The organism is Alteromonas sp. G5_S2_22_S1 (assembly GCF_054968525.1).
Genome location: NZ_JBQKUJ010000020.1, coordinates 1 through 57,671 on the forward strand (window position 1 = coordinate 1; position 57,671 = coordinate 57,671).

Annotated in this window: 54 protein-coding genes (1 of these 54 running past the window's edge); 19 read left to right on the plus strand and 35 right to left on the minus strand. The window is 45.2% G+C overall.

The features are described 5' to 3' along the window. Nucleotides 1–172: 172 nt before the first annotated feature. A complete protein-coding gene (pssA, locus tag ACTRWF_RS17045; RefSeq protein WP_020744782.1) occupies nt 173–970 on the minus strand; it encodes a CDP-diacylglycerol--serine O-phosphatidyltransferase in 798 nt (265 codons plus the stop codon). Between the two features lie 376 nt (nt 971–1,346). Here pssA and xdp1 (ACTRWF_RS17050) point away from each other — a divergent pair, with 376 nt between their 5' ends. The 3 genes from xdp1 (ACTRWF_RS17050) to prsT all read left to right on the plus strand — a co-directional run bounded on the left by xdp1 (ACTRWF_RS17050) (nt 1,347) and on the right by prsT (nt 6,215). After that, complete coding sequence (xdp1, locus tag ACTRWF_RS17050) at nt 1,347–2,285, plus strand: exosortase-dependent surface protein XDP1 (RefSeq protein WP_020743910.1); 939 nt, start codon at nt 1,347–1,349, stop codon at nt 2,283–2,285. Nucleotides 2,286–2,444: 159 nt separating this feature from the next. Then, nucleotides 2,445–3,296: an exosortase-dependent surface protein XDP1 gene (gene xdp1, locus ACTRWF_RS17055; protein WP_043959891.1), complete on the plus strand. Its 852-nt coding sequence runs from the start codon at nt 2,445–2,447 to the stop codon at nt 3,294–3,296. Between the two features lie 105 nt (nt 3,297–3,401). Beyond that, the gene (prsT, locus tag ACTRWF_RS17060; protein ID WP_462835923.1) at nt 3,402–6,215 is read left to right on the plus strand and encodes an XrtA/PEP-CTERM system TPR-repeat protein PrsT; all 2,814 of its coding nucleotides are present in this window, start codon (nt 3,402–3,404) and stop codon (nt 6,213–6,215) included. Nucleotides 6,216–6,233: 18 nt separating this feature from the next. Here the strand turns inward: prsT and dld are convergent, their stop codons facing one another. From dld to rluD, 4 genes are all read right to left on the minus strand, one after another. Further along, complete coding sequence (dld, locus tag ACTRWF_RS17065) at nt 6,234–7,937, minus strand: D-lactate dehydrogenase (RefSeq protein ID WP_462835924.1); 1,704 nt, start codon at nt 7,935–7,937, stop codon at nt 6,234–6,236. A gap of 122 nt (nt 7,938–8,059) precedes the next feature. Next, nucleotides 8,060–10,636: an ATP-dependent chaperone ClpB gene (gene clpB, locus ACTRWF_RS17070; protein WP_462835925.1), complete on the minus strand. Its 2,577-nt coding sequence runs from the start codon at nt 10,634–10,636 to the stop codon at nt 8,060–8,062. Between the two features lie 183 nt (nt 10,637–10,819). Next, on the minus strand, nt 10,820–11,575 hold the full coding sequence (gene pgeF / locus ACTRWF_RS17075) for a peptidoglycan editing factor PgeF (protein WP_462835926.1): 756 nt from the start codon (nt 11,573–11,575) through the stop codon (nt 10,820–10,822). Nucleotides 11,576–11,590: 15 nt separating this feature from the next. Then, nucleotides 11,591–12,574: a 23S rRNA pseudouridine(1911/1915/1917) synthase RluD gene (rluD, locus tag ACTRWF_RS17080; RefSeq protein WP_278383106.1), complete on the minus strand. Its 984-nt coding sequence runs from the start codon at nt 12,572–12,574 to the stop codon at nt 11,591–11,593. 186 nt (nt 12,575–12,760) lie between these two features. Here rluD and ACTRWF_RS17085 point away from each other — a divergent pair, with 186 nt between their 5' ends. Next, nucleotides 12,761–13,525, plus strand: a complete 765-nt coding sequence (locus ACTRWF_RS17085; protein ID WP_012518924.1) for an outer membrane protein assembly factor BamD — start codon at nt 12,761–12,763, stop codon at nt 13,523–13,525. 122 nt (nt 13,526–13,647) lie between these two features. Here ACTRWF_RS17085 and ACTRWF_RS17090 read toward each other — a convergent pair whose 3' ends face one another. From ACTRWF_RS17090 to ACTRWF_RS17100, 3 genes are all read right to left on the minus strand, one after another. After that, a complete protein-coding gene (locus ACTRWF_RS17090; RefSeq protein WP_348680918.1) occupies nt 13,648–14,388 on the minus strand; it encodes a ChrR family anti-sigma-E factor in 741 nt (246 codons plus the stop codon). Next, nucleotides 14,381–14,992: a sigma-70 family RNA polymerase sigma factor gene (locus ACTRWF_RS17095; protein ID WP_012518926.1), complete on the minus strand. Its 612-nt coding sequence runs from the start codon at nt 14,990–14,992 to the stop codon at nt 14,381–14,383. The genes ACTRWF_RS17090 and ACTRWF_RS17095 overlap by 8 nt, the downstream gene beginning before the upstream one ends. A 120-nt stretch (nt 14,993–15,112) precedes the next feature. Continuing rightward, on the minus strand, nt 15,113–15,688 hold the full coding sequence (locus ACTRWF_RS17100) for an LON peptidase substrate-binding domain-containing protein (RefSeq protein WP_278383103.1): 576 nt from the start codon (nt 15,686–15,688) through the stop codon (nt 15,113–15,115). Between the two features lie 259 nt (nt 15,689–15,947). Between ACTRWF_RS17100 and ACTRWF_RS17105 the strand changes: the two genes are divergently transcribed. Genes ACTRWF_RS17105 through ACTRWF_RS17125 form a run of 5 tightly spaced genes read left to right on the plus strand, consistent with a single transcriptional unit; the run spans nt 15,948 to nt 20,380 of the window. Beyond that, nucleotides 15,948–16,388, plus strand: coding sequence for a nuclear transport factor 2 family protein (locus ACTRWF_RS17105; RefSeq protein WP_012518928.1), 441 nt, complete (start codon nt 15,948–15,950; stop codon nt 16,386–16,388). Beyond that, the gene (locus ACTRWF_RS17110) at nt 16,385–17,104 is read left to right on the plus strand and encodes an SDR family NAD(P)-dependent oxidoreductase (RefSeq protein ID WP_012518929.1); all 720 of its coding nucleotides are present in this window, start codon (nt 16,385–16,387) and stop codon (nt 17,102–17,104) included. The genes ACTRWF_RS17105 and ACTRWF_RS17110 overlap by 4 nt, the downstream gene beginning before the upstream one ends. Nucleotides 17,105–17,115: 11 nt before the next feature. Next, the gene (locus ACTRWF_RS17115) at nt 17,116–18,381 is read left to right on the plus strand and encodes an NAD(P)/FAD-dependent oxidoreductase (RefSeq protein ID WP_012518930.1); all 1,266 of its coding nucleotides are present in this window, start codon (nt 17,116–17,118) and stop codon (nt 18,379–18,381) included. Beyond that, on the plus strand, nt 18,378–19,121 hold the full coding sequence (locus tag ACTRWF_RS17120) for a DUF1365 domain-containing protein (RefSeq protein ID WP_012518931.1): 744 nt from the start codon (nt 18,378–18,380) through the stop codon (nt 19,119–19,121). Before ACTRWF_RS17115 ends, ACTRWF_RS17120 begins: the two co-directional genes overlap by 4 nt. Nucleotides 19,122–19,123: 2 nt before the next feature. After that, complete coding sequence (locus tag ACTRWF_RS17125; RefSeq protein ID WP_462835927.1) at nt 19,124–20,380, plus strand: class I SAM-dependent methyltransferase; 1,257 nt, start codon at nt 19,124–19,126, stop codon at nt 20,378–20,380. A gap of 111 nt (nt 20,381–20,491) precedes the next feature. On the opposite strand, the gene ACTRWF_RS17130 is transcribed toward ACTRWF_RS17125, so the two are convergent. Continuing rightward, nucleotides 20,492–21,421, minus strand: coding sequence for a flagellar motor protein MotB (locus tag ACTRWF_RS17130; protein WP_012518933.1), 930 nt, complete (start codon nt 21,419–21,421; stop codon nt 20,492–20,494). Continuing rightward, nucleotides 21,421–22,182, minus strand: a complete 762-nt coding sequence (pomA, locus tag ACTRWF_RS17135; protein WP_012518934.1) for a flagellar motor protein PomA — start codon at nt 22,180–22,182, stop codon at nt 21,421–21,423. The genes ACTRWF_RS17130 and pomA overlap by 1 nt, the downstream gene beginning before the upstream one ends. 410 nt (nt 22,183–22,592) lie before the next feature. On the opposite strand from pomA, the gene xseB reads away from it, so the two are divergent. Genes xseB through dxs form a run of 3 tightly spaced genes read left to right on the plus strand, consistent with a single transcriptional unit; the run spans nt 22,593 to nt 25,665 of the window. Then, nucleotides 22,593–22,835: an exodeoxyribonuclease VII small subunit gene (gene xseB, locus ACTRWF_RS17140; protein WP_041703373.1), complete on the plus strand. Its 243-nt coding sequence runs from the start codon at nt 22,593–22,595 to the stop codon at nt 22,833–22,835. Nucleotides 22,836–22,864: 29 nt separating this feature from the next. Next, nucleotides 22,865–23,755, plus strand: coding sequence for a farnesyl diphosphate synthase (locus tag ACTRWF_RS17145; RefSeq protein WP_012518936.1), 891 nt, complete (start codon nt 22,865–22,867; stop codon nt 23,753–23,755). A 32-nt stretch (nt 23,756–23,787) separates the two neighbouring features. Continuing rightward, nucleotides 23,788–25,665, plus strand: a complete 1,878-nt coding sequence (gene dxs, locus ACTRWF_RS17150) for a 1-deoxy-D-xylulose-5-phosphate synthase (protein ID WP_012518937.1) — start codon at nt 23,788–23,790, stop codon at nt 25,663–25,665. 133 nt (nt 25,666–25,798) lie between these two features. On the opposite strand, the gene ACTRWF_RS17155 is transcribed toward dxs, so the two are convergent. From ACTRWF_RS17155 to lpxD, 10 genes are all read right to left on the minus strand, one after another. Continuing rightward, nucleotides 25,799–26,299, minus strand: a complete 501-nt coding sequence (locus tag ACTRWF_RS17155) for a phosphatidylglycerophosphatase A family protein (protein ID WP_012518938.1) — start codon at nt 26,297–26,299, stop codon at nt 25,799–25,801. Nucleotides 26,300–26,338: 39 nt separating this feature from the next. After that, nucleotides 26,339–27,304, minus strand: coding sequence for a thiamine-phosphate kinase (gene thiL, locus ACTRWF_RS17160; protein WP_012518939.1), 966 nt, complete (start codon nt 27,302–27,304; stop codon nt 26,339–26,341). A 48-nt stretch (nt 27,305–27,352) separates the two neighbouring features. Beyond that, the gene (gene nusB / locus ACTRWF_RS17165) at nt 27,353–27,775 is read right to left on the minus strand and encodes a transcription antitermination factor NusB (protein WP_012518940.1); all 423 of its coding nucleotides are present in this window, start codon (nt 27,773–27,775) and stop codon (nt 27,353–27,355) included. A 12-nt stretch (nt 27,776–27,787) separates the two neighbouring features. After that, nucleotides 27,788–28,261: a 6,7-dimethyl-8-ribityllumazine synthase gene (ribH, locus tag ACTRWF_RS17170; RefSeq protein WP_012518941.1), complete on the minus strand. Its 474-nt coding sequence runs from the start codon at nt 28,259–28,261 to the stop codon at nt 27,788–27,790. 244 nt (nt 28,262–28,505) lie between these two features. Further along, nucleotides 28,506–29,606 carry a bifunctional 3,4-dihydroxy-2-butanone-4-phosphate synthase/GTP cyclohydrolase II gene (gene ribBA, locus ACTRWF_RS17175; RefSeq protein WP_020743918.1) on the minus strand — a complete coding sequence of 367 codons (1,101 nt, stop codon included), beginning with the start codon at nt 29,604–29,606 and terminating at the stop codon, nt 28,506–28,508. A 20-nt stretch (nt 29,607–29,626) separates the two neighbouring features. Then, entirely contained in the window at nt 29,627–30,289 is a 663-nt protein-coding gene (locus tag ACTRWF_RS17180) for a riboflavin synthase (RefSeq protein WP_012518943.1), read from the minus strand. Nucleotides 30,290–30,309: 20 nt separating this feature from the next. Beyond that, nucleotides 30,310–31,449, minus strand: a complete 1,140-nt coding sequence (gene ribD / locus ACTRWF_RS17185; RefSeq protein ID WP_020743919.1) for a bifunctional diaminohydroxyphosphoribosylaminopyrimidine deaminase/5-amino-6-(5-phosphoribosylamino)uracil reductase RibD — start codon at nt 31,447–31,449, stop codon at nt 30,310–30,312. A 43-nt stretch (nt 31,450–31,492) separates the two neighbouring features. After that, nucleotides 31,493–31,942 (minus strand): transcriptional regulator NrdR, encoded by a 450-nt coding sequence (nrdR, locus tag ACTRWF_RS17190; RefSeq protein WP_012517538.1) that lies wholly within the window; start codon nt 31,940–31,942, stop codon nt 31,493–31,495. A 103-nt stretch (nt 31,943–32,045) separates the two neighbouring features. Further along, a complete protein-coding gene (gene glyA, locus ACTRWF_RS17195) occupies nt 32,046–33,302 on the minus strand; it encodes a serine hydroxymethyltransferase (RefSeq protein ID WP_012517537.1) in 1,257 nt (418 codons plus the stop codon). 154 nt (nt 33,303–33,456) lie between these two features. Continuing rightward, nucleotides 33,457–34,485 (minus strand): UDP-3-O-(3-hydroxymyristoyl)glucosamine N-acyltransferase, encoded by a 1,029-nt coding sequence (lpxD, locus tag ACTRWF_RS17200; RefSeq protein ID WP_462835928.1) that lies wholly within the window; start codon nt 34,483–34,485, stop codon nt 33,457–33,459. Nucleotides 34,486–34,788: 303 nt separating this feature from the next. On the opposite strand from lpxD, the gene ettA reads away from it, so the two are divergent. After that, nucleotides 34,789–36,456 carry an energy-dependent translational throttle protein EttA gene (ettA, locus tag ACTRWF_RS17205; protein WP_012517535.1) on the plus strand — a complete coding sequence of 556 codons (1,668 nt, stop codon included), beginning with the start codon at nt 34,789–34,791 and terminating at the stop codon, nt 36,454–36,456. Between the two features lie 163 nt (nt 36,457–36,619). Then, nucleotides 36,620–37,027 (plus strand): PilZ domain-containing protein, encoded by a 408-nt coding sequence (locus tag ACTRWF_RS17210; RefSeq protein WP_012517534.1) that lies wholly within the window; start codon nt 36,620–36,622, stop codon nt 37,025–37,027. A gap of 64 nt (nt 37,028–37,091) precedes the next feature. Here the strand turns inward: ACTRWF_RS17210 and radA are convergent, their stop codons facing one another. Next, on the minus strand, nt 37,092–38,459 hold the full coding sequence (gene radA, locus ACTRWF_RS17215; RefSeq protein ID WP_012517533.1) for a DNA repair protein RadA: 1,368 nt from the start codon (nt 38,457–38,459) through the stop codon (nt 37,092–37,094). Between the two features lie 190 nt (nt 38,460–38,649). On the opposite strand from radA, the gene ACTRWF_RS17220 reads away from it, so the two are divergent. After that, nucleotides 38,650–41,175, plus strand: coding sequence for a PilZ domain-containing protein (locus ACTRWF_RS17220; protein WP_462835929.1), 2,526 nt, complete (start codon nt 38,650–38,652; stop codon nt 41,173–41,175). A 96-nt stretch (nt 41,176–41,271) separates the two neighbouring features. Here the strand turns inward: ACTRWF_RS17220 and serB are convergent, their stop codons facing one another. After that, nucleotides 41,272–42,255 carry a phosphoserine phosphatase SerB gene (serB, locus tag ACTRWF_RS17225; protein WP_462835930.1) on the minus strand — a complete coding sequence of 328 codons (984 nt, stop codon included), beginning with the start codon at nt 42,253–42,255 and terminating at the stop codon, nt 41,272–41,274. 147 nt (nt 42,256–42,402) lie between these two features. Here serB and ACTRWF_RS17230 point away from each other — a divergent pair, with 147 nt between their 5' ends. Then, the gene (locus ACTRWF_RS17230; RefSeq protein ID WP_462835945.1) at nt 42,403–43,089 is read left to right on the plus strand and encodes a hypothetical protein; all 687 of its coding nucleotides are present in this window, start codon (nt 42,403–42,405) and stop codon (nt 43,087–43,089) included. Nucleotides 43,090–43,106: 17 nt separating this feature from the next. On the opposite strand, the gene ACTRWF_RS17235 is transcribed toward ACTRWF_RS17230, so the two are convergent. From ACTRWF_RS17235 to rpoE, 10 genes are all read right to left on the minus strand, one after another. After that, nucleotides 43,107–43,949 carry a TatD family hydrolase gene (locus ACTRWF_RS17235; protein ID WP_012517529.1) on the minus strand — a complete coding sequence of 281 codons (843 nt, stop codon included), beginning with the start codon at nt 43,947–43,949 and terminating at the stop codon, nt 43,107–43,109. Between the two features lie 71 nt (nt 43,950–44,020). Further along, the gene (gene pdxH, locus ACTRWF_RS17240) at nt 44,021–44,659 is read right to left on the minus strand and encodes a pyridoxamine 5'-phosphate oxidase (protein ID WP_012518952.1); all 639 of its coding nucleotides are present in this window, start codon (nt 44,657–44,659) and stop codon (nt 44,021–44,023) included. Between the two features lie 101 nt (nt 44,660–44,760). Next, nucleotides 44,761–45,672, minus strand: a complete 912-nt coding sequence (era, locus tag ACTRWF_RS17245) for a GTPase Era (RefSeq protein ID WP_012517527.1) — start codon at nt 45,670–45,672, stop codon at nt 44,761–44,763. Nucleotides 45,673–45,691: 19 nt separating this feature from the next. After that, nucleotides 45,692–46,378 (minus strand): ribonuclease III, encoded by a 687-nt coding sequence (gene rnc, locus ACTRWF_RS17250; RefSeq protein ID WP_012517526.1) that lies wholly within the window; start codon nt 46,376–46,378, stop codon nt 45,692–45,694. Then, nucleotides 46,378–47,280 carry a signal peptidase I gene (gene lepB / locus ACTRWF_RS17255; RefSeq protein WP_462835931.1) on the minus strand — a complete coding sequence of 301 codons (903 nt, stop codon included), beginning with the start codon at nt 47,278–47,280 and terminating at the stop codon, nt 46,378–46,380. Before lepB ends, rnc begins: the two co-directional genes overlap by 1 nt. Continuing rightward, on the minus strand, nt 47,280–49,076 hold the full coding sequence (gene lepA, locus ACTRWF_RS17260; protein ID WP_012517524.1) for a translation elongation factor 4: 1,797 nt from the start codon (nt 49,074–49,076) through the stop codon (nt 47,280–47,282). The genes lepB and lepA overlap by 1 nt, the downstream gene beginning before the upstream one ends. 198 nt (nt 49,077–49,274) lie before the next feature. Then, a complete protein-coding gene (locus ACTRWF_RS17265) occupies nt 49,275–49,721 on the minus strand; it encodes a SoxR reducing system RseC family protein (protein WP_012517523.1) in 447 nt (148 codons plus the stop codon). An 11-nt stretch (nt 49,722–49,732) separates the two neighbouring features. Continuing rightward, nucleotides 49,733–50,839: a MucB/RseB C-terminal domain-containing protein gene (locus ACTRWF_RS17270; RefSeq protein ID WP_012518955.1), complete on the minus strand. Its 1,107-nt coding sequence runs from the start codon at nt 50,837–50,839 to the stop codon at nt 49,733–49,735. Between the two features lie 194 nt (nt 50,840–51,033). Next, nucleotides 51,034–51,615, minus strand: a complete 582-nt coding sequence (locus ACTRWF_RS17275) for a sigma-E factor negative regulatory protein (protein WP_024016588.1) — start codon at nt 51,613–51,615, stop codon at nt 51,034–51,036. 99 nt (nt 51,616–51,714) lie between these two features. Continuing rightward, nucleotides 51,715–52,293 carry an RNA polymerase sigma factor RpoE gene (gene rpoE / locus ACTRWF_RS17280; RefSeq protein WP_012518957.1) on the minus strand — a complete coding sequence of 193 codons (579 nt, stop codon included), beginning with the start codon at nt 52,291–52,293 and terminating at the stop codon, nt 51,715–51,717. 197 nt (nt 52,294–52,490) lie between these two features. On the opposite strand from rpoE, the gene nadB reads away from it, so the two are divergent. Continuing rightward, nucleotides 52,491–54,176, plus strand: a complete 1,686-nt coding sequence (gene nadB / locus ACTRWF_RS17285; RefSeq protein ID WP_020743931.1) for an L-aspartate oxidase — start codon at nt 52,491–52,493, stop codon at nt 54,174–54,176. 73 nt (nt 54,177–54,249) lie between these two features. Here nadB and ACTRWF_RS17290 read toward each other — a convergent pair whose 3' ends face one another. From ACTRWF_RS17290 to ACTRWF_RS17300, 3 genes are read right to left on the minus strand one after another with little or no spacing between them, the layout of a single operon-like run. Then, nucleotides 54,250–55,125, minus strand: a complete 876-nt coding sequence (locus ACTRWF_RS17290) for a MaoC family dehydratase (protein WP_287150776.1) — start codon at nt 55,123–55,125, stop codon at nt 54,250–54,252. A gap of 4 nt (nt 55,126–55,129) precedes the next feature. After that, complete coding sequence (locus ACTRWF_RS17295) at nt 55,130–55,621, minus strand: hypothetical protein (RefSeq protein WP_462835932.1); 492 nt, start codon at nt 55,619–55,621, stop codon at nt 55,130–55,132. Between the two features lie 49 nt (nt 55,622–55,670). Beyond that, a complete protein-coding gene (locus ACTRWF_RS17300; protein ID WP_012517515.1) occupies nt 55,671–55,922 on the minus strand; it encodes an FAD assembly factor SdhE in 252 nt (83 codons plus the stop codon). A gap of 188 nt (nt 55,923–56,110) precedes the next feature. Here ACTRWF_RS17300 and ygfZ point away from each other — a divergent pair, with 188 nt between their 5' ends. Next, nucleotides 56,111–57,154 carry a CAF17-like 4Fe-4S cluster assembly/insertion protein YgfZ gene (ygfZ, locus tag ACTRWF_RS17305; protein ID WP_462835933.1) on the plus strand — a complete coding sequence of 348 codons (1,044 nt, stop codon included), beginning with the start codon at nt 56,111–56,113 and terminating at the stop codon, nt 57,152–57,154. A 77-nt stretch (nt 57,155–57,231) separates the two neighbouring features. Then, nucleotides 57,232–57,671, plus strand: the 5' portion of a protein-coding gene (locus ACTRWF_RS17310) for an FKBP-type peptidyl-prolyl cis-trans isomerase (protein ID WP_012517512.1). Its footprint extends 46 nt past the window's final position; 440 of the gene's 486 nt are visible here — the first part of the coding sequence; it begins with the start codon at nt 57,232–57,234; its stop codon lies off the right edge, out of view.

The following is a 57,671-nucleotide window of genomic DNA, read 5'->3' on the forward strand; positions in this document are numbered from 1 at the left end:
TACTTTTTTAAATAAACATAAAAAAAGCGACCTTTCGGTCGCTTTTTAATCTAAACGTGTATTTAACCAGCGCTTTTATCAAAACTGCTACAATTTCGCTGAGTAAATCTAGAGTCACACTAACTATTGCTGCCTACCTTTTACAAGGTTATCTTCAGACACAGTGCAAAGACTACTTATTTTCTTGATGCTCATCTTCCCGCTTAGCATCACCTTTAAAATCCGCGTCTTCTTCGTGATCGCCTACTACATCATCTAACGTTACTTTCTCAACGGTACGGAAAGTATTGATAGGCCCAGCTAACGCATATAGTGCAAAGACAAGGAACAATACTAAAGCGGGTTCTGTTGCTACAACGACGAATATCAGGAGAACTAAAAGAAGGCCTACAAATGGAACCTTACCGTGCCAATTAACTTCTTTGAAAGAATTGTATTTAAAGTTACTCACCATCAGCAAACCTGCCAAGCCAGTTACTGCAGCAACTATTAAACCATAGTCGGTACCAACAGCATCATACTCAACTCCAACCCATACAAGACCAGAGACAACAGCCGCAGCAGCCGGACTTGCGAGACCTTGGAAGAAACGCTTATCGGCAATACCAACTTGCGTATTGAAGCGAGCTAAACGAAGAGCTGCACCCGCTACATATATAAAGGCCGCTAACCAACCTAACTTGCCCAGCTCAGTTAACCCCCAATTATAAGCAACAAGTGCAGGTGCCATTCCAAATGAAACCATATCTGCCATTGAGTCATACTCAGCACCAAAGTCGCTTTGCGTGTTCGTCATTCTTGCCACACGCCCATCTAAGCCATCAAAAATCATAGCAACAAAGATAGCCACTGCCGCGGCTTCGAACCTGCCGTTCATTGACGAAACCACAGCAAAGAAACCCGAAAACAACCCTGCTGTTGTTAATAAGTTGGGAAGTAAGTATATCCCTTTACGTTTTTGATCAGACATATGTCCTCATACTTCTACATATACAATTGCACTAATTATTTCATAGATATGCAGGAACGCATAGCAAAGTAAAAAGACTGCCTCGTTCCTTTACATAACGCCGTTGCAAAACGTTATTAACTTTGCATTGATTACACGTACTCCTACCACAATGCCGGCGCTTGGCTTCTATTTATTCAGTACCGCTTATGCTCACGATTAAACAAACAACTAATAACTAGGTATACGGTTACATACCTTAAATAGCTCACCGTTCATATATCATACAAGTCCATGTTGAAATTAGGTACTACCAAGTTTGTGTTCGCATAATATGCGCACACATCACTCGGCGTGTACTTGAAGTGCTTTGCGCTTCATATATAGGAAAGCAATTATGCGAACGCTACAAAAAACGTTTTCTTTGCAAACTGTACTATTACTTTCCACAGCTTTGCTATCTACCCTGAGTGCTAATTCAGTATTCGCTACCTACTATAAAAAGCAAAGTTATTCTCACTGTGGGTCATCGAGCCAAAACAACGATCAAAGCAATGTATGTAACTCTCCGTTGGGAGAATACACTTACGATCTAGTCGATGACAAAGTGACACGAACCAATCAGGCGAATAATTCCTTTGTTCAAATAGACGGATTAAATATTAATATGTCCGCCTTTTCTGACACACAAGGAGTTACCGGCGAAACAGTCGTTGGCGCCAAGTTAGAAAAAATCTCAGATAAATGGGCTTACGGCATAACAAACAATGATGAAGTATACTATCGTGACGGTGCCGACCACGCCATTGACAATATCAACCATTACTCTCAAGGTAGCGCGAACGCTTATTATAGCGGTATGACTAATGTAGAACGTGACTATGACTTCGTGTTGTTATCGTTCGACTCTGCAGTGACACTAACGGGCGCAAGTTTTTCATGGCTTTATGATAGTAGAGATAGTCAAGTGTCTGTGGCTGCGCTTAGTAACACCTCAAAACTAACGTCTGGCGTTAACACATGGAGTCATATTGTTGAAGATGCCCTAACGTCAGCTTCATTCGACATTGAGAGTTGTGAATATTTAGATAACCGCGCAGACTTTACGTTCACTGAGTCGGCCCAGTATTGGTTGGTGGGTGCATACAACACTGTATTTGGTAAAACAACTGACGGAAGAATAGGTAACGACGCGTTTAAACTTGCGAATATCGGTTTCTCTATCTCAGAAACAGCGGGTACACCAGATACCACCGAAGTGTCTGAACCTGGAACTATCGGCCTACTCATGGCCTGCTCACTCTTCGTCATATGGCGCCGCAAAAAACTTGTTTAATGAAATTAGACTTTAGATCACTGACAGGTGGTACGACCTGTCAGTTTTTTTTACTACCTAGCAAGACCAGCGAAAAAACCACCAAATAACAACAACTTATTTCTGGCACAAATTATGCTTAAGAAATATTATCTGTAGTAGTTGTTGTTGTATGTAAAAATGAAAAAATTAATTCCTCTGTTTGTTTTATTTGCGCTACATGTTAGTTCCCTGAAAGCCGAAGATACGCTTGTTAAAGAGTATTCATATGACCTTATGTCACATAGCTCTTCAGACGTATTAAACCCTTTAGGGATTGATATAGACGGTGTGAATGTAACGCTATCCGCATGGGCGGATACTGCAACTTCATCACAGACTGATGTTCAATTGCAATGTCGGCGATGGGCATGTTATCCAAGGCAAGTCACAGTCACCCATGATCTTGACACTGTAGAATCTGCAACAGCACAACTTGTCAACGGCTGGGGATATGGAATAAGAAATGACCTGGAGTCTAGAGGCAGTCATCAAACCATCGATAACTATGGTGAAAGTATAAACGGAACGTTTGTAGATTCCTTCGAATATCTGCTATTTTCTTTTGACTCAGAAGTAAATATCTCTCAAATCGATTTCGGATGGCACGCAGGTTATGATCAACAAGTGTCTGTTGTATCAATCGCTAATTCGGCTGAGATAGAATCTGCCTCGTGGAGTTCTATTGTTTCAAACCAAACAACGCTTAACGCTATCTCTGCTTCTTTCAACATCGTTGGAAGCCAAAATAATGGGTCTGCAAATCTACAATCGTTAAGTAATACATATTCTAATTATTGGCTAGTGGGCGCTTACAATAAGACCTTCGGAGACATTGGTGGGCACGACTATAATGATGCTTTCAAAATATCATCAATTCAATTTGAAAGTAAGCTAACCCCACCACCTAGACAAGTAAGCGAACCTGGCGCTTTAGCACTGATGAGCTTAGGTTTAGGTCTTGTTCTTTATAGACGTAAGCGTCGCGTTTAATTGTTTAAAAACGCTTAGAAAACACGTATCTTTAGAAGGTGGCTTAGGCCACCTTTTTTTATGCTATTTTCAAGCCAGTGGCTAGGCTAAATATCGAAGGTTTATATGGATTTTTTTAATAATAAAAAGCGCTTTGTAAAACGCACGCTTTTATCTGCAGTTGCCTCATCTTTAATCGTATTCAACAGTTTTGCTACCACATCAGAAGACTATGAGAAGGCCCTCACTGCGTTTAATCAAAACGAGTACGACGAAGCCTATATTCACCTTAAAAATAGCTTACAAAAAGACCCAGAAAACTTGGCTGCAAAGATATTAATGGGTGAAATATTGCTTATTAATGGCTACCTTACTGCGGCCGAAATGGAGTTTGTAGAAGCGCTGGAAATGGGTGCTGATATCAATCTTTTGGCAGAACCCCTGGGCAACACCTGGCTGTTTCTTAACAGGTACCAAGAAATTGTAGATTTCTCTGATTTAAACAAGCTCTCTGGTGAAGCAGAGCGCGAGTGGCTGATGATTCGTGCAACAGCGTGCATCAGATTAGAAGACGAACAATGTGCATTGCGCGACTACAACACTATTGTGTCACGTACGCCTAACTTTGTGCCAGCCATAAATGGGTTAGCTTCCATTGCCCTTCAAAATGAAGATTTACCGAAAGCGACCTCCCTTGTCGACAAGGCTATGTCACTCGAGCCTGAGAACGCCATAACATGGCGCTTGAAAGGGCAACTTGCGTACCGACAGGGTGATACTGACGCAGCAACGGCACACTTACAAAAAGCGCTGACATTTAACCGCGACGACCCTATAGCGCTGCGAAATCTAGTGGATTTGTATTTAGAAGCGAAAGACTATGATACGGCCAAGCTATTCGTTGATGAAATTATTGAAGACACGCCAAACGATCCTTTGGCCATTTTACTTAATAGCTGGTTGCAAAGCAGAGACAACCAACAAGCTATTGATAACGAGAAGCTAAAAGAGCTTAATGATTTTATGGCACAGCTTGACCCTGAGCTCATAACTTCTCAACCTATGTTGCTCTACATAAGCGGTTTAACCAACTTCTTCAACAACAACATGGAGACTGCAGCAAAAGATTTTAGCGCTTATCTGCAACAAGAGCCGGAAGATTTGCAGGCGGTATTAATGCTGAGCCAAGTTTATATGGCTACACAGCAGGATAAGCAAGCGCTTGCGCTGCTTGAGCGTCATCAAGATGCACTAATGGAAGACCCTGACTCAGCATTGCTATTAGGTGATTTGTTTATTCGTCAAAACAAAGCATTTAAAGCTGAGCGCCTTTTGCAAAACCTTGAATACAAGTATCCGAATGAAAACAAGCTTCAGCTATTTAAAATCAAATTAATGGCTGCAAGAGGTAAGCAAGCCGAAGCCTTGAGTATTCTTGAGAAGAACCTACCTGCTTACAAAGATAACGCAGGCTTTCTTTTCACTTATTCATTGATGAATTTACAAGCACAGCAGTTTGAAAACGCACTAAAAGGTGCCAACCTGCTTAGCGAACTGTTTCCCGACGAAGCTGAAGTGTACAACCTAAAAGCGGGCATTTTGATTAGACAGGGTCAATTGGCGGAAGCTAAAGCCAATATCGAAAAAGCGCTCGCGCAGAACCCTACCCTTTTTCCGGCTAAATTCAATTTGGCCGCGACAGAAAGTCGCTTAGGAAACGTGGATACGTCTAATCAGTTAATAGAAGAACTTCTTGAGCTGTCACCGCAGCATAATGAAACCTTAATGCTGAAAGCCTTCAACTTGACCAAAGCGGGTAATGTAGATGAAGCGAAGCAAATTTACCTTGATATATTAACGCTTAATCCTTCGAATATCGGAGCGAGAGAGCGCGTTTCATCTTTATATCAGCAACAAGGCGATACAAAGAATGCACTGTATCATTTAGACCTGCTTATTAAAGATGACTTTGACAATGCTGACTACCTTCTTCGTAAAGCAGCGCTTCAGTTAGGGAATAACCAGCGTGCCGATGCCGAGAAAACACTGAGCATTGCAAGAAATTTCATAAACGACGATGCAGGTAAGTTAATTGCCTATGCCGACCAAGCTCGTAGCATTGGCAACGATGAAGACGCTTTAGATGCTATGGCACGTGCTTATGAAATAGCGAATTCAAGTACATTTGTTACGTTGCGCTACACTAGTCTGCTATTAGACCTACAAAACAACGAGAAAGCACAATCTTTACTAACGAGCATTCCTAAAGACCAGCAGCAAAACCCGGTCTATCATTTCTTGAAAGGTCGTTTAGAAGCAAATAAGGGCAACAATGAGCGTGCAATCGCGGCTTTCGAAAAAGCACTGGACGTAGACTCTACATTTGCTCAAGCGTTTATTGCTATATACAACTACGCACTGAACGAACAGTTCGTCGATGTATTTTTGAGTACTGCTCGTAAGCTCATTGCTGAAAATGAGAATAACCTGCTAGCAAAAAATCTGTTGGCTCAGTACTTATTCTTTATTCAAGAATTTGACGAATCGATAGCGCTTTATAAAGCGCTTATTGAGGAGCCAAACCTTCTCAACCCCGCCGAAGCCTATAACCGTTTGGCTATCATGCATATTGAAACGTCGCTGGTTACGGCAAAAAACTATGCCCGACAAGCTTACGAATTGCAGCCTAATTCAGCCAAAATACTGGATACTTACGGGCATATTAAAGCGCTGCAAGGAGATTACGAAGGCAGTCTTAAAATGCTTCGAGATGCCTTTGCCAGGGATGCTAACGACCCAAATATTCGCTACCACCTAGGCTATACCCTCGCTAAACTAAATAGAATTGAGGAAGCGAAGAAAGAGCTAGAGTATGCAGTAAATGTAGAGCGCCCTTTCTTTAGGCGTCCACAAGCTAGAGCATTATTAGAGAGCCTATAGGGCTCTCTTTATCTCTTGCTAAACACAGCATGAACAATTGCGTTTATGCTTCTCCATCTTACCAATGCCTGGGTTAAAGGTATTGGTAGGATCTAGCTCTCTGTAAAACTGCTGCAGAGTGTCCTCCGCTTCATATAGATGCCCAACATTATGCTCTGCGGGGTACTTAGCGCCTCTGCTATCTAGTAGCGCCAACATGTCCGCTTTTACTTTTTTAGCGTCGCTGCCCTTTTTAAGTATGTAATCTTGATGGAAAACATGACAAAAGAAATGCCCGTAATAAAGGGGCTTTTCTACATGCATGGCGATATGCGCTGGCAGCTTTTCTACCCAGAACTCATCGTTACGCCTTAATGCAATATCTAACGCTAATATGTCCCCCACCTGCTTATGGTGTAAGGTTTGATAACGCACCGCTGCGCCCGCGGCGGCAAATCGCAGTAAAAACGCCTTGGCGGCCTCTTCGTCGCTACACTCAATATACCCACCGTCTAATTGCTCTTGCGTAAACAGCTTTGATAACAGTGCTTTTGCCTCTTCAATACCACCATCGCTCATTTTAAGGATTAAGTGATGCTCGTACTTGTTGCGGAAAGTTCTTAAACTTTGCGGTATCTGGTCAGGGAAGAACTTACTGCCAAACTGCATTACCCTGTCACTAAAATAAGGTGGTAGTAGTGGTAGCTTATTCAGCACGCCATCCACCCGCCCTTTTAACGCGAACATTTTGGGTAACGAATCTGTGCCTAAACGCTGAATGCTCAAAATAGTATCTTTACCGTAAATATCAGCAATATCGAACATTTCTCTGTGAAGATATTCTCCGACTTCTGGCACGTTGTCGAACTGCGACAAAATTTCTCGTCGAATGCGCGTAAGTACAGCAGCATCGTTTGTTCCGATATAAAACGTCTGTTCTTTTTTAGGTACTTCAAATGTGTCTAAGCGCACCGCAAACACGGCAATTTTCCCGGCGCAGCCACTTGCTTCATAAAGACGTGTGGGGTCAGCATTAAAACGGCCTGGAGTATCGGCGTTTACGTCGCGAACTATGTGCACATAATCACTCGCTGACGCTTTTTTTTCCGTAGCAGGTAGCGTTGTAGGATAATTGCCCGACGACAAATTTCCAATGATTTCTTCAGGCGTTTCGCCTAAATCTATGCCTAGATGATTAACAAGCGTGAGTTCGCCGTTCTGATCTACGTGGGCAAACAACGATAACTCTGTATACGCGGGCCCCCTCTTTACTAGCGCTCCCCCTGAGTTATTGGCAACACCACCAACGATAGATGCCCCTAAACACGAAGAGCCAATTACGGAATGCGGCGCACGCCCCAGTGGTTTTAATACCTTTTCAAGCTTAAATAACGTTGCTCCAGGAAAACTTAAAACCTGCTTTCCTTTGTTTAGCAACACGATGTCATCCATGGCTAAAGTATTAATAACCACTACTGGCCTGTCGTAATCCTCACCGCTTGGCGTAGAGCCTTCTGTTAACCCCGTTTTCGCGGCCTGCATGATGATAATACAATTATACTCAACGCAAACTTTAAGCGCTTCCCAATACTGCATTAGCGTATGCGGAAAAAGGACGGCTAATGCCTCACCTTCACCAGAGCGCCACCCTTTGCGATAGTGTTCTGTTTGGCGCTGCCCCACAGCAATATTACTTTCCCCGAGCACGCGTTTAAATGCGTTAATAATTGGGGCTGATTGCATGCTTAACTCCTAAAACTCATCACAAGATTTTTTCTCCCTGTAAACTAAAGGAAAAGGTTATACCAAAGCAATAAAAAAGGCACTGGAGTGAAGTGCCTTTGTAATGATTAATACGTCTTCTTTTAGTTACTAACTATAAAGAGCCCGCTCTCGTCTGCATCTATTCGAACGGTCGATTCGGGTATCAGCTCACCAGCAAGCAGCTGATGGGCGAGCGGATTTTCCACCTGCACTTGAATAGCGCGCTTAAGCGGTCGAGCGCCAAATACAGGGTCAAAGCCCGCTTCAGCCAGCTTATCCATTGCCGCAGCAGACAGAGTAAGTTTGTAACCTTTGTCTGCCAATCTGGCTCTCAGAGAAGCGAGCTGAATTTTAGCAATAGACTTAATTTGCTCTTTCCCTAGTGGGTGGAATACCACAATGTCATCCACACGGTTAATGAACTCAGGTCTGAAATGTTGCCCTACAACATTCATTACCATCCCCTTCATTTCGTCGTACTGGCTTTCATTGTGCTTGTCTTGAATGATGTCTGAGCCTAAGTTAGAGGTCATGATCACGACCGTATTCTTAAAGTCTACCGTGCGACCTTGCCCATCTGTAAGCCTTCCGTCATCTAGCACCTGTAACAGAATATTGAAAACATCAGGGTGCGCCTTTTCCACTTCATCGAGTAGAATAACCGAATAATGTTTGCGACGTACCGCTTCTGTTAAGTAGCCACCTTCTTCATACCCGACGTAACCTGGAGGTGCACCAACAAGACGCGCAACCGAATGCTTTTCCATGAATTCCGACATATCTATCCGTATCATGGCATCTTCAGTGTCGAACATAAAGCCAGCCAAAGCTTTGCACAGCTCAGTCTTACCAACGCCAGTTGGCCCTAAAAATAGGAACGAACCAATGGGGCGATTCGGGTCAGCGAGTCCAGCACGTGAGCGACGAATTGCATTAGAAACTGATTGAACGGCTTCTTCTTGACCAACCACCCGCTTGTGCAGCACATCTTCCATGCGCAATAACTTCTCGCGCTCTCCTTCTAGCATTCTGGCCACAGGAATACCGGTCCACCGAGAAAGTACATCGGCAATTTCAACGTCGGTTACTTTGTTTTTAAGCAATGTGGTTTCGCGAGTCTCGTTTTCCGCAGCCTGTTCTAGCTTTGCTTCTAATTCCGGTATACGTCCATATTGAAGTTCAGACATGCGGTTAAGATCAGAGGCTCTTCGCGCGATTTCTAAATCAAGTTTTGCCTGCTCTAGCTCACCTTTTATGGTTTGCGTTCCTTGCATCGCATCTTTTTCATCTAGCCATACTTTTTCAAGTTCAGCGTATTTAGTCTCAGCTTGCTCACGCTCTAGTTCAATCATCTCCAGGCGTTTATGGCTGGCATCATCGGTTTCTTTTGCAAGCGCCTGTTCTTCCAATTTTAGCTGTATAATACGGCGCTCTAAACGGTCCATATCTTCTGGCTTAGAGTCGATCTGTAAGCGTATGCTCGATGCCGCTTCATCGATAAGGTCTATTGCCTTATCTGGAAGCTGGCGATCACTAATATAACGATGAGATAAACTTGCCGCCGCTACAATGGCTGGGTCGGTAATATCCACAGAGTGATGGAGTTCATAACGCTCTTTTAGACCTCGCAATATAGCGATAGTATCTTCAACGCTAGGCTCTTCTACCAATACTTTTTGGAAGCGTCGCTCAAGGGCTGCATCTTTTTCGATATATTGGCGATATTCATCCAGCGTGGTGGCGCCTACGCAGTGAAGTTCACCGCGGGCTAATGCTGGCTTAAGCATATTGCCTGCGTCCATAGCGCCATCGCCCTTCCCTGCTCCTACCATGGTGTGCAGTTCATCAACGAATAAAATAACGCGGCCTTCTTCTTTGGCAAGTTCATTTAGCACCGCTTTCAACCTTTCTTCGAACTCGCCGCGATATTTGGCACCAGCGACAAGTGCCCCCATATCTAGGGAAAGCACGCGCTTGTTTTTAAGTCCTTCGGGCACTTCGCCATTGATAATACGCTGTGCGAGGCCTTCAACAATGGCAGTTTTACCTACGCCAGGCTCACCAATAAGCACGGGGTTATTTTTTGTTCTACGCTGCAGTACCTGAACAGTTCGGCGAATTTCATCGTCGCGACCAATGACAGGGTCAAGCTTGCCCTGCTCTGCGCGTTCGGTTAAATCGGTTGTATATTTTTCTAATGCTTGGCGGACGTCTTCGGCATTAGGGTCCGTTACTTTTTGACCACCGCGCATATCGTCTATCGCGCTTTCAATAGCATCTTTGGTAATATTTAAGCTCTTGAGAATTTCACCCAACCGCCCTTTGTCTTCAAGGGCAGCAAGCACAAAGATTTCAGAAGTGATATATTCATCTTTTCGCTGCTGCGCTATTTTGTCGCAAAGGTTTAGTAATATGCCGCTGTCTTTGCTTAACTGAACATCGCCACCAATGCCTTCAATTCGTGGCAAGCGCTCAATTGCTTGACTCAGTGCAGAACGTAACGCGTTAACATTGATATTAGCTTGATCGAGCAATGGTCGCACTGAGCCGCCTTGCTGATTAAGCATTGCCGTCATCAAGTGTACCGGTTCAATATATTGGTGGTCGCGCCCCAATGCGAGTGATTGAGCATCGGATATAGCGAGCTGAAATTTGCTGGTAAATCTATCTAATCTCATAATCTCAACCTAATAGATGAAAAAATTGTTATGTTCTATTTATGTAGGCTGGTGATTTGCTATTCAAGTATGAGAATGAAAAGTTAGTCCAAATGATAACAATTAATGCAATGAATTTGATGTAGCGCAAACATTGACGCAGTTTGAAACTAAACCTGTGAAGAAAATCGCAGCACCAGTGAGTTAGCGTATACCGATAACACTAACCATCCTTCCGGTGGTGCGCTTATGCTGATGGGTAGCTCTGCGATGAGAATAAAAACGATGTTCGTCTGAATAGGTACAACAATGACTTTGCGTCACACTTTTTACACCAGCCTGTTCTAGTTGAACTTGCGCCACCAGCGGTAAATCTAATAAGCATTTACCGGGTTGGTCACTGGGCGCTACAGCGCCGTCAATATGGGAAAACCTGCGGCCTAGCTCGGCGTCCACTTCATAGCAAGGGCCGCTAATAGCAGGGCCAATCCACGCTATAACGTCTGCCGGTGAAGCACGAAAGTGCGCAATTGCATTGCTGATAATATTCGATTCCAGCCCCTTCCAACCGGCGTGTACCGCAGCCACTTCGCGGCCTTGTTTGTCACAAAGCAATATAGGCACACAGTCTGCGGTCATTACTGCACAAAAATGTGACTTAGATGCAGAATAAGCCGCGTCAGCTGTGGTATCTACACTAGGTAAAGCAACGACACGGTTACTGTGAATTTGCTCTAGCCAGGTAATTTTATCGCTATGGGGCAAAAGACGCCTGTTGGCTTTCACCAAAAGCAAGTCATCGCCCACATGACTCCCCACATTTAACCCTGCGAACTCGCCTAGGCTCGCGCCGCCAATTCTCGTGGTCGTGTATGCCTCAATATTAGGCGGGCATGCCCACGCAGGTTCAATCAACTCAAGTGTCGAAACTTTAGAAGCGTTCGCTGTCGTCGATGCCATAGGTCTAAATACTCGCTAAAGCATATCCTGAGGATTGTCTTCAGTATCTTTTTTAACGGCCTTAAGCAAATCTTGCATGTCTTGCGGTAAAGGCGCCTTCCACGTCATCCACTCTTCTGTCTCTGGGTGGAAAAGCGACAACTGCGCTGCGTGAAGTGCTTGGCGCTGGAAGCCGCGAAGTACCCCAATAAAATCTTCAGATGCACCTTTAGGTAAGCGCGGTCTTCCACCATACACCTGATCACCCAATAATGGATGCTTTATATGCGCCATGTGAACGCGAATCTGGTGGGTGCGTCCGGTCTCAAGTTTTAAGCGCAAATGGGTGTAAGCTCTAAACTTTTCTATAACGCGAAAGTGCGTAATTGCAGGTTTGCCCATTTCGCGAACTGCCATGTGCGTGCGTTTTGTAGCATGTCTGCCAATAGGTTCATCTACAATACCACCGGCGACCATAGTGCCTAGAGCAATGGCTTCATATTCACGGCTCATCTCTCGGCGTTGTAGTTGGTCAACAAGGTGCGTTTGCGCAGGTATTGTTTTTGCCACAACCATCAAGCCTGTGGTGTCTTTGTCAAGACGGTGGACAATGCCTGCACGGGGAACTTTGTCAATTTCAGGATAGTGATTTAGCAATGCATTAAGCACTGTACCGCTTGGATTTCCCGCGCCAGGATGCACGACTAAATCAGCAGGTTTATTGATGACAAGAATATGCTCATCTTCATAAACAATGTCCAATGCGATATTTTGTGCTTCGCTGGTTACTTGCACATCCATTTCTGCTTGCACTGTAACCAGTTCGTCCATTTGCATTTTATGACGAGGAACGGTTATTACCTCCCCATTCACAGAGACATTTCCGTCTTGAATCCAAGTTTTTAACTTAGAACGCGAATATTCTGGGAACAAATCAGCTAAAACCTGATCTAACCGTAAACCAAAATGCGCAGCTTCCGTTGAAGCTTCTAATTGTATTGTGTTCGGCGACTGTGTCATAACACCATTGATTACGTCTAAAAAAGGGTATTATAACAAGGATTCACGCTGTACACTGCCTTGTTTACGTTTTTGTATGGTTTTTCTCATCGTTAGTACGTTAGAATGCAATTAAAGTGTTGTTGTTTAACACATGAGCTTAGACAGCGAAGTATTAAAACTGTTTAGCAGGAAAATAGAATTATTATGAAATCATTTCGTCTACTGGCACCCGTGTTACTTGGTGCTATGGTATCTGTCGCAGGATGTAGCTCTTCGGATAAAGAAGAGAAAGCCGTTTTAGCTAACATGGGTGCACAGCAACTGTATGACAGAGCGAAGCAAAGCATGGAAGTCGGGAACTTTAGTGCTGCCGCGCAAACCCTCAGCGCATTAGACTCGCGCTACCCGTTTGGTCCTCTATCGCACCAAGTACAGCTAGACCTTATCTATAGCTACTATAAATCGGGTAAGAACGAAGAAACTCTCGCCACTATCGATAGATTTATTCGCTTGAATCCAAACCATTCAGATGTTGACTACGCTTACTATATGCGTGGCTTAACTAACATGGAATCTGATAGCAATCTTTTCCAAGAGCTAATGAATATCGATCGTACGGACAGAGATCCATCGAAGTCTCGCCAAGCGTTTGAAGATTTTCGCAGATTGATTCAGCAGTACCCAGATAGCAAGTACGCCGCTGACGCTAAACAGCGTATGGTACACATTAAAGATCGTTTGGCTCGATATGAAATAGCAATTGCTCGCTTCTATATGAGACGCCAAGCTTACGTTGCCGCCGCTAATCGCGGACGTTACGTGATTGAACATTTCCCCAATACTACACAGGTTCAACAGGCGCTTGAAATCATGGTTTCAAGTTACGAACAATTGGGGCTTAAAGAGTTGCGTGATAATGCGATGAAGACGTTAAAGCTTAACTACCCTGATAGCGAATTTATTAGTTAAGCAGAGTTGCTAACACCAGAAACTAAAAAACGCACCTAGGTGCGTTTTTTGTTGTTTGGTATTAACTATTCATTTTACCATATCGAGGCTACGTTTATGTAAGCCCGCACGGATAACCTACTCTATCTGAAAAACAGGTGGCTAAAGGGGTTTAACAATCTCGCCAAACCAGACGTAAAATGGAGTGGCTGGTCGACGATACTAAAAACAAGACACCCGTCTTTGTCTTCAGACTTTGGCGTGTGAGTTTTCTCTCCATCCATGAAAATAAAATCCCCAGTATCGTAGCGATTTAAGCCGTCACTGAATTCTCCGTCGATAACTAGCGTGTATTCGGTGCCGCGGTGGGTATGTTCTGGTACGCTTCCGCCCCGCCCCATAAAAATGAAGTTCGCAACGCCTTGGTTACCTAAATCTACGGGCGCTTGCCATAGCTTTCCAACTAGACTCGACCAATTTCCCGTCTTATCGATATAGCGATGTAACGTTCTGGGTAGCGTAAAGACTCTTCCGTCTAGCTCTATCGCATTCGTAGCCTTGCGCTGACTGATGTTCGCTTCTTGATTGCGTGGTGAAGCAACAGCGTTGTTAGCTTTGATTGCTTTTGATTCGATTTGCGGTGCTGTAGGAAGTTGAGTAATCTGAGAGAGCATCTCATCTAATTGAAACGATACCTCTAACTTGTCACCTACACCTGCGCCAGATACGAGATCCTCAGCAAGGCGTTCTGTTTCTACCTCAACAAAACGCTGACACTTCTCGCACATATCGCAATGTGCTGAGACCATCAATGATATTGCGGGTGACAATGTGCCCTCAACAAAGTCTGACAGCTGTCGGGCACTTGGGTGAAACCTAATCATTATCGTTTAACATGACCTTTAATCGTTGAAGCGCTAAGCGAGTTCTTGACTTTACTGTACCTAAGGGAATAGAAAGTTCGTCAGCGACTTCTTGCTGAGATTTGCCATCAATATAGATAGCTTCAACCACCGCCTTTTGTTTAACCGGAAGTGATTCAAACATATAGCCAATTTGCTCTAAAGTGACTTGCTCGTCAAGTGGCGCCTCGTTCGCATCTGCCGTCTGCTCACATAACACAGGCCACAGGTCGTCAGAGCACACGTCCTCTTTTCTATTTTGAAGCTTACGTAACATGTCAAACCGTATATTACGTGCAATAGTGAAGATCCACGTTGAAGGCGAGCCTTTCTCAGCATTAAACAAATGCGCTTTTTGCCATACATTCGACATGGTGTCTTGTACAAGCTCCATTGCTAATGCTTCATTACCCATCTGCTTAAGGGCATAAGAGCGCAAACGTGGGGCAAAATAGTTGAACACTCGAGCAAATGAACGCTTGCATCGAGCATCTGCAACCGCGACTAGGTAATCAGACATTTCAGTAGCACACTCTTTAGGTTTGATTGTGCTGTTACTTTGTTCCAAAGGAATTCCAACTAACATAAGATTCGTCCGCTTTTCCGTTTTGGTTGTGACATTCTACGGCTTAATGACTTAAAACGTTCGCGAAATTCGCAAATATTGGATTACGATTTTGTAATGAAACTCTTCATTCATTTTAAGCTATGCAATCAAGGCAGAGAGATAGTTAAGTAAACTTGTACACTCTCGCTGTTCTAGAAAATGCTGCTTTTGTGAGCCATCAACAGGAAGTAACTCTAACCAGCGGTTTAACACCCAATTGGGGCAATCAAACTTCGGTGATTCATAGAGCGCTGCTAGCTCTTCGTAATTTCCAAATATTTCTTTAAGTCGCTCATCCATAGGCGCTATTTGTTGAGGGGCTAAGTCACACTGCCAAGGCGGTAATGCTTTACAGTTTCCTGTGCGAAGACCGTCTTTTTCAACTTCGATGCTATTTACCTCAACTAAGTGAGAACCAGCAACCTTTATGCCAAGCAACCCATCATCGAGCATATCGAAGTCTACAACCTGCGCGTACGTCCCTATTTTATGGATATGCTGATTCTTATCCTTGTCGCCATTTGCATTTAGCATACACATCACAAAGCCTTTATTTTCGGCACATGCCTGCTTAACCATGCGTACATATCGCGGCTCAAAAATTCGCAGCGCCATTCTGCCTTCGGGTAGAAGGTGGGCGGACAAAGGAAACAATGGAAAACGTTCTACACTCATATTTATCACATCCGAAAACACGAAATTCATTACGCAAGTGAGTACAAATAGGATCGAATGGGAAATATTTTCACAGGCAGGTTGTAAAACATGATCTTATCAACGGAAACTACTGTAAGTTAATTCCTTACTAACAATATTATTAAACATTAGATCAGCCACTTGCGATTAGATTAAAAGTTAATCTCATTTAAGACCTAGACACTGTTAACGAATTTGCCTGTGGTCATTCATCAGTAATTTAGCGAGAGGAAGGGGTATGGACGTTATTTCCCGCTTTTGTAAGATTTACACGGATATATGTCAGATATCGCCAGACGACTTAGAAAGCGTCTATGGAAAAGATATCGTTTTCATCGATCCTATCACTACGCACCAAGGTATCGGCGAAGTCAAAAGTTACTTTTCTAATTTGTTGACGCAAGCGCAAAGCTGTAAGTTTGATATCGCTGACGTTTTTGTCTGTTCAAAAGAAAAAGACAGCAGGTCCAAAGTAACCCACGTTGTGAACTGGACGATGAGGCTGACGCTTAAAAATAACAGTAAGCATATAACCCTAGACGGCACGACCCAACTCGGCGTGGTTAACGACACCATCATTTATCACAAAGATTATTACGACTTGGGCGAAATGGTTTATGAGCACGTACCCATCTTAGGTTTTGTAATTAAAAAGATTAAAGGGAAGCTGGCATCGTGAAATCAATTCTTATTACTGGAGCAACCTCAGGTATTGGCAAAGCATTAGCCACCCACGCCGCTAATCAAGGTTACCGCGTTATTGCGTGCGGTCGCAATGAAGAGACGTTAAATGAGCTGAGTCGCTACAGCAACATCGAGGCTTGTCAATTTGATGTAACCGACCTAGAGGATGCTCGCCGCGCATTAGCAACGGTAAAGTTTGATATTGCCGTGCTGAACGCAGGTACGTGTGAGTATGTTGATATCGATAGCTTCGAGCCCGACATGTTCCGCCGCGTTTTCGAGCCAAACTTTTTCGGCGTGGTTCATTGTGTAGATGCTCTGTTACCCCGGTTTAAGAAAGGCGATAAGCTGGTCATAGTGGATAGCATGGCAAGACTACTTCCATTTACTAAAACGCAAGCATACGGTTCAAGTAAAGCGGCGCTGCATTACTTTACCAAGTCACTTGAAGTCGACCTTCATGAGAAAGGCGTTAAAGTGCAGGCCGTGTCTCCTGGATTCGTTGAAACCCCATTAACTGACAAAAATGACTTTGAAATGCCAATGAAAATTAGTGCCGAAGAAGCCGCAGAAGCTATGCTTAAAGGAATAGAAAGCAATAAGCAGTCGGTATTCTTCCCTCGGGCGTTTGGCTTTATTCTTCGTCTAATGCACGTACTGCCTACCCCGCTACAAAAGCGCTTATCGCTGGCGATGAGAGAAAAACAATAAGAGACAATAGAATGACAAATAGAGTTGCCGTTATAGGTACAGGAATTTCAGGGCTTACCTGCGCTCACCTTTTAAATAAACAGCATAACATCACCGTTTACGAAGCCAATGACTATATTGGAGGCCATACAGCTACGAAAACAATTATTGATGAGGGTGAAGAACACAATATCGATACGGGTTTTATCGTTTTTAACGACTGGACCTACCCTAATTTCATAAAGCTGATGACACAGCTTAATGTACCGTACCAGCCCACAGAAATGAGTTTCTCTGTGATGAGCAAAAAGGCCAACCTTGAGTACAACGGCAATAATTTAAACAGCTTGTTTGCGCAACGGCGCAACATTTTGAGGCCGAAGTTTTGGCGCATTGTTAAAGACATCCTTACATTTAATAAAGCGTGTAAGGCCATGGTTGCAGAAAAGCGCGACACTTCATCCCTTACCCTTGAAGACATTATCAAAGAATTAGGCCTTAGCGATGACTTTGCACGCTATTACATTTTACCTATGTGCGCGGCTATTTGGTCTAGCAGCTTGGAGCAAACCCGTAAGTTTCCGCTGACTTTTTTCTTACAGTTTTTCAATAACCACGGCTTGCTCAATATTACCGACCGCCCGCAGTGGTACACAATAAAAGGTGGGTCTAGCCAGTACATCCCTCCTTTGATAGCGCCCTTCAAATCGAAAATAAAATTATCATCGGCCGTGGTATCTGTTGCAAAGATGACAGATTCATGGGAAGTCACCGACGCTAACGGTGAACGTTTAAGCTATGACCACGTTGTCTTCGCGTGCCACAGTGATCAGGCATTAAAGATGCTTGAGGCCCCTTCAGCACTTCATAAAGAGATACTCGGCAGTATTCCTTACGCGGATAACGATGTCGTTATGCACAAAGACGTTTCTCAGCTTCCTAAAAGAAAGCTTGCATGGGCTAGCTGGAATTACCGGCTAAAAGAAGATGCAACAGAAGAGCAACGCCCGGCATCTGTGACCTACGACATGAACATTCTTCAGCGGTTAGAAGCTAAAAACACCTACTGTGTAACACTGAATAATACGCCAGAAATTGACCGCGCCAGTATATTGGGGAGCTATCAATACGCCCACCCGCAGTTCAGCGCCAGCATGGTTAAGGCTCAGCAAAGAAGAAACGAAATTTGCGGTGTCGATAACCTTCATTTTTGCGGGGCTTATTGGTACAACGGCTTTCATGAAGACGGTGTAAAAAGCGCGCTGGATGTTTGCGAACGCTTTGGTGAAACCTTGTGATTGAAAGCGCAATTTATAAGGGTAAAGTTTACCATCAGCGTTTTATGCCCACTCAGCACAAGTTCGACTACGATATCTATTTGTTTTGGCTAAAGCTAGAGCGCGGCGAACTCGAAACCTTATCAAATACGCTTAAGCACTTTTCAGCAAAAAAGAAAGCCAGAGTGCGTTTTAAGCGTGAAGACTATTTAGGCGCCCCATCAATACCCCTGAACCAAGCAGTGCTTGACAGGATGAGTGAGTTAAATGGCGGGACGCGCCTTGAAGGCGACGTATTCATGCTTGGACAACTTCGCATGTGGGGGCTATATTTCAGCCCCGTCAATTTCTATTATTTACGCAATAAAGAAGGTACGTTCACTCATTTATTAGCCGAGGTAAGCAACACGCCATGGAACGAGCGACACCATTATCTGGTAAATCTAGCAACACAGGACGATACCCCTAAAGCTTTCCACGTTTCCCCGTTTAACCCAATGGACATGACTTACCAATGGTCAATCTCCCAACCCTCAACGAGACTTTCTCTTGCGATGGACTGCGTAAGAGAGGACAAAGAATTTAGCGCTGGCATTAACTTAACAAAATTTACTTTAGATAATGCGAATCTATCTACAGCACTTAAACGTATACCCAGTATGACACTAAAAACTATGGCCGGAATTTATTGGCATGCGCTTAAATTGCTGCTTAAACGAACGCCGCTGTATACACACCCAAAAAAAAGTCAGGAACAATAATAATGTCTTTCGGTGAATCTGTACTCATGACCACTTCAGAGGTCTCTTTTGTAGATAAAGCATGTAGAAGCTTATTCTTACAATGCTTAAAGCAACTGCCTTTTGGTAGCTTAACTATTCAAGAAAATGGCGACGATATCGCCAAGTTTGGAACAGAAAATGACGATTTACGGGCAACGGTAAATATCAAAGATGTTAAGGCCTACCGTCGTCTTTTGCTTGGAGGCAGTGTTGGCGCAGGCGAAGCCTACATGGATGACTTATGGGACAGCGATGACGTAACGGCAGTAGTGAGAATTTTTGCCAGAAACTTGCCTACTCTTGATGAGTGGGAGAATAAATTTAAGTGGCTCACCATGCCTGTTAATAAGCTTCAACATTTTGCTCGTCGAAACACCACAGACCAAGCTAAAAGAAATATTGAAGCCCACTACGATTTAGGCAATAAGCTATATACCCGTTTTTTAGACCCTACCATGATGTATTCGTCGGCGATTTACCCCGACCCAAATGCATCATTAAATGAAGCGCAAAATTATAAGCTAAAAGCCATTTGCGATAAGTTGCAGTTAAATGAGAGCGACCATCTTGTCGAAATCGGCACTGGGTGGGGCGGCCTTGCCGTTTATGCCGCTAAGCATTATGGATGTAAGGTTACCACCACTACCATATCAGAAGAGCAGCATGCCTGGGCAAAGAACTGGATTGCGAAGGAGGGGCTGGACGACAAGGTTACTCTGCTCAAAAAAGATTATCGTTTGTTGGAAGGAAAATACGACAAACTTGTGTCTATCGAAATGATAGAGGCCGTGGGTAAACAATACTTAGGCAACTTCTTTGAAAAGTGTTCATCGCTTTTAAAAGACGATGGTCTGATGCTCCTTCAATCCATCACTATTGATGACAGACGCTACGATAGCTACGCAGACAGCGTAGATTTCATTCAAAAATACATATTCCCCGGCGGTTTTTTACCGTCTCAGTATCAATTAAATGCGCATATTAAAAAGTATACCAATATGATGATTCGTGACCTTCACGACATTGGCGTTGACTACGCGAAAACGCTAAATCATTGGTATGAGGCGTTCATATCCGCTAAAGACGAATTATTAAACGACGGCTACGATGAGCGCTTCATGCGTATGTGGACCTACTATCTAAAATACTGTGAAGGCGGTTTTTTAGAAAGAACGATTAGCACGGTTCAGCTTGTCATTTCTAAGCCACACTGTAGAGAAGAACTCGCTCGGGTTTAGTGCAGTTGCTTGTTTAGTACAGCAAAACAATAAAGCGGCGCTGAATTCAGCGCCGCTGTTGTTTATATTCAACTCTTATTCATACCAAGTAACGACACCACGCACTAACGCCTACTCATCCACCACTGATATCGGTTTAGATATCATTGGCTTACCCTGATTAATGTTTATTTCAACCCGACGATTTTTCGCCCTGTCGGCGGATGTGGTTGCGTTTTCCACGATAGGGGCAGTATCGGCTTTTCCTACTACCGACATGCGGCTTTCATCAAAGCCGGGGGCTGTACGCATGGCTTCTGCCACGGCAACTGCACGTTGTGAAGATAAGTCCCAGTTTGAGCGATATAGCTCATTGGCAATATGCTGACCATCGCTGTGCCCTGAAATTTCAATTTCTCCCGGCACATCTGCGAGTAGCGTACCGATTTTTCTTAAAACGGGCTGAAACTGCGGCTGTAAGAAAGCTGAGCCCGCTGAAAACGAACCGTTCTCTCGAATTCGAATTGTAAGCTGCTGACCTAGCGACTCCATTTCAACTGAGCCATCTAAAATTTGTTTTTCTAACTGTTGCGCCACTTTCTTCATCAATTCAGCCATTTGCGACTGATCAGTGCTTTGTTCTGCCGAAGAGGACGACTGGGTTGCGGTTTGTTGCGATTGACCGCCCCGCTGTTCGCCGCGCTGCTTCTGACGACCGCCCGCTGAGTCCTCGTTTCCGGCTTGGAACTCTAGCATCTGTTGTGTCATTTCATTGGTTTGCTGCTGAATAGATTCAATAGGCGTAGGATCAGGTTTACCCGGACGGAATTCCATAGCAATAACGCTTGTTCCCTTGGGAATATCCTTTACTTCAATTTTGTTCTGTACGCCGAAAGCGAACTTCATTGAGCCCGCTATCTGTTTAAACTTAAGTACGTCCATTTCAGAAAATGAGAGCAGAAGTACGAAAAAGCACATAAGCAATGACATCAAGTCAGCGAAGGTTCCCATCCAAGCTGGCAGCCCCTCGGGGGGGCATTTTGGGCATTCTTCTTCAGCCATTACTCTTCCTCTGCGCTTCCGCGTTTACTCGCCGCAAGGTAATTCTTTAGTACTCCCTCTATCACCCGAGGGTTCTGACCATCTGCGATACCGACTATTCCGTCAAGAACAAGGCTCTGGTTTAGCTTTTCCTCGCCAGCGCGCACTGACAATTTAAACGCAATTGGCAAACATATAACATTGGCGAAGAAAGCTCCGTAAAGCGTGGTAAGTAGTGCAACCGCCATCGCGGGCCCAATTGCTTTTGGGTCATCCATATTAGAGAGCATGGCTACCAAGCCGATCAGTGTACCAATCATTCCCATTGCCGGTGCAATATCACCCATGCCTTTGAAAAATGAAGCACCAAAATCATGGCGTTCGGAAGTCATCGAAATATCTTTAGCGAGAGTCTCTCTGACTACTTCAATATCATGGCCGTCGACCAGCATATCGACGCCTTTTTGCATAAATTCGTTTGAAATTTCCGCCTCTTCTAGCGCAAGGAAGCCACCTTTTCGCGCGGCATCTGCCATTTCAACAATTTTCTCAATAAGCTCTTCAGGCGATTCAATTTTGAACATGAAGGCCTTGCCTGCAATTTTACCTGCGCCAAAGAACTGACCTAACGTAAATTGTGACAAAACAACGAATAAGGTCCCCCCGAATACGATAAGTATTGACTGGACGTCGATGAACATGCCCAAGCTGCCGCCTAAGATCATAGCCATAACTATGAAACCAATGGCGCCCAACATACCTATGACGGTTGCTAAATCCACTCACTCTTCCCCATTTATGCGCAGTCAGTGCTGTTGATGTACAATATTCTATCGGCAATAGATAGAAATACTAAAACGACATTATTGAAAAATATCACATTTATTTGTTTTTTATGAAGTGTAGGTGGCGTTAAATACGCTAGCTACACCTTCTATAACCCTATTTCATTATCGTGTTTATATGCCTAAAGCGTTTATTCTAGCGTTACGTTAGCACGCTAAAGAAAAAAGACACCTAGCAGTAGCATGGAATATAGCACAAAATGGTTAAATACTGCTTTTTGTACTGCATGAAAAAAAAGCGATATACCGGTGATATGGGCGATATAGAGACAAACCATTTGACCCCTGTGCAACCCTCGGTTAATGTGCGCGGTATACGTATTTTGGCCATTAAAATGAGTGTTTTTATGACGACAGAAAAAGTATCCGCGTCTTTCGAAGAAACGTTATCAGAGTTAGAAGCCATCGTTAACGAAATGGAAAACGGTGATCTGCCGCTAAATAAAGCACTAGAAAAGTTCGAACGAGGCATTGCCCTCTCTCGTCAAGGTCAACAATCTCTTGAAAACGCCGAACAAAAAGTAAAGATATTGCTTAGTGAACAAGGCGAAGACACCCTTCACACTCTACCTGAAAGTGAACAACCCTAATTTGTTCATTTTTACATTACAGGCAACCTATGAATTTTTCTGCTTTGCATCAGCAAGTTAAACAGCAAACTGATGCATCTCTTCTTACTCTGATTGATGAACTACCGGATTACGCACCGCGCCTGAAAGACGCTATGCGTCACGCGCTGCTTGCTGGTGGCAAACGCATGCGTCCGCTGCTAGTGCAAGTTGTAGGAAATACGCTAGACGTCCCTAAAACGGACCAAATGGCTATTAGTATGGCCATTGAATGCGTACATGCCTATTCTCTCGTTCATGACGACTTACCGGCCATGGATGATGATGACTTGCGTCGCGGTATGCCTACCTGTCACATCGCCTTCGATGAAGCAACAGCGATATTGGCAGGTGATGCATTACAAGCACTTGCATTTACCGTATTAGCCGATGCACCGTTGAGCACCTACGCTGAAGCCAAACGCCCTCAGCTATTATCTGTGTTAGCTAAAAGTGCCGGCTATGTGGGCATGTGTGGCGGTCAAGCCATCGATTTGGCCAGTACTGGCGAAAGTATTTCTCTTGATGAATTAAAACGGCTGCACAAGTTGAAAACCGGGGCTTTACTGCGCGCCTGTGTTGAAATGGTGGCTATAGTAAGTGAAGATTTATTGCCAGAGGCAAAAGTTGATTTGATGGCTTACGCTGCAGATATCGGGTTGGCGTTTCAAGTTCAAGATGACATCTTGGATGTGGTTGGCAGCAGCGAAAAATTAGGGAAACCCGCAGGGTCTGACGAAGCGTTAGGGAAAAATACATTTCCGGCCAAACTTGGTATGGAAGGCGCCAAGCGTGAATTAGAAATGCTTCATGATAATGCACTTCAAGCATTGGCGCGTTTGCCCTACAATACAGACAGTTTAATTGCGTTTAGCGAGCTTTTGGTAAAACGCGACCATTAGCCACGCGCCATGTTGAAAAAGATAATAAGTACATGAGTTTAGATCTCCAACATTACCCAACGCTTGCGCTTGCGCAAACACCTGATAAGTTGAGGCAGCTGCCTCAAGACAAATTACGCGAGCTCGCCGATGAATTACGTGAGTACTTACTTAATAGCGTAAGTCAAACCAGCGGGCACTTTGCCTCAGGTTTAGGCACAGTAGAGCTTACTGTCGCACTGCACTATGTATACAACACCCCCTTTGACCGTTTGTTGTGGGACGTGGGCCATCAAGCCTATCCACACAAAATTTTGACCGGCCGTGCTGAGCGCATGAGTACCATTCGCCAGAAAAACGGTTTACATCCGTTTCCGTGGCCGCCGGAAAGTGAATACGACACCTTTGCTGTTGGCCACTCGTCTACATCGATTAGCGCTGCGCTCGGCATGGCGGTAGCGGCAGAAAAGGAAGGTAAAGACAGAAAAGTGGTATCGGTCATTGGCGATGGCGCGATGACAGCGGGTATGGCGTTTGAAGCACTTAACCATGCAGGCGATATCAAAAAAGATATGGTGGTGGTGCTCAACGACAACGAAATGTCTATCTCTGAGAACGTAGGTGCACTGAATAGCCACCTAGCGCGTTTGCTGACAGGAAACTTTTTCAACTCCATTCGCGATGGCGGTAAAAAACTGCTTAGTAACGTACCGCCTATTAAAGAGTTTGCCAGCCGTGCAGAAGAGCACCTTAAAGGCATGGTCGTGCCTGGTACTATCTTCGAAGAGCTGGGCTTTAACTATATAGGTCCTATTGACGGTCACGACGTCAATGCTGTTGTAGATACCCTTCGCAACATGCGTAACTTCGATGGCCCGCAGCTGTTACACGTGGTCACCAAAAAAGGTAAAGGCTACGCCGTTGCAGAAGAAGACCCGATAAAATTTCACGCAGTGCCAAAATTCAACCCAGCAGACAATGCACTGCCTAAGTCTAAGCCTTCTGCACCCACCTACTCGGCTATTTTTGGCCAGTGGCTGTGTGATATGGCAGCACAAGACCCTAAGCTTATGGCGGTGACGCCTGCTATGCGTGAAGGCTCAGGCATGGTTGAGTTTTCTCAGCGTTTTCCTGAACAATACTTCGATGTTGCCATTGCCGAACAGCATGCAGTGACCTTTGGCGCCGGTCTTGCCAAAGACGGTATGAATGCGGTTGTTGCGATTTATTCATCGTTCCTTCAGCGCGCTTACGATCAGCTTATCCACGATGTGGCAATTCAAGACTTACCGGTATTATTTGCCATAGACAGAGCCGGCATAGTTGGCGCCGATGGCCCTACTCACCAAGGCGCGTTTGATATTGCTTTCCTTCGCTGTATTCCAAACATGGTCGTGATGGCACCTTCAGACGAAAACGAATGTCGTCAAATGCTCTACACTGGTCACAAGCTTCAAAAGCCAGCGGCGGTACGGTACCCTCGCGGGGCAGGCATGGGGGTTACGCCAGATGAAGCCATGACAGCGCTTGAGATTGGTAAATCACGTACCTGTCGAGAAACCGCGAAAGATAAATCTGAAAGCGTTGCTATTTTGAACTTCGGCTGTTTATTGCCCTATGCACTTGAAGCAGCAGTGGCTATTGACGCTACGGTTATCGACATGCGCTTTATCAAGCCATTGGATGGCGACGCTGTTTTAAAAGCAGCCAACGAACACAGCGCACTTATAACCTTAGAAGACGGCTGTATTATGGGCGGTGCTGGCAGCGCTGTACTAGAGCATTTACAGCAAAACGGTGTATTAAAAGCTGTGAAAATGCTTGGCTTACCGGACAGCTTTATCCTGCAAGGTACACAACAGGAAATGTACAAAGAGCACGGCTTAGATGCTGAAGGTATTATTGCTGCGGCAAAATCGCTAATAGGATAACAGCGTTAGAGCCACATCAATTAAACACGAAAAAGCCCGCAAACATGCGGGCTTTTTGTGAGAAATTCTCGGATATATCTTCTTTGCTTACTACACGTCTTAGGCGCTAAACCTTAAGCTTTATGTTAACGCATTAAAACAAGGCTAAAGCTGCTGGCCAGAACACCATTAGCAAATGTAGGCAACCGCATGCCATGGCGCCAGCCAGTAAATCGTCTAGCATTATGCCTGTACCACCGTGTAAGCGCTTATCAATAACGCCTATCGGCCAAGGCTTTAAAATATCGAAAAGCCTAAATAGAATAAAACCAACCAGCAAGGATGATGCGGTAATTGGTACAAATAGAAACGTGACGAACATGCCCGCTATTTCATCCCACACGATAGAGCCATGGTCGTGGACCTGCATATCGTCAGCCGTCTTACCGCAAAGGTAAATGCCCACAACTGAGAATATTAGCGTAAGCGCGATAAATGAAACAATGGATACTTGGCTACAGGCGATAAGCAAAGGCAATGCAGCTAGAGAGCCAAACGTCCCAGGCATAAAAGGAATTAGCCCGCTACCAAAGCCCAACGCTAGAAAATGGACCGGATTTTTCATACTCACTCTAGCGCGAAATTCAGCCTGCATGTAAATTCCTTTGTCTCACGTCTAATTAATCGATTGTACTTAAAAGCTATGCTCGTAACCCGCCGCAGCGACAGGCGTATACTTCTCATTATTTTTAAGTAATGAGAGTTTGCCGTTGTGACCGGTTAATTGCCCGATACACGTTGCTTTTACGTTTGTACTTGCCAAAGACGTTTCCAGGCTGCCGTGTTGCTCTTCGCTTACCGTAAAAATCAACTCGTAATCATCTCCAGCAGATAGCGCATATTCGATAGCCTGTTCAGGCGACACGGCGCTAGTTAACGCCCGAGAAAGTGGCAAGCGCTCTACGTGAACATTTGCGCCACAATTAGACGCTTTTAAAATATGACCTAAATCTGATATCAAGCCATCAGATATATCGATACATGATGTGGCAATACGACGAATAGCTGTACCCACTGCAACTCGGGGAGTTGGAAAGTAATGACGATTAATTAACACCTCTTTTGCTTCGCCTGAGACACTTAGCTTATTTTGTAGAATATCTAAGCCAGCACCAGCGTCGCCTAACGTACCGGTAACATAAAGCCAGTCACCCGGCTTTGCACCGCTTCGCGTCAGCTCTGAACCCGGTGGTATAAAGCCTTGCGCGGTAATCGTCATTGCCATAGGGCCTTTTACCGTATCACCGCCGATTAACTGCACCGAATAATACTGGGTAAGCTCATAAAGGCCCGCAACAAAATCATCAAGCCAAGCTTCATCTACTTCTGGAAGCGACAGTGACAGGCTTATCCATGCGGGCTCCGCCCCCATTGCAGCCAAATCACTTAAGTTAACCGCTACTGTTTTGTATGCCACAGATTTCGCTGGCGCATCTTTTAAAAAATGCACGCCTGCAACAAGGGTATCAGTAGTAACGGCGAGTTGTTGGTTTTCAGGAACCGTTGTTACAGCACAGTCATCACCAATACCTATAACAACGTCTTTGCGTTTGTGGCCGCAGTTTGAAAAATAGCGGCCGATAAGATCAAATTCTTTCACAGTAATTTTTAAACCCTTTCAGCGGCAATCCATGCCGCCATGGTAAGGTTAGTCGCGCTCATCTTTGCGCAACGTGCGCACTGCTTTATCCAGTGCACCATTAATGAACTTATGGCTCTCTTCGGCACCGAATGCCTTAGCGAGCTCAATCGCTTCATTAATAATTACGCGATAAGGTACATCAATGCGCTCAGTCAGTTCCAGCGTCGCAATGCGCAAGATCGCTTTTTCTATCGCGTCTAGCTCTTCAGGCAGACGGCCAAGATAAGGTTTGATCGTCGCATCAAGCTTACTTGCGTTATGCGCAACACCGCGCAGCAAGGCTTGAAAATACGCCATGTCTACCTTTTGCATGTCGTTACTGGTGGCTAGCGCCAGTTCAACCTGCTGTATATCGTTGTGACTCATTTGCCATGAATACACGCCTTGCAAGGCGAGTTCACGGGCTTTACGACGAGCTGAAACTTTCACTTAATGTTTACCTTAAAGCTTTTCAACAGCATCGATAACGTTTACCATTTCAAGCGCGCCCAGTGCAGCTTCTGCACCTTTATTGCCCGCTTTAGTACCTGAACGCTCGATTGCTTGTTCAATTGAATCTGTTGTGATTACGCCAAATGAAACCGGAATACCGTATTCAAGTGATACTTGCGCAAGACCTTTATTGCTCTCACCTGCTACGAAATCAAAGTGTGGCGTGCCACCACGAATAACCGCACCTAGTGCGATAATGGCGTCAAATGACTTTTTCTCGGCTAATTTTTTAGCCACTACAGGTAACTCGTAAGCACCAGGAACGCGTACTAACGTGATATCGTCATCACTTACTTCACCGTGACGCTCTAGGGTGTCTAATGCACCTTCTAGTAAGCTTTCTACTACAAAGCTATTAAAGCGTGATACTACGATAGCAAACTTCTTACCGGTTGCTCTGATATTACCTTCAACTACCTGCATGGTTTCATTCCTCGAGAAAAAACGGCGCGAAGTATACCACAACTGCGCCCAAACTAAATCGATTGTTTCTTTAACTTCAACTATTCGTAAACGGCCACTTTATGCTTAGCCAAATGTGGGGAGGGAATGCTGGTCGCAAACCCTCCACCGCATGGATGCGGTGGCGGAGCGTACAGGGGTGTATTCACCGCGTGTTTGCGACGAGCATTCCCTCTCCACTTTCGCTGTGCTCTACACCCAAGCACTAGTCGTGCACGTACTCGACCACTTCTAGGCCGTAACCTGAAAGCGCATGATATTTAATTGGCTTGCTAAGAAGACGCATTTTGTGAACGCCCATAGATGCAAGAATTTGGCTACCCACACCAATTGTGCGCGACGATCCCTGCCAATCAGCGCCAGCAGGTTGTTCGCCTCTATCTTCGGCTGCAAAGCGGCGTACCTGGCTTTCGATGTGCTCTTCTTTACCTAATAGCACTAACACTCCACCTTCTTCTGAGATTTTGCGCATGCCGTCTGCTAATGTCATCGAGCGATGAATACCGCGGGTAGAGCCGAGAAGATCACTAAACGTATTGTGAAGGTGTACACGCACAAGCGTCGCTTCATCTTCTTTTATCTCACCTTTCTTAAGGGCAAAGTGAAGCTGGTTATCAATACTGTCTTTAAAGGTATGTAACTCAAAGTCACCATACTCGGTCGGCATGTTGCACTGCGCCACTTTTTGAATCGTCGTTTCGTTTAGGTTACGGTATTCAATTAGATCGGCAATAGTACCAATTTTAAGGTTGTGTTTAGCTGCAAACTTTTCCAACTCTGGGCGACGGGCCATAGTGCCGTCTTCATTAAGAATTTCTACAATAACGCCCGCCGGTTCTAAACCCGCTAAACGGGGTAAATCAACGCCAGCTTCGGTATGACCCGCACGGTTTAATACACCGCCATCTTTAGCAATAAGTGGAAAAATATGACCCGGCTGTACGATGTCTGTGGCTTTCGCCTCTTTCGCTACCGCAGCTTTAATTGTCGTGGCGCGGTCTGCCGCTGAAATGCCCGTGGTTACACCCGTTGCCGCCTCGATAGAAACAGTAAAGTTCGTAGAGAACTGGGCTTCGTTTTTATCTACCATTAACGGAAGATTTAGCGCACGACAACGCTCTTGCGTCATAGGCAAACATACCAAGCCCCGTGCGTGAGTAACCATAAAGTTTATGGCTTCCGGCGTCACATGCTCTGCCGCCATAATGAGGTCACCTTCATTCTCTCGGTCCTCATCATCCATTAAGATAACCATTTTAGCTTGGCGGATATCTTCAATTATTTCTTGTGTAGTGTTAAATGCCATGTTGTGTGCTTCTTGTAGGGTTATTTTCTTAAAAATCCGTTCTCGGCAAGAAATGCCATATCGATGCCTTTGCTCTGTGGCTCAGCTGCTTTATCGCCCAGCATTAATCGCTCTAAGTAGCGCGCAATAACATCAACTTCTAAATTAACTGCAGTACCTACTTTATAGCTTCCCATTATCGTTTCTTGTAACGTATGGGGAATGATCCAAAGCATGAACTCAGCGCCATTCACCTCGTTAACGGTCAGACTGATACCATCAACCGTAATACTGCCTTTATGAGCAATATATTTGGCAATCGCTTCGGGCGCTTTAACCCAGAATTCTACATAATCTGAATGTTTAATGATTTGCGTAACTTCACCAACGCCGTCCACGTGACCAGACACAATGTGACCGCCAAAGCGATCGGTTGGGCGCATGGCTTTTTCTAAATTAACCGTTGAGCCTGCGCTGTAATGTGCAAAGCCAGTTAATTTAATCGTCTCTGCCGACACATCTGCACAGTAATAATCAGCCCCCATATCAGTGACTGTTAAGCAAACACCGTTGGTAGCGATACTGTCGCCTAGCGCTACATCAGACATATCAAGCGTAGGTGAAGACACCGTTAGACGAATATCATTGCCACGGTTATCGAGCTTTTTAATCGTGCCTAACGCTTGAATAATTCCAGTAAACATAAAGTTCCTCTTTAGTCGCGTTAGCGACAGGTGTTGCTAACGTCGGGCCGGAAGATAAGCTTAATATCGTTACCCACCTGACGATTTTCAATAAGTGAAAGTGAAATAGATTGATTTAAAGCGGTAAACGCTGGCAAATTGACCATACTTACCCCTTTATCACCTAATAGCTTAGGCGCTTGGTAACAAATAAGCTCGTCCACCAGCCCTTCTTGCAAGAGTGCACCGGCAAGGCCTGGCCCCGCTTCTACCCATACTTCGTTAAATTGCTTATCGCCTAATGCCAACATTAGTGCGTGTAAGTCAAGCTTACCGTCTTTTTCATCAAGCTGAAGGTAATGCTGGCTTGCCGTATCTGGGTGAGCCTGAGACGTAGCAGTAAAGGTCATATTGCCGTCATTAAAGAGCGCATAGTCTCGACTAAGCGTGCTTTTACTGTCTAGCACAACCCGAGCAGGCTGGCGAACATGTTCAAGGGGATAATCGTCAAACTGCGCCTCTTTCTCGCGTACTAAAAGGCTAGGATTGTCGGCCTTCACTGTACCCGACCCCGTTAACACCACACAGCTTTGTGCGCGATAGTGCTGTACATCTCGTCTGGCTTCTGGAGTGGTAATCCATTGGCTCACACCGTTTTGCAAGGCTATTTTTCCGTCAACACTTATGCCCAACTTTACGCGAACAAAGGGTTTACCGGTTAGCATACGCTTTATAAAACCGGGATTAAGCGCAGCGGCTTCTGCAGCCATTACCTCGCTCACCACTTCAATACCCGCTTCTTGCAACATACTTATACCGTTGCCGCATACGTTCGGGTTAGGGTCAGTCATAGCAATGACAACTCGCGCAACCTGCGCTTCAACAAGGGCTTTAGCGCAAGGCGGCGTACGCCCAAAATGACTGCAGGGCTCTAGGGTAACGTAAGCGGTTGCACCTTTGGCACCTTCAGAACGTGCATGAGCTGCTTGTCTAAGTGCGTGTACTTCGGCATGAGGTGTGCCCGCTTGGATGTGATAACCTTGGCCTAACAACTGACTGTCTTCGTCAACAATCACGCAGCCAACGCGGGGGTTGGGCGAGGTAGTAAAGCGCCCTTTTTTGGCAAGTTGAATGGCCTTTGCCATCCAATAATAATCGTTTTTAACCGTATCGTGGTTCACTTGGATTCCTGTTGTAGCCCTAAGTGTTTAAGGTTTATCGAACCTAATCCCCTAGTCGTGCAATCTCTTCTCCAAATTCACGAATGTCTTCGAAGGAACGATAAACTGAAGCGAACCGAACATAGGCGACTTTGTCGAGTTCTTTGAGGGCTTTCATTATTAGGTTGCCAAGTAGTTCGCTGCTTACTTCTCGTTCACCGGTTGCGCGCAACTGTGATTTAAGCGAAAGGATACATTGTTCTACTTTTTCGGTACTAACAGGGCGCTTTTCAAGCGCGCGCTGTAGCCCAGCACGAAGTTTATCTTCGTTGAATGGTTCACGCGAGCCATCGCGTTTAATAACGCGGGGCATCACAAGCTCTGCACTTTCAAATGTAGTAAAGCGCTCGTGACACACCATACATTCGCGTCGTCTTCGCACCTGTTGCCCTTCTGCAACTAAACGAGAATCAATGACTTTTGTTTCTTGTTCGGAACAAAACGGGCAAAACATGAATAATCCTTACATATTGCGTACTTAGGCCTTTCAAACTCAACCTAGACTAGTTAGTCCAGCATTAGTACCAAAGTACGCAATAAAACACAAACCTATTTAATTACTTATAAACAGGGAATTGTGCGCAAAGGGCAACCACTTCGCTTTGAACGCGCTTAATAACAGACTCATCGCCCATGTTATCAAGGATGTCGCAAATCCACGTAGCAACTTGCTTAGCTTGTTCTTCTTTAAAACCACGACGCGTAATCGCTGGGCTACCAATGCGAAGACCGCTTGTTACAAACGGTGAGCGCGGGTCGTTTGGTACCGAGTTCTTGTTTACCGTGATATTTGCTGCACCTAGTGCGGCGTCAGCATCTTTACCCGTAATATCTTTGTCGATTAGGTCTAAAAGGAACAGGTGGTTGTCAGTACCGCCAGATACGATATTGTAGCCACGTTCTTGCATGACAGACACCATCGCTTTTGCGTTTGCAACCACTTGCTGCTGATACGCTTTAAACTCTGGCTGCAGTGCTTCTTTGAACGCTACCGCTTTAGCCGCAATAACATGACAAAGTGGGCCACCTTGGTTGCCTGGGAATACCGAACTGTTAAGCTTTTTGTAAATCGCTTCGTCGCCACATGAAGAAAGGATTAGACCACTACGAGGGCCCGCAAGCGTTTTGTGTGTGGTGGTCGTTACCACGTGTGCGTGTGGAAGTGGGTTTGGATAAACACCAGCGGCAACAAGACCGGCAACGTGCGCCATATCTACAAGCAAATATGCACCAACGCTATCTGCGATTTCGCGGAATTTCGCCCAATCAACAATGCCTGAATACGCAGAGAAACCACCGATAATCATTTTCGGCTTGTGCTCTTTCGCTAGAGCTTCAACCTGTGCGTAATCAATTTCGCCCGTTTCTTTATCTAAACCGTACTGTACCGCGTTGTACGTTTTACCAGAGAAGTTTACGTGTGAACCGTGAGTAAGGTGTCCACCTTCAGAAAGGCTCATACCTAGTACGGTGTCGCCCGCATCAAGTAGCGCCATAAATACGGCCGAGTTTGCTTGAGAACCCGCGTGCGGCTGAACGTTTGCGTAATCTGCACCAAATAGTTCTTTTGCACGGTCGATAGCAAGTTGCTCAACAACGTCTACGTGCTCACAGCCACCGTAGTAGCGCTTTCCTGGGTAGCCTTCAGCGTATTTATTAGTAAGCTGTGAACCCTGTGCTTCCATAACACGTGGGCTACAGTAGTTCTCAGAGGCAATTAGCTCAATGTGATGTTCTTGACGCTCAACCTCGTTGGCCATTGCATTGGCTAATTCAGGATCGAAGTCAGCTATATTCATTTCGCGAGAAAACATGGGGGCTCCTTAACTGCGGTTTTTATATGGCATTACGCACTGATTGCTCAAATTCGAGCCATATTCTAGTCATTTTCGGGTGCTTGTATACCGCTTTATGACCAAATTAATATAAATGGCGCAGGTTTAACGAAATACCTGCGCCAGTGGGAGATCAGACCTGTTTTTCAAGGGCTTTAACCCGGTCAAATAAACTGCCAATTTTAGCAAGGCGAACCGTATTCTTACGCCAATCACGATTTGTTTGTGCTGGCTGTCCCGAAGAATAAACACCGGGCTCTTTGATATCCTGAACAATCATGGTGTAGCCTGTTACCTGAACATTGTCACAAATACTGATGTGGCCGTTAATTCCTACACCACCACCAATGATGACGTGTTTGCCAATATGACAACTCCCAGCAATGCCTGTCGCGCCACAAATACACGAATGGTCGCCAATGATACAGTTATGACCAATTTGCACTTGGTTATCAATAATAACGTTGGTGCCTAAGATCGTATCTTCCATTGCGCCGCGGTCAATACTGCTGCTTGCGCCGATTTGGCTGTCGTCGCCAATGCGAACCGACCCGGTTTGAGGAATCGGGATCCACACGCCTTTATCGTTGGCATAACCAAAACCTGCAGCACCAATAACTGTTTGACTGTGAATAGTGACACGCTTTCCAATAACTACATCGTGATAAATAGTCACGTTAGGATTGATGGTACATCCTTCTCCAATATGCGTTCCCTTTCGGATAACCGTATTCGCACCGACCGTCACTCTGTCGCCTAATACAACGTTTTCTTCAATAATAACGTTATGTCCAAGGGAGACATCACTACCAATGCGGGCAGAGGGCGCAACCACTGCTGTTTCAGCAATCCCCGACGCCACAGCAGGTGTGGTATCGAATAATTGAGCTATGAGTGCAAAAGCCGCGTGAGGATTAGCCACAATAAGTGCGGCTACGGGGCTATCGCCTTTAAGACTCTCGTGCAAAATTACCGCGCCAGCCTTGGTGTCTTTCAACTGAGGCTTATATTTGGGGTTGGTAAGAAATGAAATTTGATGCGATGCTGCGCCTGATAGCGTACCTACTGCAGATATGATGATACTTCCGTCACCCTGCACTTCCCCACCAACGTGTTTCGCTAACTCGTCCAAACTGTATGTGCGTTTATTCATAGCGGTCATTTTAATTACCTGTTCGGATATATGAATAGTGTTTGAGTGTTAATACTCATTTTTATGGACGCTAAGTTTACATTAAATTGCCCTTTCAACCGACGCATAAATCATTCTTTTTGACATAAGCGCTTAAAATATCGCCAAGCACTAATTCAGCTAGCGTAAGTGACTGGCACAAACTACCCTGTTACGAGTAGAATATGGCCCCAGTTAGGACGTGTTGAACTTTAATGAATGCTTAGATGCGGTAAAGTTCAACACGCCTTAAACACATTTTATTTTTCACCGCTTATTCAGCGAGGATAGAGCATGGCTCAATACGTTTACAGTATGCATCGTGTGGGGAAAATCGTCCCACCTAACAGACACATTCTTAAAGATATTTCACTTAGCTTTTTCCCTGGTGCCAAAATTGGTGTGCTAGGTCTTAACGGCGCGGGTAAATCAACGCTACTTCGCATTATGGCCGGCGTTGACACTGAAATTGAAGGTGAAGCGCGACCTCAGCCTGGGCTAAAAGTGGGCTACCTTCCTCAAGAGCCTCAGCTTGATGAAAGTAAGGATGTGCGCGGCAACATCGAAGAAGCGGTAGCCGATGTGAAACACGCATTGACTCGTCTTGATGAAGTATACGCAGCTTATGCCGAAGCAGACGCCGACTTCGACGCCTTAGCAAAAGAACAAGGCGAGCTGGAAGCCGTTATTCAAGCGAAAGACGGTCACAACCTAGAAAACGCATTAGAGCGTGCCGCTGATGCCCTTCGCCTTCCAGCTTGGGATGCTGATGTAAGCAAACTATCGGGTGGTGAACGCCGCCGTGTCGCGCTTTGTCGATTGCTGCTAGAAAAGCCGGAAATGTTGCTTCTTGACGAACCGACTAACCACTTAGATGCCGAATCAGTAGCGTGGCTAGAGCGCTTCCTTCACGACTATGAAGGTACCGTGGTAGCCATTACCCACGATAGATACTTCCTTGATAATGTGGCAGGTTGGATCTTAGAACTTGACCGTGGTGAAGGCATTCCATGGGAAGGCAACTATTCTTCATGGTTGGAACAAAAAGAAAACCGACTAGAGCAAGAAGAGCGCACCGAAACCGCCCGCATGAAAAGCATGAAACAGGAACTTGAATGGGTACGCTCGAATCCGAAAGGTCGTCATGCTAAAAGTAAGGCACGTATGGCCCGCTTTGAAGAGCTATCTACCAGCGATTACCAAAAGCGTAACGAAACCAATGAGCTATTCATTCCACCGGGTGAGCGTTTAGGTGACAAGGTTATTGAAGTAAGCAACCTTAAAAAGTCCTATGGCGATCGCGTACTTATCGATGACTTGACGTTCAAAGTACCAAAAGGGGCGATTGTAGGTATCGTTGGTCCTAACGGTGCGGGTAAATCTACCCTATTTAGAATGCTTACCGGCGCCGAGCAACCTGATTCAGGTACTATCGATTTAGGCGATACGGTGCAAATTGCTGCGGTAGAGCAGTTCCGTGACCACATGAATGAAGATAACACCGTATGGAAAGAAATTTCTGACGAGCAAGACATCATTCGCATTGGTAACTTTGAAATAAACAGCCGCGCCTACTGCAGCCGTTTTAATTTTAAAGGCACCGACCAGCAAAAGTTTATTAAAGACTTGTCAGGTGGTGAGCGCAACCGTGTACACCTTGCGAAACTGCTTAAAGCTGGCGGCAACGTGTTGCTGCTAGATGAACCAACTAACGACCTAGACGTTGAGACACTTCGCGCGCTGGAAAACGCGTTATTAGAGTTTCCGGGCTGCGCTATGGTTATCTCGCACGACCGTTGGTTCCTTGACCGTGTGGCGACACACATAATGGATTATCGCGACGAAGGTAACATTAACTTCTTCGAAGGTAATTATTCAGACTACGAGAGCTGGTTAAAGCAAGAGTTTGGACAGGATGTGGTTGAGCCTCACCGTTTGAAATACAAGCGTATGGCTAAGTAATAAGAAACACAAAGATAATAAAAAATAGGATTACCCTATTTTGACCCACAATAAAAAGGGCTCTCATCTACGATGAGGGCCCTTTTTATTTGTCGGCTTTTGATTGCGAACGACAGCAATTTAGCCAATACTGACAACGTAGATGCAAACTAGGTACTTAAAAATGACGGATAAGCGCCAATTCCAAAGGGTTACCTTAAACGTAAGGGGCACCCTTGCCCATAACGACATGGTTATCGACGTGGTAGTCAGTGACGTGTCGCTGCAAGGAATAAAACTGTTTGCCAGCGAAACAGCGCTCACCCACCTGCCCTTTGACAGCCACGAGCCCTACACAGCTATGTTTCAAGCAAATGAAGATAGCCCTGTCATTACGCTTCATATTTCTCAGCTTTACCGCCATGCCGATAGCAGAAAAGAAGGGGTGTCGTTAGGTTGTAAGGTTGAAAGCATGGACCTAGAAAGCGTTAGCGCGCTTCGCCGCTTAATTACCTTAAATAGTGAAGACGCAAGTATTGAAGAAAAAGACCTTAATGCACTGGTTGATGCTGTTTACCGCGCATCCCACTAACACGTTCACGTAATATCGTGTTAGCAGGACGAAGAGTGCTGGAATAGGCTCTAGGCCAAGCCCTCTATTCTAGCGCATCTAAGGCTTCTGATAGACGGGCTACAGGCACAACTTTCATACCATTTATGGCTTGCTTAGGAGCATTCGCTTTAGGCACAACAGCGCGTTTAAAGCCGTGTTTCGCGGCTTCAATAATGCGCTCTGTCCCGTTTGGAACAGGGCGAATTTCACCGGCTAAGCCCACCTCACCAAATACAATTAAATCGCGCGGTAAAGAGCGGTTTCGAAAGCTAGAAATCATGGCCAGAAGCAGCGCAAGGTCAGCGCTGGTCTCGGAAACGCGCACGCCCCCTACTACATTGACAAATACATCCTGGTCATTCATTTGCACATTGCCATGGCGATGAAGCACCGCCAGCAGCATGGATAATCGGTTTTGATCAAGGCCAACTGCAATTCGCCTAGGGTTAGACATTTGTGAGTAATCCACCAAGGCTTGTATTTCCACCAGCAATGGGCGCGTACCTTCCCAAATTACCATGACACTAGAACCCGGCGTATCGTTATCGCCACGGCTTAGAAAGATTGCAGACGGGTTACTCACTTCTTTAAGGCCTTTTTCCGTCATGGCAAATACCCCAAGCTCGTTGACTGCACCAAAGCGGTTTTTGTGGCTTCGCAACGTACGGTAGCGGCCGTCACTCTCCCCTTCCAACATCATTGAGCTGTCGATACAGTGTTCGAGTACTTTAGGGCCCGCGAGGTTGCCGTCTTTGGTTACGTGACCAACGATAAACATGGCAATATGGTTTTGCTTGGCAAAGCGGGTTAAATAAGCCGCACTCTCTCTAACTTGAGATACACTACCAGGCGCCGACTGAACATCAGAAACATGCATAACCTGAATGGAGTCGATAACCATAATTTTAGGCTTTTGGGTAAGCGCTAAATCGCAAATGGTTTCAACGTTTGTTTCTGCCAGCATCATCAACTTATCGTCAGGAAGGCTTAACCGCTTCGCCCGCATGGCCACTTGTTGCAACGATTCTTCCCCTGTTACATAGAGGGCGCTTTCGCTTTTCGCCATTTGACACATTACTTGCAAAAGCAACGTACTTTTACCTGCGCCTGGTGAGCCGCCTATCAACATGGCAGCGCCGGGGACAATACCGCCACCCAACACCCTATCGAGTTCTTTAAAAGTGGACGAAAAACGAGGAAGAGATTCAAGATCAATGGCGTTCAACGTTTCAATTTTAGCCGCCGTTTGTCCAGCATAGCCCGACGTAGTTTGACGCGTAGCGCTTTTTGCACTTGCTACAACAAACTCGCTTATGGTATTCCACGCTTTACATTCTGAACACTGCCCTTGCCAGCGAGGAAACTCTGCCCCACAGTCAGAACATACATAAGCAGTTTTACGTTTTGCCATATTCCAGTTTTATCCAAAGTCCAAAAAGAGTATTCTAACACTTAAAAAGAGTGAGTTAAGCACAATCCAACGTTCAGTTTTTGCGCACAATAGATCCAACAAAAGTATAAGGGTTCAGCGCATTAATGAGTTTTGCTGATTTGCCGATAACAACTAAAATAATGATACTTAACAACAAAGTTGCGCATTCATGAGTCAAGATTTAAAGCAGTACGCTGATATTATTGAACAGCTAAAGCCTATGGTGAACGAACCCGAGTTCAACCAGGTGTTGCTTCAAACTGCTGCAGACGTCCCTAAGGAAAAACGCTTTCTAATAAAAATGGAAGTAAAGCGTCTAGCCAAACCCTGTATGCGTACTATCGATTTGCGCGGTCATGTAGACGGTAAATGCAAAAAATATGTCCATGAAGGGCGAAGTCATTATATGGACGACTTAGCGGTTGATAAATTTGAAGAGCAGATACGCGTGTTTGGCCGCTACACTTATGGCGTGTATGAGGCGGTACAAAATACGGAAAACAATTTCCGCTTAATGCGCGAAAAAGAACTTGCTCAAGAGCGGGCACACAAAGAAAATCCTACGGCCAAGAAGCGCTCTGCCGTGTTAGAGCAATTCAAAGTGCCAACGGTGAACCTTCTCGATTATCGACAGCGCAATACAGAGCGAATGAATTTCGCAGTGGCCGTAGAAGTTTTTAATAACACCGGCCAAGCAATGCGCGGGCTGAGTGTTGATATTTCCCTCGAAGGTTTACAGATAAAACTCGCAAAAGACGCTTTTTTTAAAACCGGGGAAACCCTTTTTATCTTTTTTAGGGGTCTTGAAAACGAATTTGCCATGGATAAAAAAAATGGCATAGCGTACAAACTCGTTAAAATAATAACGAAAAACGATGTGAACTATCTTGCGCTACAGCGGGATAAAGATTGCCCCAGCCCAGCATTTGACAAGTTTTTAGAAAGCTTTATACACGGCAACAAACGTCGTTATAAAGTGAACATGAGCAATACAATAGAAGCGATAACCAGCAAAACCTGCGAACAATACTTCTCACCAAGAAGCCCAACGCTTCCTGTCTATATCGATGTTATTAACAAAACATTAGTACCCCGCTTTGCGATGGTAAACGAGGTAAATAGAGAAACAGTACAGTATTGGCAAGACGAAGAAGAAAACTGTCGGCTAAACTTTTTGCTAACACAAGAGCGACTTATGCGGCTTTTAAATAAGTCTGATGAAGTGCGCGAAATTTTTGTATTCAGCTTCACCCACCTACACAGTGATAAAGTATACTTTTACTCGGCGTCTTTCGAGGAGTTGTTGCAAAAAGACATTCTGCTTAAGGTCTTCTTAGGCTTTGGCTCAAAAAAGGCCAGTTGGAGAGTGTTCAAAATCACGCTTACCGACATGGTGCCGGAGCAAGCTCATATTCCCCTTTCCATACCTGACTCTGTGGGTAGCAAAGTCAAAAAGCTTAATACACCGCCATCGGCGCGACTCATGTCTAAGCTTAAAAACCTCAGGTATTTAGCTCACGTTACCGATGTGACGTCGGTAACCGGTCAAGAAACCTATAACGAGTTTACCTTCAATCGCGAAAACCTTTCTCATTTGCGAGTCTTTGGGCACCCTCGAAACCGAGCGCCCTCTAATATTCATTTAGTACGTTTTAAATATGAAGAACAACGTATTGAAAGCCGCTATCAGCTAAGAACGCAAATCGAAGCTCGCTTCAATAATGAGGATGCGGTTCACAAAGGCGTAAGTGAAGATATTTCTGTACACGGTTTGGGTCTGCGCGTTGAATTAAATAAAGAGTATAAAGGAAGCCTGGAAGGCAGAATTGAAGTGGCTTTTCCCCGGCTGCAAGAAATTGCTAATGCATTTGATGTTATGCACCTTCAATATGAAATTATCTACCATAACGTTGAGAAAAACATCTTACACCTGAAGACCATGCCAGGTGAGGAAGGAAAGAGCGCCCGCGCCTTCTTTGAAGAGCTAATCAAAAAGAATAAAGCTAACTTAAAAGTTGATAATGACGAAGAAGAAGTACCCGGTATCGGCCAGGCACTGCGCTGTATCAACGCTAGAAACGCGACCTCTTTGTCTTTTTTGATGAGCAAAGAAGGGGTTCGCTATACGCCTCAAGCGTGTATCGTTGGCAAGCAAGACGAGAGGATCACCACCCTCACCACGCAATATGCTGAGCAAGGCAAAGTTAATCTAGAGTTCCTCTTCAGAGACAGAAAACAGGATTCGCCTTTCGTTCAAAGCGGCATTAAAGCCGTAAAGCTTGAAAATATGCCGCTGCGCCAAGAGCTCTTTATTTCCTTTGATGCATCGCAAAAAGAACCGCGTATGGCAATTATCCCTCGTTACTCAGATAAATTTGAAAGTAATGAGCAGCGAAGAGCTTTTATTCGAGAAGCGATGGTTCGAGGCCAGTTTATAGCTATTCATGTGATGCTGACGACCACGGGTAAACCTGATATGAGCATGCTGCAAACTGAAATCAACTACGTGACTATGTATGCCATGCACAGAGCGCGAGAGCTTGAGAAAAAGATGTGGAGTATTGCCGCATGTTCACACCTTGTCGATGTGACTGACGAAGTGCTAATTCGTTATGGCTTCACCATGGAAGACATCACCGCTAATAAAACGTTAAAAAGCGCCGTAGCGCAGAACGTTGTATCAAGAATGGCTTAAACACACCACCTATGCGCTACCCGTTTAGCGCATAGCACTTTTTCACGAACAAGCGTGCTAACTTCTTAAAAACAGCTAGCACAACCTCCCGCCTTCCTATTTATCAAGAAAATAAAGCATGCTGTGCAAACTGCCAATACGAATTGCGACATCGGCTTTTTCATTAACCAAAGGCTTGCCGTGACAAGCGACACCCAGGGCCGATTCAGCCATCATCACCAAATCGTTTGCCCCGTCTCCCATTGCCACGGTCTGACTCGTTGGAATTTGCCACTTTTCGGCAAGCTGCTTAACCGTGCGCGCCTTAACATCGGCGTTCACTATTTCTCCTTCAACTTTACCGGTAAGTAGGTTTTCGCTAACCGCTAATGTATTTGATATAGCAAAGTCTAATCCTAATCTTGCTTTTAAATGATCGGCAAAAAAGGTAAAACCACCCGAGGCAATAGCCAATTTCCAATTGTGCTGTTTAAGGTAAGCGAGCAAGCTTTGTATACCCGGCATGATTGGGAGGCTATCGCGAATTTTTTTGAGGTGTGCTACGGGCACGCCTTCCAAACACGCTACGCGGTGAGTCAAACTGTCGTTAAAGGCTATTTCACCGCGCATGGCCTTGGCGGTAACTTCTGCAACTTGCTCACCCACGCCCGCCAATTTTGCAATTTCGTCAATACACTCTATGGCAATAACGGTACTGTCCATATCCATCACTAACAGACCTGGCTGAGACAGTGACGGACGAGAAGCCTGTAAACCGATATCAAGGTTGAAGGCAGATGACACATCACCAAGTAGCGGGTTTATATTTTCAAGCTGTGCGCTATTAAGCGTGCCACGAACCTCAATAACATCATCGCCAAGACATTGGTGTAGATGGTGAAAAGCCGCCCCTGTCGGTGAAAACACATCCTTTATTTTATTGAGCACACCGTCCAAAAGGTAAGGGGTAATGGCTTGACCTGTTACCGTAAGCGTGTGTGTATAGGCCTTGCTATTGTGTTCAGTATTAATGTGTTGTGATAGCTGGGCAGCACTATGCTGTTCGTCATTGTTAATATTTGGGAAAAGCGTGTTTTTCATAGCGAAGAAGACACTGAGATAGTTGGCAAATGGTGGCCTAATGCTAACCAATTAGGCTAACTAATAAAATATCCTCTTTTAAATTATTTAGAATTAACCTACTGTTAGGCAAACCTAAAGAATTTATGGAAATACGAATTGGTAAACGTGCTTAACAAAGCCACTACACAAACAAAGAATGACTCTCATTCATTGTATACGGCTCTGAAAAGACTCTTTCACACATTAGTTGTCAGCACGGTATTTGCGTTAATCGTTGTATTGTTATTGTTGGTTCAGCAATACCAAAATGATTGGCTTACCGTTCAAACCCGTTCCACTGGCGAGAGCATTGCGCGCCAGTACGCCAAGCTTTTACAACCCGCCTTTTTTACTCAAGACCGCCCCATGCTAGGACAAAACCAAAAGGCTGAATCAGAAAGTGCACTAACACAAAGGCAGTATATTGAAAGCGTTGCGACTGTATTGAAAAACGAACCGCAGATCCTCGCCCTATCTGTATTTGATAAAGACGGCAGGTATATCGCACCATTACCCCAAATAGACAGTATTGTCGCGATAAGCCAATCGCAAAATGTTACGCCACTTACCTATGTCGAGGCGATTAATGATGACAAGGGTAATTTATTGGGGTACGTGAACATTCATATGAATACACAGGCCGTGTTAGAAAGCCCCCTTACACTTCGGTATCAGCTTGCGCTTATCGCGTGTATTTTAGTGTTTCTCGCTCTGATGCTTGGCATTTACCTAACCCGCGCGTTTTACAAATCTCGACCTTGGTTTATACACGTCATCGAGTCTAAAAAGAAACAGATGAAGCTCACTCAATAAGTGCTATTTAGCTCTCGCTAAACATGACTTTGCTCTATGCCAAATAGACGAAAATAGTTCGCTGTGGTAGTGGCTATTACTTCGCTAGATGCAACGCTGAAAGTCGAGCTAATCGCCTCTACCACATCATTTAGGTAGTAGGGTTCGTTAGGTTCGCCCTGCCGGCCGCACATGGGCATATCCGGCGAGTCAGTTTCAAGCAGAATGTTATCGAAGTGATGCTCTAATAAATAGCCTAAGGTTTCCCGTGTTTTTTTCGCGCGCTCATAGGTAATAGTGCCGCCTATTCCTAAATAAAAGCCTCGCTCTATATACCTTTTTGCTACTTCCACACTGCCCGAGAAGGCGTGGATCACCCCTTCTCCTTGATACCTTGCCTGCTTAAACGCCTCCAGTAACAGATGATGGCTTTTTCGATGATGCACAATTACGGGTAAAGTACAGCGCTCGGCAACGTTTAAATGGGCATTAAATACCTGCTGCTGCAGTTTAAGAGGCACCTTGATATGCCCATCGATACCGGTCTCACCAATGGCTTTTACTGACGGGTGGCGCATTGCTGCGGCATTTTCAAGTTCAGAAAGCTGACCTTTTACAAGTTGCTCTTGCGATAATGAAGCAATACCGTTTTTTAAGTCGCACTCGTTAGATGAAAGAAAGTAAGGATGAAGCCCAAGGGCAGTATCAATGGGAAGGAGATGTTGATACTCACTACTAAGCGCCTGTAGCGTTTGCCACGAATGAGGATTGATACTCGGCGCCATGAGGCGAGTGAGCCCCGCAGCTTTTGCCCTTTCTAAGGCTGTATTGAGGTCTTTTTTCGATGCGAGCAAATCAAGGTGGCAGTGGCTGTCTATCATGCGCAGGCGCCTCTGTATCGACTATTCAAGATGAAAACAGCGCTTATCGCTGAACCGCAGAACGCTTTCGGCTAGGGCATCAAGCGCTGTGTTGACCACCTGCCATCTTCGGCTTTGTTGTATTCGAAACGGTCGTGAAGTCTATCTTCCCCGCCTTGCCAAAACTCAATTTGATGGGGAACAATTCGAAAGCCTCCCCAAAAGTCAGGTACAGGTAGCGCTTTGTTAGCAAACTTGTCTTTCAACTGCTTAAACTGCGTGAGAAGTAGCGCTCTACTCCCAATGGGTTTACTTTGTTTAGATGCGTAAGCCGCGAGCTGACTGTCTTTCGGACGAGAGAAGAAATACGCTGCATTTTCAGAAACAGACAGTTTCTCTACACTGCCGCAAACACGCACCTGGCGCTCCATAAAAAACCATGGAAAGTGGCACGAGACTTTAGGGTTAACAGATAGCTCCTGCGCTTTTCGACTACCTAGATTGGTAAAAAACACAAAGCCTTTGTCGCTAACATCTTTTAATAAAACGATTCGCTGAGAAGGTTGGCCGGTGCTGTCTACCGTGGCAACAGTCATCGCTGTAGGGTCGGGAATACCCGCATCGATAGCGTCTTTTAACCATTGGTCAAACAAAGAAAAAGGGCTAGATGTGATATCTGACTCACTCAAACTACCTTTTGAGTATTGTCTACGCATATCTGAAATTGCCATACGACGCTCCTACAACGAAAATTAATTACCGTGTAACGCCTCTCGCTCCCTGCCTAGGGTGCCTAGCGGCGTTAATACGCTTATACCGAGCGGGTAAAAAGCTAGAAGTTACTGTCGTCGCCATAGCCAAGAGAACGCAGTGCCCGCTCATCGTCGGCCCAGCCTTGCTTAACCTTAACCCATAGTTCTAGGAAGACCTTGTTATCGAACAAGTTTTCCATATCTTTACGGGCTTGCTCGCCAATGGTTTTCAAGTGTTTACCACCCTTGCCAATTACCATTCGCTTTTGGGTTTCTCGCTCTACCAAAATAAGGCCATTAATACGGTAAACACCGTTATCAGCCATTTTGAACTGCTCAATTTCCACTGTGGTAGAGTAAGGCAATTCATCACCGGTGAAACGCATTAATTTTTCACGAATGATTTCAGCAGCCATAAAGCGGCTTGAGCGGTCGGTGATGTAGTCTTCTGGAAAGAAGAACTCACTTTTCGGCAATGATTCAGCAACGAGTTCTCTAATACCGTCTACCATTTTTCCCTGTTTGGCACTAATAGGAACAATGTGCTCAAACGGGTGCTTTTCACCTAACTTTTGCAGATGAACCATAAAGTTTTCTTTGTCTTCCACCTTATCCATTTTATTTACGATAAGGTAGCAAGGAAGGTTTGCTTGTTTAACTTTACTTAACACCATTTCATCTTCGGCGTTAAAACGATCACCTTCGACAACAAACAATACCAGGCCCACTTCTGCGAGAGAGCTCGACGCGGCGCGGTTCATGTAGCGATTTATCGCTCGCTTCTCGTCTTGGTGAAGCCCGGGCGTATCAACATAAATCGCTTGATAGTCGCCGTCGGTGTCGATACCTAAAATACGGTGACGTGTGGTCTGAGGCTTACGAGAGGTAATACTTACCTTTTGCCCCAGTAAGCGGTTAAGTAGTGTAGATTTTCCTACATTAGGGCGCCCTACAATGGCGACTAAACCACAGCGTGTTTGAATATCGGGCATTTCTGGCAAATTCGACTCATCATGCGTTGTCATCAAGCTTCTCCAATGTTAAACGAGCAGCTTCTTGTTCTGCCTTACGACGACTATTGCCAGACGCCACAACCGCGTCTGGTAGACTTTCTACTTTACAGCACACTTCAAATGTCTGTGCGTGATCTTTGCCTGAAATAGACAGCACCTCATAGGTTGGCAGCGCCTGTTTGCGCCCTTGTAAGAACTCTTGCAGGCGCGTCTTACTGTCTTTTGGGTGTGCATTAGGATCTAATTGATTAATGCGACTTTCCCATAGCCTGTCGATAACGCCTCGTACTTCGTCCATTCCTGAATCGAGGTAGATAGCACCTAAGATAGCTTCAACGGCGTCAGCCAAAATAGAACTTCTGCGGTGACCGCCACTTTTCAGTTCACCAGGACCTAAGTTGAGCAACTCGCCCACACTGGCTTCTTTGGCCAACTCTGCCAGCGTATCACCTTTAACCAAGGTCGAACGCATTCTGGTGAGCTTGCCTTCTGGCACAGTAGGAAAGCGCTTAAATAAAGTCTCGCCTATAATCATGCCCAAAATGGCATCACCTAAAAACTCTAAGCGCTCGTTGTGCTGCTTAGCGGCACTTCGGTGAGTAAGCGCTTGTTCTAACAACGCTTCATTGTTAAATGTGTAGCCTATCGCCTTGTATAAGCGAAGATATTTATCAATTCCCTGCATTAATGAATGCCACCTGCTCGCTCAAATCGAACACCTGTAGGTACCCATGTTGGAAGGAAGTCTGATGGGCTGCGCTCGAATTCAAATGAAACCCAAATCGCCACCGCTTTTCCTACCAGATTGGCATCAGGAACAAAGCCCCAAAAACGGCTATCGCGACTGTTGTCACGGTTATCGCCAAGTACGAAATACTGCCCATCTGGTACTATCCACTCATTGGCGCGTGTGCCGGGTTGGGTATAAAAATTAACCGGAGAAATTTCGCGAACTGGATGACGCAAGATATCGTGCTCCACCGTGCCTAAATCCTCGGTGTAACGCATAAGCTGCGCCATGTCTTGCACAAATTCGCCACGTTCTTGGAAGCTTAGTGGTACCGCCTTAAGTTTCGGGCAGTTATTGCCCGTCTCGCACTTAGGCTTTATATAAACCTGTTTATTTTGATAAACCACGGTGTCACCCGGTAGCCCTATAACGCGCTTGATATAGTCAATTGAAGGCTCTTCTGGGTATTTAAATACCACTACGTCACCGCGCTCTGGCACGCCAGTTTCAATAAGCTTACTTCTGAAGACCGGGTCTTTCACACCATAAGCAAACTTTTCCACCAAGATAAAGTCACCCACCAGTAGGGTTGGCATCATAGAGCCTGAAGGAATTTGAAACGGTTCGTACAAAAACGAACGCAACACTAATACAAACGCGATAACCGGGAAGATTTGTTGCGAAGTATCAACTAAATATGGCAGCTGTGGATCTTCTCCGTAGCCCGCGCCTTCTGCGGTCGCCGCAGCCTGTAAACGGGCTTTTCGCTTTGGCGCAAACACGAGGCTATCTACTAGCCAAATCAAACCTGTTATTAAGGTGAGTGCCACCAAAATCAAGGAGAAGTAGTTCGCCATTATTTGCCCACCTTCAATACTGCAAGGAATGCATCTTGTGGCAACTCAACATTACCCACTTGCTTCATTCGCTTTTTACCTTCTTTCTGCTTTTGAAGTAGCTTTTTCTTACGACTAACGTCACCACCATAACACTTGGCGATTACGTTTTTACGTAGCTGCTTAACCGTACTTCTTGCAACGACGTGATTACCAATCGCTGCCTGAATAGCGATATCAAACATTTGGCGAGGAATCAATTCACGTAATTTTTCTACCAACTCACGACCACGGCCCTGAGAATTTTCTCTGTGCGTAATAACCGCTAGCGCATCTACACGTTCGCCGTTTATAAGAATATCAACGCGCACCATGTCAGACGTTTGGAAACGCTTAAAGTTATAATCAAGGGAAGCGAAACCACGGCTGGTAGACTTCAAACGGTCGAAGAAATCGAGAACAACTTCAGCCATTGGTAGCTCGTAAGTTACCGCGACTTGCTTACCGTGGTACGTCATGTTGGTTTGCATACCGCGCTTTTCAACACATAGAGTAATTACGTTACCTAAATACTCTTGTGGTACGAGAATATTGGCTTCAACCATAGGTTCACGAATTTCAGCAATATCGTTAACCGGCGGTAATTTCGCCGGGCTATCTACGGTAAGTGTCTCGCCCTTTGTCGTTTCGACTTCGTAAATTACCGTAGGTGCAGTAGTAATAAGACCTAGGTCATATTCACGCTCTAAACGCTCTTGAATGATTTCCATGTGCAGCATGCCAAGGAAGCCGATACGGAAACCAAAACCCAAGGCGGCTGAACTTTCTGGCTCGTAAAATAATGACGCGTCGTTCAGGCTTAACTTAGCAAGGGCATCACGGAAGTCTTCGTAATCATCTGAACTAATTGGGAATATACCCGCATAAACCTGTGGCTTAACCTTTTTGAAACCAGGAAGCATGGCGTCAGCAGGCTCGCGCGCAAGCGTGATAGTATCCCCCACGGGCGCACCTTGAATATCTTTGATGCCGGCAATGATAAAACCAACTTCACCTGCCCTTAATATGCCAGTATCAAGAGGCTTAGGCGTAAACACACCGATTTTGTCCACTTGGTGAGTTTGGCCATTCGACATAATTTGAATTTTATCTTTCTTGTTCAATTGGCCTTCGACAATACGTACCAATGATACAACGCCCTGATAGTTGTCGAACCACGAGTCGATAATTAGCGCTTTAAGTGGCGCTTCTCGATCGCCTTCTGGCGGTGGAATCTTATTGACGATAACTTCAAGGACATCTTCAATACCAATTCCGGTTTTCGCCGAGCAGCGCACGGCGTCAAGAGCATCTATACCAACAATGTCTTCAATCTCTTCGGCCACGCGGTCTGGTTCGGCCTGTGGCAGGTCAATTTTGTTCAACACTGGAACCACTTCCATGTCCATTTCAATAGCCGTGTAGCAGTTAGCCAGTGTCTGGGCTTCTACGCCTTGCCCCGCGTCGACGACCAAAAGCGCACCTTCGCAGGCTGCAAGTGAGCGAGAAACTTCGTAAGTGAAGTCAACGTGTCCCGGAGTATCGATGAAGTTAAGCTGATAAGTTTCACCATCACGCGCTTCGTAGTTCAGCGTAACGCTTTGCGCTTTGATAGTAATACCGCGCTCTTTTTCCAGGTCCATAGAGTCGAGAACCTGTTCAGCCATCTCACGGTCTGTAAGCCCTCCACAGTGCTGGATGAGACGATCTGACAGCGTAGACTTACCGTGGTCAATGTGGGCGATAATACTGAAGTTACGAATGTGCGATTGTTGCATAATGCTGGAAATTACCTGCAGAAAAATTCATTAAACAAAAAATGCTGCTCACCTTAAATTAAGGGTTATACGCAGCGCGTGCGGATTTTACCCATTTCTCATGCGAAAAGCGAATTAGCGTATAGGAAAATTGCTACCCCGCAGTAAACCGATACTAAAGCGATGGCAATCAAGGCTGGCGGCAGTAGACTTTTTGTCCTAGATATCAGCAGTACTTAGCAACACAGGTTGGTACTTTGCACCTTCAATACGGCGCAACTTGTAAGCAATAAGCCGGTAAACTGCATAGGTAATGACCGCGCTTGGGACCATCGCCCATAATTCGTGTACAACGCCGCTTTGACTCAATAAGGTCTCAGCCCCTGCATACGCTGCAATGAACGCAACTAAGGGCAGTAAATAAAGCCATGCTGAGGCACTTAAAATACCCGCTTCAGGTATACCTACGGTGACCTTCTGACCTATGCGAACCGGCATCGGCGTACGCAGCGTTAGCTGTTGAGTTTTCGGGGCGATAGCACGAGAAATAACGCCCGTACCGCAATCGCTTTGCGCTTCACAGGCATTACACGTTGATTTAATTGCCGCTTCAACGGTGACGCTGTCGCCGTCAATCGCAACCACCGTAGCTGTTTCTCTAATCATTACTTAACATACTAGTTATTTACAGGCCTTAAGGATGTCGCAATCGCGTTAGCCGTTTGAAGTGGTATTTCACCAACCACTGTCACTTGCGCTTTTCCATCTGTTAAGGTCAAAAATGTACTAACTTCATTGCGCAGTGCCAATGTCTCACCTAACGCATCGTCGGCGGGCTGAACATATACAGACACATCCACCAACCCATCTGAGAAAAGTTTATACTCTACCACTTGCCCGGTTAAGGCTAGTCGTCTTGTATCTTGCTTTATCTCTCGCATTCCCGCGGGTAAATAAGTGACGTCCCACTTGTGCGCTCGCGCGGGTGCAGTACTTAACGCCATTGGGGCCGGTAACGACGCCGCGTTTATCCGTGAAAAGTACTCCGCTGGCGTAGGCGATATAGCAAACGCTGTTACTTGGATTTGTTCTAACAATGCTCCCTGTAAATCGAGCATGTTTAACTTGAGCAGCATTCCCGATGACTCATCAAGCCAAAGTTGATAACCAAAACGGGTATTATCGCGGCTGACAATTCTTATTTGCTGCGCTGAGCGCCCGGCTACACGCGCTCTACCTACGGCGACAAACTCATAAGCTTCTGCAAGCTGCTCGGGGTGATAAAGCAGGGCGCTGGGAATAGGCCCATTGATATGTTTAGAGCGCAAGCTATATGGCTGAACATCCGGCTCGAAAACGCTAACCACATCGTTGATGCGAATAAGCTCCCGACCAGGGCCATTTTGAAGGTTTAACTGCTCTAACTCAGAGCCATCTTCCATAATGCCATGACGCCAAAGGTAAGGAACCGTTTCCTTACCGGCAATTGTTTGAACAAACGATACTTGGAAATTGGCATTAGTAATTATATTTTGAAGCTCGGCTAACCACTGGCTTGCTGACTGGGGCTGGGTCTCAGCAGAAGCTGTAACGTCACGGGTTTCATTTACCTGAAAGTTATGCGGTGCGTCTTGCGTAGGGTCGACTTCGGCTTTATCACTCACCGCAGGAGATTGAGAAGAGGTTCTAGGTACCTGAGAAACAGCAGAAGAACTCTGGGCGTGTGTTGTTTGAACAACCGCACCCGAAATGAAAAAAAGTGCAACGATAGAACTACAGCGCATTTTTCCCGCCTTAAAACAAACATACCAGCAGTATATGCTGGTATGGTTAAATATGAAATCGCATCTATGTCACAAACCCAAAAACGACTGTGCGCTTCTGTTCACTCTTACAGCACGCTACATCATTTTTAAAGCGCGCTAAGTGCCTGATGCGTCACACCCTAGGTGCATTAACTCACCTTAGTGATGATGGATTAAGGACGTTGCGGTCCGCTAGTATCACCTTCACTTTCGTCTTCTTGCGCTTGCTTGAGCTTTATTTGCTGTTCATGGTCAGCAATAAGCGCATTTATTTTACGCTTTTTCTCAAGCACTTCATTCATGTCGTTACGCGGCAACGTACGAGTTTGCTCTAAACTAACAGGCGCTAAACCACCTTGAGGCGCAATAGTTGGCGCAGTCATAAATGGTTCTGTAGGGGCATCCTGATTGGTGTACTGAACACCGAAGATTACCGCTACGGCTACCGAGGCAGCGACTGCAAGTTGGCCAGATTGTTTCGCAAAAGGAACAACACTACCAATCACTGGGATTGATTGCCAACGCGAACGCTTCGGCGCAACAATGGCTGGCTCGTTTTCAAGTGCGGCTGCTACGCTTGCTGTAATATCCAGCTGAGGAGCAACACTTGCTTCTTTTCGCATTGCACCGCGATACACATGGTAACGTTGCCATTTGGCCTGAAGCGCTTCATCTTGCTTAATTGCATCGATGATATCATTGCCTTCTATCTCACCATCCATGAATGCGGACAATTTTTCTTGCTGTTGCGTCATATATTCATTTCCAGATCAATGTGATCGTTAACTACCCTAACACAGCTGTTAGTCATCGTAGAAAAAAGAAAGTTCACCTTTTTTTGATTTTATTTCTTTTTAATTCTCTAACAGCGGCTGAATAACTTTATCTATCGCTTCGCGAGCCCTAAAAATACGTGATCTCACAGTGCCAACAGGACACGACATTACGTTTGCGATTTCTTCATAACTCAACCCTTCAATTTCGCGCAATGTTATCGCCATGCGCAAATCATCGGGCAATTTCTCTACCACTTTAAAAAGGGTTTCTTCAATTTCTTCAGATAACAAGCTTCTTTCTGGCGTAGACTGCTCTTTTAACGCATCACTGCCTTCGTAAAAATCAGCTTCGTCGGCATCGACATCACTGGCCGGTGGCTTGCGACCTTGAGATACAAGATAGTTCTTGGCGCTATTTACCGCAATGCGATATAGCCAAGTATAAAATGCACTGTCACCACGAAAATTAGGTAAGGCACGGTATGCTTTAATAAACGCTTCTTGCGTTACATCAGCAACGTCACCGGTGTTTTTCACATAGCGAGAAACGAGATGCATAACTTTGTGTTGGTAACGTGTTACCAACAAGTTGAACGCATTTTTATCGCCCCGCTGTACTTTTTCGACCAGTTGTTGGTCGGTTATCTGCTCGCTCATTCGAGCCATTACTCCCTACTTCAACTACACAATAGCTCTAACAAGCATGTGTATAGACGCGTTCTTTTTACAAAAGTTCGGTAAAACCATTAAATATTTTAAAAAATGCTCAACTGTGTGCTTAAGAATGTTTGTGTTTTGCCTCTCATCCTTTAGACTTGCCGAACCTTTGCTCGTTTGAATTGATATAAAAATACATGAAATCTGTATCGTCTTCACTAACTTCCACATCAAATGCAATAGAACACCGTTGTGACGTATTGATTATTGGGAGTGGCGCGGCAGGATTAAGCTTAGCATTAAAGCTTGCCGACCATTGTCAGGTAATTGTACTTAGTAAAAGTGACCGCAACGAGGGCTCTACCCGTTATGCGCAAGGTGGCATTGCGGCGGTATTTGACGAGCAAGACTCAATAGACGCCCACGTTACCGACACATTAGCCGCAGGTGCAGGCCTTTGTGAAGAGCCAGCTGTACGTTTTACTGCCGAGCGGGCGAAGTCTTCGCTTGAATGGCTAATTGGCTACGGCGTGCCATTTGATACAGAAAAAAGTGAGTCTGGCGAAGAGCGCTTCCACCTTACCCGTGAAGGGGGACATAGCCACAGACGTATCCTTCATGCAGCCGATGCAACAGGTGAAGCACTTCAAATCACCCTTAATGATGCCGTCTCTACCCATCCCAATATTCATGTGTTCGAGCGCTACAATGCCATTGACCTTATTCCCTCTAAAGAAGAGAAGAATAGCATTGTGGGCGCCTATGTATGGAATAGACAACAAGAGCATGTAGAAGTAATTCGTGCGCCATTTGTTGCATTGGCGACGGGTGGCGGGAGCAAAGTATACCAATATACGTCAAATCCTGACGTTTCCAGCGGTGATGGTATCGCGATGGCGTGGCGTGCGGGTTGTCGCGTAGCGAATATGGAATTCAATCAGTTCCACCCTACTTGCTTATACCACCCGCAAGCGCGAAACTTTCTTATTACCGAAGCGCTGCGCGGCGAAGGCGCAAATTTGTGTCATGCAGACGGCACACGCTTTATGCACAAGTTCGACGAGCGAGGTGATTTGGCACCGCGTGACGTAGTCGCCCGAGCGATTGACTATGAAATGAAGCGACTAGGCGCCGATTGCATGTACTTAGACATCAGTCACAAACCTGCCGACTTTATCGTGAAGCACTTTCCGAATATCTATCGCAAATGCCGCTCCTTAGGTATTGATATTACGCGGGAACCCATCCCCGTTGTGCCTGCAGCTCACTATAGCTGCGGTGGTGTTATTACTGATTTTAACGCTAAGACTGATTTAAACAATGTATACGCGATTGGTGAAGTGGCTTATACAGGTTTGCACGGCGCAAACAGGATGGCGTCGAACTCATTGCTTGAATGTGTAGTATTTGCTAGCGCTGCCGCTGAAGACATTATAAAAAAATTACCTAGCGCAGACTGTGAAGAGTCGATTGCGCCTTGGGACGAAAGCCAGGTATCTAACTCTGACGAAGAAGTTATCATTCAGCATAACTGGCACGAATTGCGTCTTTTTATGTGGGACTATGTGGGTATTGTTCGTACCGACAAACGGCTTGAACGGGCGATGCGCCGTATAAAGCTGCTCGAACAAGAAATTGCCGAATATTATGCACACTTTAGAGTGAGCAATAATTTGCTCGAATTACGTAACTTAGTAACGGTTGCCGAGCTCATCGTTCGTTGCGCTATGGCAAGAAAAGAAAGCCGCGGGCTGCACTTTAACCTTGACCACCCTGAGCAGATAAACAATCCAACGCCTACTATTCTCATTCCGAGAAAGCAGCTTTCAGGTGCCGATGTGGGTTCGTTAATTACCCACGACAGCTTTTGTGATGCTGACTAGCACAACCAAGGAATGCGCCTTGGTGATATTGCATTTAATACGCTTTCGGTAAACGCCAACAGGAGTAGATGACCTACTCCTTGGTAGTAAATGCGAGGCTGGCAGATAAATGCACTACGTTGTCATTACCGTCTGTAACATCAAGGAACACACTGGCTTCTGTTTTGCAGTGCTGCTGAATATGTAATTCATTTGGCAAGAAAACGGGCTTCTTAAAGCGACAGCTTACCTCGCTCACCGTTAACGCCTCGGCATTGTCTTGGTGGCTAACAAATGCGGAAACCGCCTGCGACAATGTCCACATGCCATGGGCAATTGCCTGTTTAAAACCGAACGCTTTTGCCGAAATAGTAGATAAGTGAATGGGATTATAGTCACCTGATAGTTTGGCATAGCGACGACCAGTGTTGGCATGTGCACAAATTTCACCAATCAACACTCTGTCGTGCATATCGCAATCATCATGCATGTCGCTTTTTACAGCAAGCGGCGCTACGTGAACCGCTTTTACTTTCACCAAATAACTACTTATAGCACGATAGACAAGTTGGCCCGATTGAAGCGCTTCTAGCATGACGTCCACTTCCCACCCGCGACTGTGCGGCCTAACATCGTAAAAGCGCACTCGACACTCAAAGGGCTCACTTAGATTACAGTGCTCCACCACCGTCACCTTGTTGGCAGCATGAATGAGACCGAGCAGTGGAAAAGGGCTTTGCTTATCAAGCAAGCACTGCATCTGCAAAGGTAATGATAACATTTGCAAATAAAGTGGATGAGGATGCTGACTCTGCGGCCAGTCAACTTCTTGGCAAAACGTGCCATAATGGGCGTTATCTATCGTTAATGTTTTCGTATAGATGCGCTGCGGCAGCGTAGGCGGTTTGAATTGCATTAACTGCCGAGCATCAACACGTTTGAATAACGCTTTAGTGTACTCACGAAACATCTATTTAATTCCTTGAATGCGTTGCTTTTCTAGCCAAAATTATGGCTCGTGCAAGGCGTCGATAGTCTGCCTCACAGCACTCACCTTTTAAAACCCAAGCTAAGTGGTTATGGTCTCTTTCAAACCATTTCCGTTTGTGGCGCAGTACGTTAATGCACAATCCCCACGCAAAGAGCTGCGAAGCATGGTGAATTTTCATAGCGGTACCCGCTTCTTTTGCCTCACGCAAAGTATGACTTAGCAAGTGGTTCTGCGTATAGAAACAACTGCGATTATTTGCCGCGTTATCATCGCCAACCACTCGAATAACGCCATCGCTTGAAAGCGAAAGTGCGTATTGAACAGGTAAGACATTGCGGCTAAGCACATCATAAAGACGCCAAGAAAACCACGATACTATTGCTATAGATACAAAGATTAACGTGACCGGGAAGTTTATCCACGTCCAAAGATATTGGGGGAGACTCAACATGGCAGCGTAAAAGCACACCGCCACACACGCCTCCCCCATTAAGGGCCTTAACTTATAACCGCTGATTTTAATTCTATGCTTTAACACGGTTCACAATGGTTGCTACCATCGCAGCGAACTCAGGGTCTTCACACTTTTGATGCCCCATTATCCAAGCAAAGAGATCGGGGTCGTCACTGGTCAGTAGCCGTTCAAATGTTTCTTGTTCTTCGTAGCTAAGAGAGTCAAACGCTTCTTCAACGAAAGGCAGTAATAGTACATCTAATTCCAGCATACCTCTGCGGCATGCCCATTTTAAGCGGGCTAATCTTTTTGGTTCAAACATATGTCTTTCTTACCGTTTTTTATTCGATATCAATAATACCATGCCCTGTATAGCGGGATCACTGCTCTTTTGGTCTGATAAAGAAACTAAATAGAACTTAATCTACGTATAATCGTGCACTTTACCCTTGAATAATGATGGTTTTGCCATACCTTGACTAAATACAGTTAAACGAATAAGTGGTGAACATGACCTCTATTGCATCATTACACGAGCTTCCCGACGAATTCATAGTTGATCTTTCAGATACCATGGTGATTTCATTGGAAGGCGAACAAGCCGACAGCTATTTGCACGGCCAAATCACGGTGAATATCAATAAGCTTGATGATAAGTCGGCGCGGCACTTCGCACACTGTGATAACAAAGGTAAAACCTGGTCTACGGGTTATGTCACACGCCATTTAAGCAAATTGCTACTGGTGGCTAATAATGATGCGGGCAATCACTCATTAGCACAACTTAATAAATATGGGGTTTTCTCCAAAGTAGATATTTTAGATGATACGCCAAACTACAGTGCTTATTTCCTGTCGCTAAAAGCGGCGAAGAATAGCGGTGTAACGTCTGTCCTTTCAAAAATGTTTGATGTGACAGACTTAGAAGCGCTGCTAGATACCCAACACGGTGATAACCACGCGCTTCAAAAGATAGAGAGTGAAAGCGGTCTACTGTTTACAGCGAACACTGCCCAAGAGGGTTTTGTATTGCTTCTAAACAAAGGCGCGCAGCAACTGGTTGAAGAAGTGAACACCCAATCAATTCCTTGCTATCCCGCCGTTGTATTTAACGCCATTCAGATTAAAAGTGTCCACGCCATGCTTCAAAAAGAAGCAGTAGGTGAATACATTCCACAAATGATTAATGTGCAAGCGCTTAACGGCATCGACTTTGACAAAGGCTGCTATATGGGCCAAGAAGTTGTTGCCCGTACTCGCTTTCTTGGCAAAAACAAGCGCGCCGCGTTCAGCTTCAAATTAGAAGGTAAAGTTGACGTCACCCCTGGCGATGCCCTTGAAAAGCAGTTAGGCGAGAATTGGCGGGTTGCAGGTAAAATAATCGATGTGGCTATATTGGACAACGAAACGTGGTTCATTGCCGTGCTCAGCAATGATACAACGCCTGAAGATTTACACAGACTGGCTGAAAATGACGCTATTACCTGTTACCCTAACGCCTTGCCGTACAGTATTGAGCAACAAGCTAGCAATATTGTGAAAAAACGTCGCTAAGCAGTATTTTTACTGCATTTCATTCATTGCCCTATTTTCAATGATAGTTTTGGAATAGGGCCGATATAGGATTTGTTATGACAATTACTTCTGACAGCGTTGTAACGCTACACTACACCGTATCTACCGAAGACGGCACAACGCTAGACTCTTCAGAAGGGAAATCTCCGCTAGTTGTGTTATTAGGTCGCCGTTTCTTAATTGAAGGGCTTGAAGACGCGCTAATCGGTAAAACAAAAGAAGATAGCTTCAACGTTTCTGTTGACCCAGAAAAGGCCTACGGTGAACGTGTTGATGAGCTAGTTCAAACAGTACCTCGCTCTATGTTTGAAGGTATGGATGTGGAAGTTGGTATGTCTTTTCGTGCAACCACACCTCAGGGCGAGCAATCTGTCATTATCATTGAAACCACAGACGAAGAAGTGGTTGTTGATGGTAATCACCCACTAGCAGGTATTCCGCTTACATTTGATGTAACCGTTGTTGATGTGCGTGAAGCTACGAAAGAAGAACTAGA

Excerpts from the sequence above, each read along its gene's own strand:
- ACTRWF_RS17180 (WP_012518943.1), bottom strand. The coding sequence starts at position 30,289 with ATGTTTACTGGAATTATTCAAGCGTTAGGCACGATTAAAAAGCTCGAT.
- ACTRWF_RS17095 (WP_012518926.1), bottom strand. The coding sequence starts at position 14,992 with ATGTTAGTTGGAATTCCTTTGGAACAAAGTAACAGCACAATCAAACCT.
- prsT (WP_462835923.1), top strand. The coding sequence starts at position 3,402 with ATGGATTTTTTTAATAATAAAAAGCGCTTTGTAAAACGCACGCTTTTA.
- ACTRWF_RS17235 (WP_012517529.1), bottom strand. The coding sequence starts at position 43,949 with ATGATAGACAGCCACTGCCACCTTGATTTGCTCGCATCGAAAAAAGAC.
- lepB (WP_462835931.1), bottom strand. The coding sequence starts at position 47,280 with ATGGCGAACTACTTCTCCTTGATTTTGGTGGCACTCACCTTAATAACA.
- xseB (WP_041703373.1), top strand. The coding sequence starts at position 22,593 with ATGACGACAGAAAAAGTATCCGCGTCTTTCGAAGAAACGTTATCAGAG.
- ACTRWF_RS17085 (WP_012518924.1), top strand. The coding sequence starts at position 12,761 with ATGAAATCATTTCGTCTACTGGCACCCGTGTTACTTGGTGCTATGGTA.
- ACTRWF_RS17090 (WP_348680918.1), bottom strand. The coding sequence starts at position 14,388 with ATGATTAGGTTTCACCCAAGTGCCCGACAGCTGTCAGACTTTGTTGAG.
- ACTRWF_RS17265 (WP_012517523.1), bottom strand. The coding sequence starts at position 49,721 with ATGATTAGAGAAACAGCTACGGTGGTTGCGATTGACGGCGACAGCGTC.
- ACTRWF_RS17290 (WP_287150776.1), bottom strand. The coding sequence starts at position 55,125 with ATGTTTCGTGAGTACACTAAAGCGTTATTCAAACGTGTTGATGCTCGG.
- ACTRWF_RS17105 (WP_012518928.1), top strand. The coding sequence starts at position 15,948 with ATGGACGTTATTTCCCGCTTTTGTAAGATTTACACGGATATATGTCAG.
- ACTRWF_RS17220 (WP_462835929.1), top strand. The coding sequence starts at position 38,650 with ATGAGTCAAGATTTAAAGCAGTACGCTGATATTATTGAACAGCTAAAG.
- ACTRWF_RS17275 (WP_024016588.1), bottom strand. The coding sequence starts at position 51,615 with ATGACGCAACAGCAAGAAAAATTGTCCGCATTCATGGATGGTGAGATA.
- ACTRWF_RS17115 (WP_012518930.1), top strand. The coding sequence starts at position 17,116 with ATGACAAATAGAGTTGCCGTTATAGGTACAGGAATTTCAGGGCTTACC.
- ACTRWF_RS17300 (WP_012517515.1), bottom strand. The coding sequence starts at position 55,922 with ATGTTTGAACCAAAAAGATTAGCCCGCTTAAAATGGGCATGCCGCAGA.
- pssA (WP_020744782.1), bottom strand. The coding sequence starts at position 970 with ATGTCTGATCAAAAACGTAAAGGGATATACTTACTTCCCAACTTATTA.
- clpB (WP_462835925.1), bottom strand. The coding sequence starts at position 10,636 with ATGAGATTAGATAGATTTACCAGCAAATTTCAGCTCGCTATATCCGAT.
- nadB (WP_020743931.1), top strand. The coding sequence starts at position 52,491 with ATGAAATCTGTATCGTCTTCACTAACTTCCACATCAAATGCAATAGAA.
- ygfZ (WP_462835933.1), top strand. The coding sequence starts at position 56,111 with ATGACCTCTATTGCATCATTACACGAGCTTCCCGACGAATTCATAGTT.
- glyA (WP_012517537.1), bottom strand. The coding sequence starts at position 33,302 with ATGTTTTCTCGCGAAATGAATATAGCTGACTTCGATCCTGAATTAGCC.
- ribH (WP_012518941.1), bottom strand. The coding sequence starts at position 28,261 with ATGCAGGTAGTTGAAGGTAATATCAGAGCAACCGGTAAGAAGTTTGCT.
- pdxH (WP_012518952.1), bottom strand. The coding sequence starts at position 44,659 with ATGGCAATTTCAGATATGCGTAGACAATACTCAAAAGGTAGTTTGAGT.
- ACTRWF_RS17100 (WP_278383103.1), bottom strand. The coding sequence starts at position 15,688 with ATGAGTGTAGAACGTTTTCCATTGTTTCCTTTGTCCGCCCACCTTCTA.
- rpoE (WP_012518957.1), bottom strand. The coding sequence starts at position 52,293 with ATGAGCGAGCAGATAACCGACCAACAACTGGTCGAAAAAGTACAGCGG.
- dxs (WP_012518937.1), top strand. The coding sequence starts at position 23,788 with ATGAGTTTAGATCTCCAACATTACCCAACGCTTGCGCTTGCGCAAACA.
- ACTRWF_RS17210 (WP_012517534.1), top strand. The coding sequence starts at position 36,620 with ATGACGGATAAGCGCCAATTCCAAAGGGTTACCTTAAACGTAAGGGGC.
- ACTRWF_RS17145 (WP_012518936.1), top strand. The coding sequence starts at position 22,865 with ATGAATTTTTCTGCTTTGCATCAGCAAGTTAAACAGCAAACTGATGCA.
- rnc (WP_012517526.1), bottom strand. The coding sequence starts at position 46,378 with ATGCAGGGAATTGATAAATATCTTCGCTTATACAAGGCGATAGGCTAC.
- ACTRWF_RS17270 (WP_012518955.1), bottom strand. The coding sequence starts at position 50,839 with ATGCGCTGTAGTTCTATCGTTGCACTTTTTTTCATTTCGGGTGCGGTT.
- nrdR (WP_012517538.1), bottom strand. The coding sequence starts at position 31,942 with ATGTTTTGCCCGTTTTGTTCCGAACAAGAAACAAAAGTCATTGATTCT.
- lepA (WP_012517524.1), bottom strand. The coding sequence starts at position 49,076 with ATGCAACAATCGCACATTCGTAACTTCAGTATTATCGCCCACATTGAC.
- pgeF (WP_462835926.1), bottom strand. The coding sequence starts at position 11,575 with ATGGCATCGACGACAGCGAACGCTTCTAAAGTTTCGACACTTGAGTTG.
- radA (WP_012517533.1), bottom strand. The coding sequence starts at position 38,459 with ATGGCAAAACGTAAAACTGCTTATGTATGTTCTGACTGTGGGGCAGAG.
- era (WP_012517527.1), bottom strand. The coding sequence starts at position 45,672 with ATGCCCGATATTCAAACACGCTGTGGTTTAGTCGCCATTGTAGGGCGC.
- rluD (WP_278383106.1), bottom strand. The coding sequence starts at position 12,574 with ATGACACAGTCGCCGAACACAATACAATTAGAAGCTTCAACGGAAGCT.
- ACTRWF_RS17155 (WP_012518938.1), bottom strand. The coding sequence starts at position 26,299 with ATGCAGGCTGAATTTCGCGCTAGAGTGAGTATGAAAAATCCGGTCCAT.
- dld (WP_462835924.1), bottom strand. The coding sequence starts at position 7,937 with ATGCAATCAGCCCCAATTATTAACGCATTTAAACGCGTGCTCGGGGAA.
- lpxD (WP_462835928.1), bottom strand. The coding sequence starts at position 34,485 with ATGACCGCTATGAATAAACGCACATACAGTTTGGACGAGTTAGCGAAA.
- ribBA (WP_020743918.1), bottom strand. The coding sequence starts at position 29,606 with ATGGCATTTAACACTACACAAGAAATAATTGAAGATATCCGCCAAGCT.
- serB (WP_462835930.1), bottom strand. The coding sequence starts at position 42,255 with ATGAAAAACACGCTTTTCCCAAATATTAACAATGACGAACAGCATAGT.
- ACTRWF_RS17125 (WP_462835927.1), top strand. The coding sequence starts at position 19,124 with ATGTCTTTCGGTGAATCTGTACTCATGACCACTTCAGAGGTCTCTTTT.
- xdp1 (WP_020743910.1), top strand. The coding sequence starts at position 1,347 with ATGCGAACGCTACAAAAAACGTTTTCTTTGCAAACTGTACTATTACTT.
- ACTRWF_RS17130 (WP_012518933.1), bottom strand. The coding sequence starts at position 21,421 with ATGGCTGAAGAAGAATGCCCAAAATGCCCCCCCGAGGGGCTGCCAGCT.
- xdp1 (WP_043959891.1), top strand. The coding sequence starts at position 2,445 with ATGAAAAAATTAATTCCTCTGTTTGTTTTATTTGCGCTACATGTTAGT.
- ettA (WP_012517535.1), top strand. The coding sequence starts at position 34,789 with ATGGCTCAATACGTTTACAGTATGCATCGTGTGGGGAAAATCGTCCCA.